This window comes from Thermincola ferriacetica, assembly GCF_001263415.1.
Lineage (GTDB): Bacteria > Bacillota > Thermincolia > Thermincolales > Thermincolaceae > Thermincola > Thermincola ferriacetica.
This window is the reverse complement of sequence record NZ_LGTE01000008.1, coordinates 1-57,671: the sequence shown is the minus strand read 5'-3', so window position 1 is coordinate 57,671 and position 57,671 is coordinate 1. Positions and strand designations below refer to the sequence as shown.

Here is a 57,671-nt window from a genome sequence, read left to right as displayed (position 1 = left end):
CATAGGCATACACATATGACATGGGTTTTCGGTAACATTACGAAAATTTGGGGTCTCCTTCTTCATAAGCTTTCCTCCTTTTTGGGCAACCTTTAAAAAGGCCAATCCCTGAAATCAAATGTCTGAGAATTATTGCCGCCGGGAGGCCTGGAGAGTTTTATCCAATGAATCTCCAGACGGGGGAGCAAACTGTAGAGTAGACCTCTTCCGCGAAATTTACAGCTCCCACAAAACCGCTCAGGGGATGCTTCCGGTCATGGTTGTGGTCTATAAAGGCTAAGCCCAGTTTATAGGCCAGGGGCCGCTCCTTCACGCCTCCCACCAGCAGGTGGGCGCCCTTTTCCAGCATAAAGCGTTCCAATTCTGAAGGGTTGGCATCGTCCAGTACTACTGTCCCTTCATTAACCAGGTCATGGATCACCTCATACTCTTCCCGCCTTCCTGTCTGGGTACCAACCATAACAACATCTATGCCCAATTCTTTAAACTGCTTAATTAAGGAAATTGCCTTAAACCCACCTCCCACATATACTGCGGCTTTTTTACCCTGCAGTTTCTTCCGGTAACCCCTTATAAGAGGCTCTATTCGCCGAATTTCTTTATCAATTAAGGCTTCCGCACGCCGGGTAATTTCATCATTGTTAAAAAATGCGGCAATTTTGCGCAGGGAATCGGAGGTATCCTCGATGCCCAGAAAAGATACGTTCATAAAGGGAATGCCAAAGCGGTCTTTCATTTTTCTAGCCAGGTAATGCATGGAACCGGCACACTGGACGATATTTAAAGAAGCTTCCGGGGCTTTTTTCAGCGCCATGTAATCTGAGTCGCCGGTAAAGGTTACATTGACCTCTATACCCATTTCATACAGATAATTTTTAATTATCCATGCCTCGGCAGCCAGGTTAAAATCACCCAAATAGTTAATTTTGGGGTCGTTCTTTTTCTTCTCCGTTTCACCAGAATTAATCAGGCGGAACAGGGCATCACAGGCTGCCCTGTATCCGGCCGCTTTATTTCCGATAAACCCACTTGACTCAACCGGGATTACTTCGATGTTGTGTTTCTGCGCAGCCGCCTTGCAAACGGCTTCCAGGTCGTCACCTATTACCCCCACGATGCAGGTAGCATAGACAAAAACCAGCCTGGGCTTATATTTACCTACCAAATCATCAATGGCCCGGGCCAGTTTCTTTTCACCGCCAAAAATTACATCTTCTTCCTGCAGGTCAGTGGAGAAACTGTTCCGGTAAAGTTCGGAACCGCTGCTAAGGCTCCCCCTGATATCCCAGGTATAGCTGGCACAGCCAATGGGTCCGTGAACAAGGTGGATTGCATCAGTGACAGGGTTCAAAACTACCCTGGCCCCGCAGTAGACACATGCCCGCTGGCTGACACACCCCGCAATGCTGTCCGTATCACACTTAATCTGCTTTTTCTGTTTACCCTTGACAGCAATAGAGTCAAGACGTTCTCTGATGGCCAGGCCGGTGTCCATATGACCACGTCCTTCCGTTACATGACCAACTCAAAGTCTTCATCAGCGGCATCCCTGTCCTGCCTGTCAAGGAGGGCGTTGCTGATCATTTCAACCAGCCGCATGGCCCCTTTGTAACCTACAATGGGCATATAAGAGTGTACGCTCCTATCGAGAATCGGGAAGCCTACCCGTACCAGCGGTATGTCTTCAGCCCGGGCGATATACTTGCCGTAAGTGTTGCCGATGATCAGGTCCACCGGTTCATTCTTGATCCACTGGTGGAATTCGAAGAGGTCGCCGGCAGCCTTTACATTGCCCTTTAAACCGGACTCCAGCAGCATGGCCCTGACTTCCTTCTCGAAGGAACTGCCCGGAGTACCGGTCAGTACATGCACCGGTACCATGCCCAGACCCAGTACTAACTCGGTCAAGCCGATAACGATATCCGGATCGCCAAAGATAGCCACTTTTTTACCATGAAATTGATGGTGCGTGTCTACCATAATATCCACCAATTGGCCCCTTTCTTCTTCCAGTTCATAAGGTATTTCGGTAACAAAAGTATTCCTGAGGGTCATAAGGAACTCATCTGTTGCTTTTACTCCAATGGGCGTCTTCAGGGTCTTTGCGGGTACTTTGCACTTGCGCTCCAATGCAATGGCGGCATCGGTAGATGCAAATGAACCCAGGGCAATAGTCAACTTAGAATTACCGGTATCTTTCAGTTCTTCAACGGTAGTACCGCCTTTGGGGAACATTTCAAACTTGCCGGTCATTGGGGAGTCTACGACACCGGAAGTGTCGGGGAACATGATAAAGTTAATCCCCATGGCTTTGACCAGCCTTTTAATCTCCCGCATATCACCCGGGTTCACAAAACCGGGAATGATATTGACCTGTTCCTTTTTGGTCTCGGTGGTGGCCTCAGACAAGTAATTAACCATTCCCCTAGTCATGTTGGAGAAACCGGTGATATGGGACCCAACGTAACTCGGGGTGTTGGCGTGGATCACAATTTTGCCTTCCGGTATTTCAGCCTGGTTCAGGAACGCCGGGATATCATCACCGATGGTCTCGGTGAGACAGGTAGTGTGAATGGCCATGACATCCGGGTTATAGATGGCAAATACGTTTTTGATAGCAGTTTTTAGATTGGCGCCGCCTCCGAAAACGGAAGCCCCTTCGGTAAAGGAACTGGTTGACGCCAGTATGGGATCACGAAAATGCCTGGTCAGATGAGACCGGTGGTAGGCACAGCATCCCTGAGAGCCATGGCTGTGGGGAAGGCACCTGTGTATGCCAAGAGCGGCATACATGGCCCCAATCGGCTGGCATGTCTTGGCTGGATTGATTAAACCACCCGAAGCGCGTTCTTTAATTTCTTTAGGTGTAAAGTCTAGCATTTTATTTTCCTCCTTTCCGTCATAGGCCGACTGCCGGCAGCCAGTAGGCTATGCCCTGCGCCGGCGGTCGTTCCACTAACTGCGCTATTATTTTTGCAATTGCCCCTCCAGTAACGGTTTGCCTTTCCAGGGAGGAGCTATGAAGTTCCAGGCCGGATTAGTAAACATAGCTGTTACATCCTGGGCAAATTTAACAGCGCCGTTAAAGCCGGCGTAAGGTCCGCTGTAATCATAGTTGTGGAGCTGCTTGGAAGGAATGCCCATTTTATGCGGAATGTATTTATCTTTAATCCCCGACGCAAAAATATCGGGCTTGAGAATCCTGATAAACTCCTCGGTTTCAAAGTGGTTCATGTCGTCAATAATTACATGTCCGTCCTTCATATCCACGTTCATGCCGGCATAATAGCTCAGTGGGATTTTTTTCTTCAATTCTTCCGCTTTTTCAGGCGAAATTCTCAGTTTAAAAAACTTGGGATCCGGTTCCACATGCAATTCGGGAATGTTCTTGCTGTCAGCATCAACCTTGATATGCGGTATAACCTGCCGACCCTCGTAATCGTCCCGGTGGGCAAATTCGTAACCTGCCAGTACGGTTTCTATGCCCAAGTCCTCAAACAGCTTCTGGTAGTGGTGTCCCCTGGAACCGCCGACGAAACAAAAGGCAGTTTTACCCTTACATATTTTCCTGTACTGCTCCAGGATTGGTTCGATCCTGGCCAACTCCTTGGCAATAACCTCTTCCGTCTTTTTAATTAGCTCTTCGTCACCAAAGTACTGGGCCATATCGCGCAGGGACTGGCAAGTAGCCTCAACGCCTATGAAGTTCACCTTTAACCACGGTGTACCGTATTTAATTTCCAGCATCTCCGCGATGTAGTTAATGGACCGGTGGCACTGAACCAGGTTAAGGTCAGCCACATGAGCATTTTTCAGGTCTTCGTAAGAGCCGTCACCGCTGGCTACGGCGATAACATGGTAACCTATCTCTTCCAGAATACGGTGGATTTCCCAACTGTCGCCGCCGATATTGTACTCGCCCAAAATATTAATGGAATATTTGGCCGGCGCTGCCGTCATCTCTCCCTTGCCAACTACCCACTCCAGCAAACCGTTGTTGGCAATATGGTGGCCGGCCGACTGGCTGACGCCCCGGTAACCCTCGCAGTTAAAACCCATAACGGGAATGCCGTGCTTTTCCTGGGCTGCTTTGGCCACTGCCTGAATATCGTCTCCTATAAGACCAACAGGGCAAGTAGCAGATATAGTAATGGCATTGGGTTTAAAGATTTCCACCACTTCGTCAATGACCTGGGCCAGTTTTTTCTCGCCGCCAAATACGATGTCTTTTTCCTGCATATCAGTAGTAACACAGTAAGCAAGGTAATTCTTGCCGTCCGGGGGCGTCTTGGCTTTATTTCTCCGGGTTAGCCAGGAATAGTAGCCGCATCCCACAGGCCCATGGGTAATATGTACTATATCCTTGAGCGGACCCAGCACCACGCCCTTGCAGCCGGCATAAGCACAGCCCCGGTTGGTGATAATGCCGGGAATAGTCCGGGTATTGGCTTCGATTTCCTGGGGTTCCTGGCTGGAATCTTTAATCAGGATGTGCTTTTTGCGGTTTCTTTTTACTTTGGCAGGATAAGCCTCAAGTATTCTTTCTAAATCCTTTTCTGTAACAGACATGGTTACAACCCCCTTTTTCTTTTAGATTGCTTCTTCGCCGGTTTCCCCGGTGCGGACCCTGATTACATCCGTGACCGGGAGGACAAAGATTTTACCGTCACCGACGTGACCTTCCTTGTTTACGGCTATGATGGTATCGACAACCTTCTGTACATCTTCATCCTTTACAATTATGCTCAGCAGCCGCTTGGGAATTAACCGTCCGCCCTTCAACATGCTTTGCAGAATGATTTCCCGGTTCTCGTCTGTGGCCTTGTCAAGCAAGGCCAAGTCCTTAAGCATCTTGCCCCGGCCCATAACCTTGGTGGCAGTCATCCGGCAAAACCCGGCTTCAGCAAGGGCGCTTCTGGTTTGACCGACCTTATTCATACGGATAATGGCAATAATTTCTTTCATGGCCGGCCACCTCCTATAGCTCTTTCTTGCCGCTGCTGATGGTATATACCTCTTCCACAGGAAGAATAAAGATTTTACCGTCGCCGTAATGGCCCTGTTCGCCCGTCTTGGCGTGTCTCATAATAATGCTGACCACATCATCCTTGTCTTCGTCCCGAACCACGATCATCAGCAGTTCCTTGGGAATTTCATCGTAAACAACATCTCCCACAATAACGCCTTTTTGCTTACCACGACCAACCACGTCAATCTTGGTTACGGCCGGAAAACCAGCATCGTTGAGTTCTGCCAGAATCCGGTTGGTTTTTTCAGGTCTCACAACAGCTTTAATCATTAACATAGGCCTCAATCCTCGCTTTCTGTTTTTCTTCCGGTTAGTCCAGGATACCGTGTTCCATGAGCAGTTCTTCCAATCTGTCCTGAGTCATGGGCGACGGGATTACAAACATGTCATTGCCGTCGATATTCCTGGCCAGCGTCCGGTATTCGTCAGCCTGGGGGTGCGTGGGGTCATAGTCGATAACGGTTTTCTTGTTAATTTCCGCCCTCTGCACCATATTGTCCCGGGGTACAAAGTGAATCAACTGGGACCCGAGTTCTTTTGCAAAATGCTGTAACAACTCAAGCTCGTTATCGACCTTCCGGCTGTTACAAATAATGCCGCCCAAGCGAACGCCGCCGCTTTGGGCATATTTTTTGATCCCCTTGCAGATGTTGTTGGCCGCATAGAGGGCCATCATTTCGCCGGAAGCAACAATGTAAATTTCCTGGGCCTTGCCTTCCCGGATGGGCATGGCAAAACCGCCGCAGACAACGTCACCAAGTACATCATAGAATACATAGTCAAGGTTATCCTCGTAAGCCCCCAGGGACTCCAAAAGGTTAATGGAAGTGATTATACCGCGTCCGGCACAGCCTACCCCGGGCTCAGGGCCGCCGGACTCAACACATTTTGTACCCCCATAGCCTTCCCGCATGATATCCTCCAGATCAATGTCCTCGCCTTCGTCACGCAGGGTGTCCAGAACGGTCTTCTGGTTCAGACCATGCAGCAGCAAGCGGGTTGAATCCGCCTTGGGGTCACAGCCCACCACCATTACCCTTTTACCCATCTCGGCCAGCGCAGCCACCGTGTTCTGTGTTGTGGTGGACTTGCCAATACCGCCTTTTCCGTAAATAGCAACCTGTCTCATAAATACCAACCTCCTAAAATTAAATATGGTAAACTTTGTCGGCGTCATTTTTGGGCACTACCTATTATTTTTAGCTGTTCACCTCCCTTGGGAAGATCCACAGATGTATACAAAAAGGCGCCGGGGTAAGTGAGTTAACCCTGGCGCCTTCGCCTGAACAATCGCCGTAGAATTAAACAAAAAGGCCCTTTGGCTTCCAAACCGGAAATTATGCCAAAAGGCCCCTCTGCCCATGTACATCTAAGTACTCTAACAACAGTGTTTTGCAGAAATCATGAAGTATCCTTTATTTAATTTTATCATAACATAAAACTAATTCATTTCGTTTTAAATAAACAAAAAATGCTTTCCGGCCTCGGAAAGCATCATTGCTCAGTTGATACAACTGTGTATCGGTTATGGTTTATAGTGATAGTATAATTGGCATGAATTAAATTGTCAATAGGAATTTAAAATTTCTGTGTTTAAGCAAAATAGAAAAATAACATCCGTTTATCAAAAGTTGAATTGGTAGTTGGAAATATTGCTTGAAGAGTAAAAATCATAAATAACTTTTTTACATTTTTTAGAAGAGAAAAATCAAAGACTTGGCGAAAATAATATTTTTAAAAATATGCTTTTAATTATGTCTCCATAAAAGTGCTTTATACATATACTAGATTGACGACGAAAGGAGCTGATGGGATGAATAATGTTAACAATTATGGACCTTCACATCAACATAAATTTGCAGGGGTAACTTCAGTAAATTTAAACCATAGTCACAGGTACTCAGGATTTACAGACCCAGCTCCAAGTGAAGTTCCTCATTCACACAGATACTATACTGTTACTACCTATGATGATGGCCACACCCATATAGTCTCTGGAATATCTGGTACTTCCATCGAACTTCCCGAGGGAGGTCATTATCATAATTTTGGAGGAGAAACCTCAATTAGTGGAAGTACCCCTCACTCACACAGTTACAAGGGTACTACAGGAATCAGCTAAATTAACATATAGCCGTATTTCATCTGACCCATGGTTGAAAAGGAACTTTATCCGCCCGCAGGCTGGCGCGGTTTTTGCATCGTCAATGCAGGAATCGTGACAACGGCGGCTTTCTTTATTTGTATCTCTCTACAGTCCCAGCCGTTGGCGTGATTGTTGCCAGGTAACTGTAAAAACCGTGACGGCCGAGGACGGGACAAGTTGGGTCGGAGCCTAGTGGAGCCGTTTAGCTTGTTGTTAGCTGAAGTTGGCCGGAAACTGTTTAAAATTGATTAGCCAAAAGTTTTATTAACAAAAAATATGTTTTGCGATGCCTTACAATGCATAAGTATAAACTAACTGAACCAACGGATATACTAAAATCTAGATAGCAATAAATTTAATGAAGGAGATATTACTATGAAGGACACTTTGACTATAGGTACTATAGCTGGAATATCGGGAACGATTGTAATGCATCTATTATCAATGGTATGGAAATCGCTTGGTATAATAAAGATTACAACATTGCAAGTATCTGCAGCTATCTTACTCAGTTGGAGTCAAGTCAACACTATCTATGGCTATTTAGTAGGTATTATAGTTCATTTAGTAATTGGAGCCGCCGGTGGTGTTTTATTAGCTTATTTGCTCAAACTGTCAGGAAAGGATTATTACTGGCTAAAAGGATTAGCATTAGCTGGTTTCATGTTATTGATTGGTATGGGACTTATTGTACGTTTACTAAAAATAGCTCCGCAAATGAAAAACGATGGCTTAACAACATTAATGCATACCCTGAATTATGTTGTGTACGGTTTGTTGAGCTCATATATAATTGCCAAGTATGGAAAATTTTCAATATCAACAAAAAATTCAAAATAATAATTGAAAAAAGTTAATTGCGGTAGGACTGCCAGTTACCCGACAACCCACGCACGTCCCGGCGTATGGAATATTTTACTTTATATGTTTTATCCGCAATTGAGCATATTAAGTAACGGTTTAACGCCGGCAGGGCCAGTGCTTTGCCGGTGTTTTTGCATGCTCAACTGCGGAAACATGGCTTTATGTTAGGCGATGTGTTTTTTGTCGGCTTGGCTAGATAAATTGCAGGATTTCCCCTCAATTTGTCAAATTAATATTTGATGAATGGAGGGAAACCTTTTGAGCGGAAATAACGAAGATAAAGCCATAAACAATCTTTCAGAATCCTTTAAAGACATAATTAAAGACTTTAAGCCCCACTATTTTCTTAAAACTTTAGCCATTATTAAACATCTCCCAGATATTTGCAAGTTGCATTATCAATCATTAGAAAATAGAAAGGCCAGGTCTGAGCACCAGTTAAGTTACCATCCGGTTAGACCTTTAAGAGGAGAGATATTTAATGCGATTATAAATGAAAACATTGGAAGTGAACTATGTGGAAACCACTTGGTTATCATTATCTCAAATGATACAGGAAACATATATTCCGAAAAAGTGAATGTACTACCTATCGAAGGTGACGGTACAAAAATCAATCCAAAATATCAAATGAGGCTTTCCAACAGCGACCTTGAATCAGGCCACCTAGATAAAGATCCTTCTAGAATCATTTTTACTGATATCATGACTATTGATAAAGCTAGGTTAGATATTAAAATTGGTAAAATAAAACATGAAAAAATGAAGGAAATTAACTCAAAACTTAGAAAACAACTACATATATAAGGTTTTTTATCTGTTAACAATTTTGTCAACAAAAGTGTTGACAACATCAACAAAATGGTATTACAATGAACTTGAGAGATCCTATTAGTTATCTAGCCTAGTTTTCTAGGCATTGGCTTTTAAAGCTTTTCTAGGCAAAGGTCGCTTTAATTGGCGACCTTTTGTCATATTTTCACAAAAACAAGTATAAAATATCAATACAATGCATATAATTATACATGAGTCTTATCTAACCTAATTATTAAATAATAATTAGGTATTGGCTTAAAGCTTTTTCTAGCTAAAGCCCCTCTTTGGAGGAGCTTTAGCATTTTTATTTAGAAGTTAGATATTTATGCAGGATTTTCCTACATCACTGGTAAATAATCTTTAATTGAAGTTATTCACCAGTGATGTATTCAGACTAACTCTTTACACCCCTTAACTCTTTAAACCCCTTGTCTTTTCAAGGGTTTTTTATTTTTTAGCTACAAATAGACAAAAAACATTTCACCGTCACGGTAGGACTGCCGGTTACCCGCCAACCCCCGCACAGATCCCGGCGTGCGGAACTACCGCACCGGGCTCTTCAGTAATACTCACTTCCGTAATCAGACAAAATCAAATTCAAGTTCTAACTGGCAGTTACGACTCTCCATTATTCGAGGCCGCAATATTTTGTATCTGTCCAGGGTTTTCCGAAATTCCATCCAGTTGAAGCTCCGCCTTCGGCTCCTTCGATTTAGCCATTTATATAGGATTCTTACGGCATTTTGGTAGAACTCGTTAATTCCTTCATAGTTGCCGATAATCCTATAGTAGTTGTGATAGCCTCGAAGTTTCGGATTTAATTGCCCGAATAGCTTTAATAGCCGGTTGTTCCGGTTCTCCCGGCACCATTCTTTGAATGCCTGCAGGGATTTCCGAACTTTCTTCCCGGAGGTTCTCCTCTTAATTATGTCTTTCCCCTGTCGTGACGTTCCCCATCGGTATTCGAAGCCCAAGAACTCGAAGCTTTGGTTTTCTTCCTTGCGAAATCGGGTGAACCGGATTATCCGGGTCTTTTCTTCTGCTAACTCCAGCCGGAATTTCTTTAGTCTTTCCCCGCACGACCGGCGCGGTTTTTGCACCTGGTCCGCAAAAATCGTGACACCAAAACTGTCGTTTAGAACGCCGTTAGTCGGCCATTCTGCAAAGCCGCTCATTTGAGTCGGCTTTATTGCTTTGTTGAGTAGGAACGGCCCATCGGCCAGGCACGCGGCGGCCTTTTCCCAATGTGCCGCCTGGCCGGTGGTACCAAATGAGCGGCGTGGCAGGTCGTAGTAGTAGCCCTGGCCCCTACCCCCTTGGTGGCGCGATTTTTGCCAGGTAACTGCAAAAACCGTGGCAGCCGAGGACGGGACAAGTTGGGTCGGAGCGAAGCGGAGCTGTTGTGTCGTACAGCTTCGATGCTGCGGCTTCGTCCAACATGTGTTGCCGCAATTGAGCATATTAAGTAACGGTTTAACGCCGGCAGTGCCAGTGCTTTGCCGGTGTTTTTGCATGCTCAACTGCGGAAACACGGCTTTATGTTAGGCGATGTGACTTGCTGACCCGCATCATTTACTTTATTGCCACAATGAAACCATTATATTTTCAAATAGTCTATAAAGTATTAGACCAGTCACTACAACAGCAATCATGATCTTCAGCCTTTTTGGAAGCGGCTCTAGAAATGTACGGCGAAAAACACCAGATTTCATTTTTTCGTCTATCTGCAAAGGTCAAAATAGGTTTTGTATCTTTTTCTAGCTGTTTTATATATTCATGCAAATCCTGCTTTTGATTATTAATCTTCATTGAATCACTCAACCCAACTAATCATCTTTTTCTTTATTTCGAGATACAAATCGATATAAACTAAAGAACAATCCTGACAATATAATCATTAATACACCCGTCCATAGTTGAAACGGACCGCTACCCATTGCCCTAAACGGAAACGGCTTGGAAGTGAGCCAAATCATTGTAGAATATGACCCATGAATTAACAAAAACAATATCAACAACATTAGTAAAGGCAATACTGCCAAAATAAGAAAACAATATTTTTTCAATATGATGTGCCTCCGAAAAACCCCTATGGAGCAAGTCATTTCGCCTAAACACGTCCCTAAACGAACAAAGTTCGTCTGTCCCATCTAAATTATACCATAAAAATCCATCTCAAGCATTAACCTTGCTAATCCCTAGATTCCTGAGGCTGAATAAAATATTGCTTCCTGGCCAGGAATGACCGGTCCAATAAATGTGGGCCGACGTTTAGCTCAGACTGTGCTAATCCCTTGAGTTCCGTCGGCCGCAGGCTGGGCGCACCGGTCAGGCCCGGCCAGGTCAACCCACGGGAGCAAAAAAATTTTTACCGCCTGGAAGAATTACAACCAAGTAGGAAAATTTTTTTGTACAGCCCTTGGGACCAGCTTTCCGCCAGTGGGGTTGATTAAGAATTGCCATAATTACATGTTTACAAACATACAAACATATTCCCTAAAAAACGCTGCTGAGACAGCCGCAGGCAAGGGTAGTACCAGCGTAGCTGACACTACTCCTATATATATGAGGAATAATTTTCGACAAATTGTAGCTATTGCAAAAAACTTAATAAAAAGCTACAATAAAATTGTAGCTAGTTGGTTAAACTAAAATTAAAGCTACAATTTGGAGGAATTACTATGAACAGGGGAAGACCCAGCTTAAAGAAGCTGCTTGAGAAAGTTAAAAGTGAAATAACCGTATTCCATAAAGAAATGGGCGGGTTTCCTGCAAGCCTGGAAGCAAATGAAATCTGGAAAGACATTTGGCTTGAAGAAACACACCATTCTACAGCTCTGGAGGGAAATACACTAAATTCACGAGAAATTTATAAACTGGTTGAACAAGAAATTGTAACTGGCAACAAAGAAATCAGACATTACTTAGAGGTGCAGGGCTATTCCAATGCAGCAAGGTGGGTATACGAGCAGGCAGTAGAATCATATAAACAACAGGATAAAATAATAACTGTTCAGCACATAAGCCATATTCACAAATTACTTATGGGACCGGTTTGGACATCATATCCTCCCGTAACAGGAGACCAGCCCGGCCAATTTCGCACAGGACCGACTCCGAGAATAAGAGGGAGCTCGCTTAAACTTCCTCCTTCCGGTGACGTGCCTGACTTGATCAACGAATTAATAAAAAAAATAAATGACGGTCCAGGAGACTTATCCGTTTGTGAATGGGTAGCTCTAATACATGCCGAATTTGAAAAAATTCACCCTTTTAGCGATGGGAACGGCAGAACCGGCCGGCTGTTAATGAACTATATCCTTATAGTTAATGGTTATCCACCGGCAATTATTCTTAAAAGCCAGCGCCCCAAATATCTCCGGGCACTTGAACGGGCGCAGAGCAAAAATCCTGATTATACAATGCTTGCAGAACTGGTCGCAAGAGCGGTAAGGGACAATTTAAATAAACTAATGTTACCTAAACTTTCCAGGAAAGAAGACCTGGTCCCACTGAGTACTTTAGCAGAAGGTACGCAGTACCAACCAAGCTACCTTCGCCGTTTGGCCCAGGAAGGAAAACTTAAGGCCGTTAAAGAGGGAAGCCTCTGGTTATCATCCAAGAAATGGTTGCAGGAATACATCGATTCCCGTAGTCCGCGCGGAAGAAGATAGGCGAACATCCTGAACAAAAGGAAATGACTCTTGTGGTCCGACAATTGCTAATCCCTTAACATATCCTTCAAGGAGTTGATCAAGTCCTTCCTGAGTAACAATACGAACATTTTTTACCGGCCTTTCGACGTAGGGTATTATACTAACAACCCGATATTTAGCATTTTTATAATTTGTCAATTCCTGTTGGCTGATTTCCAGAACCTCAGAAGGTTTTATAGTGTAATCATGGATAAAACCATTTAAGTAACTTAATAACGAAATGCCTATATCAACAATAGATTTTGCATCCTGTATTCGAACCTCTTGGCCATGAACTGCTCGATTGCATAAATATATAACCTCTGTGATAGGTTGTGATTTATGCAACCATACTCAAACAAAATGTTTAAAGCATTGATTTGTGCAACGTTTACATAATCAAGAGCACGTTCTAAGCTAAATTCATGTTTAGAAAACACTTCCAGAATTTCAGTTAAGAATTTCAGTCTGCTTTTTAATAACCTCAGTTCTTATAAGCTGCAAGAATGTTTCTTTGGCCCGAATGTATGTCAAAATTGCTACAATAGTAGCGCTCCCTGTAAAGATAATTGAAAAAACATCTTTTATCCAAGTAGAATTGCTTTTTAAGAAATCAACTATCATGCTTGTCCTCCCCGAAATTGCGCCGTTTCGCTTAACCGCCAAAATGCCGCGCCGCTGTATGCTTTACGGCTGCGGCTTCGTCCAACACGTGTTGCCGCAGTTGGGCATATTGAGGAACGGCTAATCACGTTTTATTTTGTGCTATCTCGAAATTTTGAGGTTCTAATTCATAGAGCCGCTGCATCCTATCATAATCCGGAATCTTGATCGCTTCGACTAGTGCTGCGTGAATTCCATTGAGTAAGGCTTTTTTATAGGTGTCACTCTTACCTTTGAATATCTCTACCTTAACTAAAGGCATTATTATCCCTCTATTTACAATAAATTTCTATAAATGACCTTCCTCTTTTAATTCTTTAATAGCATTTTTTACGGCCGACTTTATTACAAAATATATTATTAAAATTCCAACAACAGGATAAAGAATCATCATAGATAACTCGAAAATACCTAAGTTCATAGTGATACCTCCATATTAATTCAATGAGAACTGTTATTTTAAAAAATTGATACGTCGATGGCACAATTTCGCCTAAGACATATTGGCTAAACAAACTTTGACTTCCCGCATGGCTGGCGCGGTTTTTGCCTCCCCAGACCCTTGCTCCCTATTCGCAAGACCACGACAGCCGAGGACGGGGCAAGTTGAACGGAGCGAAGCGGAGCCGTTTTGGGTGTTGTTAGAGGAAGTGCCCCTTGTTCAGATTCTATTTTTATGGTATCATAATTAATACCAGCAAAGTATTATTGGTATTAAATATGGTATTTTTGTTTAATATTTCATAGGAGGTTCCAGTGACTAAAATCGAGAAACGGTTTCAAAGAATTCTCAACAATCCCAAAGACATAAAATGGTCAGAGCTTCAAGCGGTTCTTAACAAATTTGGCTTGATATGCGAACCACCCGGAAGTGGTAGTCACTGGTCTGTTTATGACGAAAATTCAGATGCTATCATAACCGTGCCTGTTCATATATAACCGAGTTAAAGCCATCTATGTAAAAAAGTTAATTGCTCTAATCAAAGAAGTTAGAGAGGAGAAATAAAGTATGACCAAAGACTTTGAATACTACAAAAATCTTAAATATAGCGTTAAGTTGATACCTATTTCTGAAGAAGACGGCGGTGGCTGGCTTGCTGAAATACCTGAACTTAAAGGATGTATGTCCGATGGGAAGACACCGGAAGAAGCTTTAAAAAATATAGAAGAAGCGAAGATGGTTTGGATATCTACCGCGCTTAAAAGAGGGCAAACAATACCTTTACCAGAAACAGAGGATAATGATAAATATAGCGGAAAATTTACTCTTAGACTCCCAAAGTTCCTCCATAAAGAACTTTCTCTCGCTGCCCAAAAAGATAATATAAGCTTAAATCAGTATATTCTCAGCCTGGTTGCTCTAAATTTCGGAAAAAACTCAAGAAAATCCGGAACTCCTAAAACGTCAACACGAAAATCATCAAAATCACGCTCCCAATAATGGGAGTTTTCTTTTTCCCAAATTAGGGGCAACTTCGCCTGCCGCATTTGGATAGAAACGAACTTGCCACGACCTGCTTGGTGGCGCGATTTTTGCTACCTGAGATTGCAAAATTAGAATTAAAAAAATATTTCTAAAAGAGATGGTTTCATGAACAACCGCAATTGAGCATAATGAGTAATTTTTTAACACCGGCAGGGCTGGTGCTTTGCCAGTGTTATGGCATGCTCAACTGCGGAAACACGGCTTTATGTTAGGCGATGTTGTCACTTAGCCCTAGAGTTTGTTTTTAACTTTGTTCTCCTCCAAGGTTTCTAGCCTACGATTTATTTGTTCTAAATGACTCTCGATTGCATTTATTTTCTTGAAAACCCTTGCTGGTATTACAAATATAAGTACAAAGATCCCTATCAGTATCAAAATGTTTACTATTTGCCAAAGAAATTTAAGCGCATCAAATCCCATAAAAGTTTCCTCCGTAGCTTCTTTAATCTAGGCGTTCGGGTTCACCGTAAAACCATTGTATTAACCCACACCTGGTGCCTATCAAGGTCGTAGCAGACTTATTAAGCCAGTCTAGGTTCATAAAAGTCATCCCTGTGCGCTTCGCGACATATAGTTTTCTGTAAGTCTCTCTATTGTTGATTATTCAACATGTTCCGCCTTTTTCCTGCCGGTGGAACAACCATTGCTCCAAGGCTATACCTTCCCAGCTAAGGAGGGGTGGACAGGGTTCTCCGCTACCAGGGAGCTTGATGCTGCATAACCTGAGTCACGGATGACGATTTGGCCGGGTCCGGTAATTGCAACCAAACGAAAGTTACACTGTCTCTACCCGTAACCTCGGAGCAACGGATGTTTTACCTCCATAGTGGGCATTGCCTGGCAAGGTTTCGCAGCACAAAGCTCCGTGATAGCCGGACACCCCACCCACCCTTCCAACAGACCGGCATTTTTTTATTCCCCAAAGCCCAGTTCCTTCATTTCGTTGTAACGAAATACCGGGCCTTCCATGCAGATGTATTTGCCGCCCAGCAGGCAATGCCCGCATTTACCGATGCCACACTTCATGTAGTTCTCCAGGGTGGAAATTATATTTTCCTCTTTAAATCCCAGCGCCAATAAGTCCTTGATGACAAAAGGTATCATCACCGGCGGGCCGCAGATAAAGGCCGTATAGGTTGCGGGGGTCAGCTCTATTCTGGGCAGCAATTGGGTGACCAGGCCTACATTGCCCTGCCATTGGGGGTCCCCCCTATCCACGGTATACAGCACCTCTGTATCAGGCTCGCCGGTCCATCGGGTCAGTTCACGGGTGAACACAATATCCCCCGGCGTACGGGCGCCGTATAAAATCTTTACCTTGCCGTAATCCTGCCGGTTATCCATTACCCAGTTAATCAGAGAGCGCAGGGGCGCCAGGCCAATACCCCCGGCAACAAAGAGTAGGTCAAAGCCCTTCACCTCGTCAGCCGGGAAACCGTTGCCATAAGGCCCCCTGATGCCCACTTCATCCCCCGGCTTCAGTTGATGAATTACTTCCGTCAGTTTACCCACCCTTTTAATACTCAGTTCAAGAAAACCCTGCTGCGATGGCGATGAAGTTATTGATATAGGCGCCTCGCCCACGCCCAGAACAGATATTTCCACGAACTGAGCCGGTTTATATTGAAACCTCTTCTGCTCCTCCGGGTCGGTAAATACCAGGGTGAATGTCTTGGTATCGGCTGTTTCATCAATTATATTTTTTATTACTGCGGGTTTAGGTGTTAATTCGTTTTTATTCATTTCCCCACCTCCGCCGTTACCTTTTTGAGAACATCCAACATGCTGATGTGCCCCAGACAAGTAAGGGAACAACGGCCGCAACCGGTACAACCTGGGAAACCGTAGGTTTCCGGATATTGTTTCAGCTTATGGGCAAATCTTTTCTTCAGGCGCTCCTGCCGGCTTTTTATCAGGTTATGCCGTCCCGCCATGCGGGTAAAACCTTCAAAAATGCAGGAATCCCAGGTTCTGACCCGTTTCCCTTCCAGGTCCTTGTTTTCCCGGTCCACTACGTTGTAGCAGAAACACATGGGGCAGACATAAGAACAACTGCCACAGGCGGCGCATTTGCGGCTTATGCCGCTGACAAACTCATCATCTATTAATGAATAACAGGCCCGTACGTCAGTCAAAGGCAGATTGGCCACCAATTTTTGCATAGCGGTTAATTCATACCTGGATTTTTCACCCTGCTGCTCGGCAGTGGCTTCTTCGAAAAAATACCGGTATTTTTCTACGGCATTGATGCCATTAGGAGTAATGGGGGTGGCTATAAAGCTCTTCCCCATGTCCGCCAGGAAAATGTCGGCCCCTTCATGATAAAAGGGTCCGAGGCCCATGGCATGGCAAAAACAGTTGGAATCCGGGTCATTACAGCCGACCACTATCAATAGAGTATGTTCCCGGCGCTTCCGGTAATAAGGATCCTGGTAATTTTCCGTAAAAAACCGGTCAGCCTGGATAATTGCCTTCAAATCACAGGGCCGCAAGCCAAAAAATATTCTGGGGAACTCATCGAATACTTCTTTTATTGTGCCAAAAGAACGTTCCCTGAAAGTGAACAGGGTTTCCTCCTGCGGCAAAAAAAAGGGCTTGGCGGAATATAACGTCTTTTTGCATTCAAGCAGTATATTATCGGGGTTAAAAGCTTCTTTGAAAATTATATCCCCGCCCTCCAACCGAATAGGAGCTACGAGAATACCGTGTTTAATTAATTTGCGCAGCCACGCTTTGACCAATCCCTTGTTTAAAATATAGTCCAATTAGTCCACCCCCTTTATCTTGACGGCACAGACCTTGTATTCCGGAATCTTGGCAATGGGGTCCACAGCGCTGTTGGTCAGCAGGTTGGCGGCTGTTTCCGCAAAATGGAAGGGCATAAAAACTGTTCCGGCAGGCACAGTATCGGAGACACTGGCCCGGCAGACCACTTTGCCACGGGCGGAAGAAACTTCCACCGGCCAACCGTCTCTTATCCCAATTTTCTGGGCATCTTTTTTATTGATTTCCACGTAACCGTCGGGGACTTCCCTCTGGATAACTGAAGTCCTGCCGGTCATGGTCCCTGTATGGAACTGGTAGGCAGTGCGGCCTGTCGTGAGTATGTATGGGTAATCATCGTTTGGTGTTTCTGCCGGCGGCCGGTAATCAACGGCATGAAACTTGCCCCTGCCGCAACTGAACCGGTCTTTATGGAGGTACGGAGTACCTGGATGCTGCATGTCAGGACAAGGCCACTGCAAACCCTTTTCATCTTCCAGTCGTTGGTAGGTAATCCCGCGGTAGGCAGGTGTAAGGACAGCTATTTCTTCCATAATCTCTTCCGGTGTCTCATAACCCATCAGGTAACCCATTTTACAGGCCAGGGCTAAAATTATGCGCCAATCTTCCATGGCTTTCCCCTTGGGCGCCAGAGCCTGCCGGACGCGCTGCACCCGGCGTTCCGTATTGGTAAAGGTGCCTTCTTTTTCGGCAAAACAGGCCCCCGGAAGTACGATATCGGCCAGAGCAGCCGTCTCTGTCAAAAAAATGTCCTGCACAATCAATAATTCCAATTTTTCAAAAGCTTTCCGGACATGGTTTATGTCAGGGTCACTGACCAGCGGGTTTTCACCCATAATGTATAAACATTTAATTTTGCCTTCTTCTGCGGCCCTGATCATTTCTGTTAAGGTCAGTCCCGGTTCGGCAGGCAATTTTACCTGCCAGGCCTGTTCGAACTTGCTCCGGGCATCTTCATCGTCAACTTTTTGGTATCCGGTCAGGACATTGGGCAAAGCTCCCATATCACAGGCGCCCTGCACATTATTTTGGCCTCTTAAGGGGTTCACTCCCGTTCCGGGCCGGCCTATATTGCCCGTAAGCATGGCCAGGTTGGCGCAGGCCCGGACATTATCCACACCGGATGTAAACTGGGTCAGACCCATACAGTAGAAAATCATTGCTTTGTCTGCGCCGGCATATAACCTGGCTGCCTTAACCAAATCACCGGCGGGAATACCCGTCAATTGCTCGACATAGATGGGACTATACTTTTTAACAACCTGCTGAAGCTCCGCAAAACCATCCGTTCGTTCATCAACAAAAGTTCGGTCGCACAGGTTTTCTTCAATTATCACATGGGCTAATCCGTTCAACCAGGCCACATTTGTGCCCACTTTCGGCTGTAAATAAAGAGTGGCATAATCAGCCAGGGGTATTTTGCGGGGATCAATAACAATGAGCTTTGCTCCTTCTTGAATGGCCTTAAGTATTTCCGCCCCCACCTGGGGGTGCTGTTCTGTTGTGTTGGAACCTGTAACCAATATCACATCTGCCTGGGATATCTCATCAATAGAATTAGTCATCGCTCCACTGCCAAAAGATGCCGCCAGACCGGCGACTGTTGACGAGTGTCAGAGGCGGGCGCAATGGTCAATGTTATTTGTGCCTACAACAGCCCGGGCAAATTTCATAAACAGGTAATTCTCTTCATTGGTACATTTGGCAGAACTGAAAAATCCCACTGCATCGGGCCCGTATTTTTTAATTATTTCTTTTAATTTGCCGGCAGTTTTGTTCAAAGCGTCGTCCCAGCCCGTTTCCCTGAGACTGCCCGCTTCCCGGGCCAGCGGAGAAAGCAGCCTGTCAGGGCTGTTTATAAATTCAAAGACATTCCACCCTTTTACACAGAGCCTTCCCCTGCTGACCGGATGCTCGGCGCTTGGTACTACACCTGTTATTTCTTCCTTTTCATTGACCATCAGATAAAAACCACACCCACATCCACAATAAGGGCAAGTAGTCAGGACCTCTTTCAAAGGAAAACCTCCTCTCCCCAAAAATAATTTTTCTGTTTTAATTTTATTCCCGGGGTTCCGGCACTATCCCCATTCCGCAGGTTAATTCCATCATTTGCTTGCATTTGGCCCGTTCAACTTCCGTACAGCCCACTTCCTCCAACTCTTTTTTAGTTATGTTTTTTCCCCGGGCTACTAAATCGCAATAGTACACCCAACCGTTCATTGTGGGATATTCCATACGGTATTTACACATTTTGAATTCCCCCTCCACATAATCATCAAAAGTGAATAGCTCAAATTCTCTGACTCCCAAGGCTTTGGCCAGGGCGCGGGCTATTTTTTTAGACGGGTTTTTAACCTTACCGTTTTCGATTTCAGACAGGTAGCTTGGACTAATCTGCCCGTTGGCCAGTTGAGATATCTGCCGCAAGCTGAATCCCTTGGTTTTTCTGAGGGCCTGTATTTTTTTTCCGTTAATCATAGACATCTTTCTCCTGGCACACAAAGAAATAATTAACCATTAAGAATAAGAATGAACAATTAATAAGGAATATTAAAAAATTAAAATCATTTTTATATGCCAACTGCATATATTCTAATTAGATACTTTTTTAACCGTCTGCCGGTTCTGGAACCAAGCCGACCCCAACGGCTAATTCCATCAGGCTTTGGCAGATTTTCCGCTGCTCCGGAGTACAGCCTATCTCTTCCAATTCCCGGGCAGTTAACTTTAATCCAAAGGCTACTGCGTCGCAATAATAATACCAACCGTTAATGTTTTCGCCTTTTCTAACGTACGGGCACATAATCTCACTCTCCCACTTAATTGCTGAATTGGCGCCAACCAGCGTTCGCTTTGGTAAAAACTTAAAGGCATCTGTTCAGAATAGCGAACAATTAAATTAAAAAAAATTGTGGTTTTGGTAAATTATATGTTCGCTATACCGAACTTTTGCCTGTCCAGAAATTTTTTTCGGAGGAAGCTGCATGAATAATACTCTTGGTGACAAAATAAAACATTTATTATTTTTACGATCCATGAAACAGGCTGATTTGGTTAAAGTATCAGGCGTTTCCAAAGCAACCATAAGTGAATTAATCAATAATAAACAAAAAAACCCCTCTATTGAAACAATTGAAAAAATAGCCAAAGCCCTACGGGTATCGCCTTTATATTTCCTGGAGGAAAATGCCGTTACCCCTTTGGAAGTTGCTCCTCATTTACCTCAACATATCCGCGAATTCATTCTCAACAGCGAAAATATGGATTATATTGTTCTGGCTCATAAATTAAAAAGTAAAAACCTCCCTGTGGAGGTCATGGAAAAGATAATAGAATCCTATGAATCCCTTATCCAAAACAAAAAATATGCAAATTCATAAGATATCTTTAAGACAGTCAGAGCATATAATATAACATAAGTCTTGCAGGTATTGAAGGTATGGCCCGTGAAAATACGAATTGTAAATTTTCAAGGTTACATTAAATGGCTGGTAACCACAGAGGTGATTTTCGTCGATCCTTTGTACCTTGACGAACTTTTGGAAAAAATCCAAATAACCACTAAGTTATAACTGTAATAAAAAAACAATCGTTGCTCATTGTTTCACCATTACATTGTGTTCACTGCCGGAATTAATATTAAAGGGACCGCCCAAAATCGTTTTTGGGACAGTCCCTTTTATCATTTGGTAACGCCTATTTGACTATTGATATAAAGATTTTTGGGCTATTTCTACTCTTGCACCCTGTTCCAGAGGGGTTTCCCCCTTTAACAAAAGTCCGATGATTCCTGCCAGCAATGGTAAAATAAAGATTAGGTGAATAGCAGAATAAATCCCAAAGTGATCCGCATATTTACCAATCAGAGAAACCGCCAAGCCACCCGCACCGATAGCAAAACCCAGACTCAATCCGGAAGCAAGTGCCTTGTTCTGTGGGATCACTTCCTGAGCGGCTACTACTGTAACCGAGAACGAGGACAATAGCGCCATCCCGCCAACGGCCAACAAGATAATAGACAACACTCCTTTGGTATAAAGGAATCCATAAAAGAAGAAGGAAGCGAGGATCAGAGAACCGACTATGAGAGGTTTTCTGCCGTAGCGGTCCGAAATATAACCTCCAATGACTCCCCCCACCGCTCCTGTTGCCAGTGTGGCAAACATGAGATACCCGGTAGTTTCCGGTGAAAACTTCTCGGCCAAAAAATACATCGGTAAGAGGGTCATCAAACCAGTGTGTACCAAAGAGCGCAACGCCACCACTACCATCAGCTTAACCAGCTCTGATGAGGCTTTTCTAAGATCCGATACCACTTTTCCCAGTCCCGGAACATCGGCTCCATCGGATTTGATTCTGGGAGCAAACCAATAAAGAAGCAAACTGACCAGAATCCCGGGAATTATAACCAGCCAGGTATAGCCGGTACCATACCTGTGAAACAGGGGCAAAAGCAGCACAGGACTTATGGCCAGGCCTATGTTACCCATAGCAATAAAGGACGCCAGTACAAATCCTTTTCGACTGCCGCTTGCCTCTCCCACCATAGCTGCCGCCTGGGGGTGAAAAGCGGCCGTACCCATTCCGGCTAACGTCGAAACAACCAGTAGTAAGCCATAGTTTGATATATAACCGGTTATCCCCAGTAAAATCGACATCCACAACGTCCCCACATATACCAGCCATCGCTGCCCTTTCTGGTCTACCAGGTAGCCGAAAACCGGCTGCACCAAAGAAGAGCTTACAGTGAAAGCGGAAACCAAAGCTGTTCCGGCAGCAACGGTTAAGCTATGAGCGGCAATCATAATGGCCACGAATTGGGGAAGAAAGTTGGCATACATATCGTTGACCAGATGGGCCACGAACAATACACTTACAGGCGCTAATTTAGCTTGCGATGTTGATGACATGTTTATTTCCTCCTGGTGTTAATCTTTTTGAGCTTTTAATTTTTCATACGTTGTCAAAAAATAGTTCAAATTAGCCCTCCGCAGCTCTATGTCATGTTTCCAGCTGTCCAGCTTATTCCAGCCCGCCGGTGTAATCCGATATATCTTACGGGCCGGACCGGATTCAGTGATATTCCAAACAGACGTCACCGCTCCCTCTTTCTCCATCTGCTGCAGGGTACGGTATATAGCTCCGGTATCAGCCTGAAACAGAGGCAAATTATCATTTAAAGCGCTGTAAATGGCACCGCCGTGGGCCTCTCCCTGCGCTAGGACCAGAAGTATAAATGCAGGTAAATGGCGATATTGTTGTCTCTTTTTTGCCGGCATATTAATGACCCCCTTTCCCAATATACCGACAGGCCATTTTTTCTAACTATATTTTACAGTATACTGCTATTTACAGTATACTGTCAATGCCTTGATATAGTTAACAGCACCCTTGTGTGTTAAATCTCACATTTCCGTGTGACTGACATATTGATAAAAATCTTCCGGCAAAAATTCAGGCAACTTCCGACATCTTAATTCATAAAATAGATTTCGAAATAGGTTTCTTGATACAACGGCGTATCAAGTTCAGTTGGCAAAGGGGCCACGAAAAGGTTTAACTTTAAACCTTGTGGCCTCTTCTTTGTTTTTGGACTTGCCGAAAGGTGCCACAGCTTAATTTCTGTGGGAATGGAAATTTCTTGAAGGTTGGAGGAGAAAAACATGTGTGGAATTACAGGCTGGATTGACAGGAATCAAGACCTTACGCCATACCGTCCGATTGTTGAAGATATGACCCAAACCCTGGCCCCACGCGGTCCCGATGCAAAAGGCATATGGCATTCACCCCATGCCATTCTTGGCCACCGGCGTCTCATAGTTATAGACCCCACCGGCGGGAACCAGCCGATGATACGCCGTCGGGGAGACGAAACCTTTGTCCTTGTCTATAACGGCGAGCTGTATAACACACCCGAACTGCGGGCGGAATTAATTTCCCGGGGCTATACTTACCAGGGCCATTCCGATACTGAAGTGCTTTTAACCGCTTATATGGAATGGGGAGCCAAATGCGTTGAGAAGCTTAACGGGATTTTCGCTTTTGCCGTATGGAACGACAAAGAAGAAAGTCTTTTTCTGGCCAGGGACCGTTTTGGCGTTAAACCCCTGTTTTATACCCTACAGGATGGCTCCTTTATCTTTGGTTCTGAACTTAAGGCTTTATTGGCCCATCCCATGGTTAGGCCGGAAGTTGATGCCGAGGGGTTAGCGGAAATTTTTGCCCTTGGGCCTTCAAGAACGCCGGGTCATGGAGTTTTCCGAAACATAGCGGAAGTAAAACCGGGGTACTGTCTGCTTTTTAAAGATAACCTCATCCGCACAAAGCGTTATTGGGTTTTGGAAAGTAAAGAACATACCGATGACCTGGAAACCACCACCGCTAAAGTAAGGCAACTGTTGGAAGACTCTATCCGGCGCCAGTTGGTAGCTGATGTCCCCGTCTGCACTCTCCTTTCAGGCGGGCTGGACTCCAGCGCTTTAACTGCTTTGGCCGCCACAGTGTTCAAGGAAGAAGGGCGCGGTCCACTACATACCTTTTCCATTGATTACGAGGGAAACGACCGGTACTTCCAGGCCAGTCACTTCGAGCCAACTGCCGACGGCCCTTATATCAACCTGGTATCTGACCGTTATAAAACTATACATCATCATATAAAAATTGCTACAGACAAATTGGCAGAAGCATTAATCCAGGCTACCCTGGCCCGTGATCTGCCCGGTATGGCCGACATCGACTCCTCACTTCTCTTGTTCTGCCGGGAGATAAAAAAAGAGGCCACCGTGGCCCAGTCAGGCGAGTGTGCCGATGAGGTGTTCGGCGGCTATCCGTGGTACCGGGATGAAGATGCCTTTAATGCGAATACCTTCCCATGGCTCAGGGGTTTTGACCGGCGCAAAAAGATATTTTCCGCGGAACTGCTGGACTACATCAAACCTGAAGAGTACATCAGGCGTAGGTACGAAGAAACAATTGCCGAAGTCCCCAGGTTGCCGGGCGAAGACCCTATTGAAGCCCGCAGGCGGGAAATCTTCTATTTAAATTTTAACTGGTTTATGGCTACCCTGCTTGAACGCAAAGACCGGATGAGCATGGCCACGGGCCTGGAAATAAGGGTGCCCTTTTGCGACCACCATTTGGTGGAATACGTCTGGAACATTCCATGGCATATGAAGACCTGTGGCGGCAAGGAAAAAGGCATACTTCGCCGGGCCCTGTCCGGGGTTCTGCCCAATGAAATCCTGTACCGGCGTAAAAGCCCTTACCCCAAAACCCACAACCCGGCTTATATGGCCATTGTGCGGGAGCATCTGCTCCATATTTTGCATGATTCCTCTTCACCCCTTTTGCCTCTGGTCAATCTAACTGCCCTGCGGAAAATGGCTCAATCCGGTGGGGATGTTTTTGATCGGCCATGGTTCGGCCAGTTAATGAAAGGCCCGCAGTTATTTGCCTTTCTTATTCAGGTGGATACCTGGCTGCGGGAGTATAAAATCAGTGTTATATAGCTTTATACAGCATTATGTAAAGACCCTTTTACTTTAACCCATGCTCGTTAAAGAAGGGTCCATATTTCTTGTCTGAACCGGAGATATGGTTTATAAGCCAATCCTTCAGGAAGGTCATTATCTCCATGGAGATGGCAAATTTACCGTCCTTCAGGTCCTTCTGAAACTGCAATACTTTCTCGGTAAACTTATCATGCTCAAGTTTGTGCTGAGTATACTGGGGATAAGAATACTTAGTCATGTATTTCTCTTCTGCAGAAAAGTGAAACCTGGTATAATCCGTCAGTCTGGCTAAAATATCGTCCATTATTTCCTTAGTTTTACCCACCTTCATCGCATCATGCAATTCGTTTACCAGTGCAACAAGCGTTTTATGATGGTCATCCAGTTCCTTTACACCTACACTGAACTTATCGTTCCAAACCATCAATGCCATTGTCAACCCCTCCTTGAAAAATATTTAAAAAATATCATTTGGTTTCTCACCTTAACCCATGCTCGTTAAAAAAGGGTCCATATTTTTTGTCTGAGCCGGAGATATGGTTAATCAGCCAATCCTTCAGGAAGGTCATTATCTCCATCGAAATGGCAATTTTCCCCTCTTTCAGGTCCTTCTGAAACTGTAGTACTTTTTCGGTAAATTTATCATGGGCAAGTTTTTGCTGAGGATATTGGGGATAGGAATACTTAACCATGTAATTTTCTTCGACAGAAAAGTGAAATTTAGTATAATCGGTAAGTCTGGCTATTATATCGTCCATTATTTCCTTACTTTTACCCACCTTCATCGCATCATGCAGTTCGTTTATGAGTGCGACAAGCTTTTTGTGGTGGTCATCCAGTTCCTTGACACCCACACTGAACTTATCATCCCAAACCATCAACGCCATTGCAACAACCCACCTCCAATTAGCAAGATTAGGTAAACACACATTGTGCTTTCGACAATAAAAAGCAATATTCCTGTTTACTTTTAAAAATATAACAAATAATTCTACATTTTTCCACAAAAAACACCCTGGGATTTTTCCCAAGGTGCTCCGCCATCACGCTTTCGTACTTTCATGGGCCAGGATAATAGCTTCAGCAATTTTTTTCATGGACAACCTTTTTTTCATGCTTAACTGCTGCATCTTACGAAAAGCCATTTCTTCGGAAAGTCCCTGCGTCTTCATCAAAATGCCTTTTGCCTTCTCCACCAGCTTCCTGGCAGCCAGTGCATTTTGTAATGACCGAACTTCTTTTTCCAAAGAAATTAATTTTCTATAGGAATTCACAACGTAATCTACCACGGAAATAAGGGCGGCCGGCTCAATAGGTTTGGGGAGAACAGGAAAAGGCCAATCTCCTTTGGCCATGACTACATCAAGCTCAGAGTATGTAGCCACAACAATTACCGCAGCAAGCCTGCTTTCTTCTATTATCTTGCCCACCTCAATACCATCCATCCCGGGCAGAAAAGCTTCTAGAATTACCAGGTCTGGCTGCATCGTGCGAGTTAATTTCAAAGCGGTTATCCCGTCCGCCGTTTCAGCAATTACCTCGTAACCGGCAGGGACCAGATACTGCTTTATGGTTTTTACGAAGGAAACATCTTTATCTGCAATTAAAACCCGCACTTTTTTCCCACCTTGTAAATCGAAAAAAGATTTTTCAAAAAGACTTTGGCTTTATTTTAACATATCAAACAGCAAACTCATATACGGTAGGGCAAATTTGTTCATATTTGCAGCGCTTTTAGTAACGTAATTATATTGTGCTGGTATTTTTTACAAATATTTTATTAAATTGCAGGATTTTTTATCCAATCTGTAGTAATAGACATTATACGACAAAATATTACATTTCATCAGTGCGCAAAACATTTTGTAAGTTAATCGGGTGGAGGGAAATTATGGAGAGTCAGGTAAGAAAAAAATACGAACCAAATTTTATTGACCGTTTGGGATTAAACGGTCACGTGTTTACCAGGGTAAGTTTTAACCAAAAATTTATTTTTCCGGCCATCTATATTGCCCTACTTACTTTTTTGGTCCCGGCAGTTTATTACCAGGGAAAATGGAATAACTGGAGCACAATCATGCTGACAGCATCAATTCTTGGTCTGGTGCTGAATACTGTTATTGGAGGTAAAATTCCGGCGCTTACTAATATTTCTGGCATATTTCATCCCATCTATGCTTACGGCACTGCTGTTATTTTCGGCCTGGTCTCGGGACTCCATCTCAAAGACTGGATACTGGCAGTTATTTTTATCGGTTTGGGTATTTTTTGCTGGTGGATACCCGGCGCCGGCCTGTCCAATGCTATTCGAACAATTCTGAAAGGCATTAACATTGCTAATGAAGGGAACCTGCAGCATCGTATTTTTCTCAGGGTGAGGCGCTACGACGAAATTGGCATGTTGGCCAATGATTTAAACATTTTTTTTGATACCCGGCAAAAGTTTGTAGAACTCCTTACAAAACATGCCAACGAAATTAACAATACAAGTAAGGAGTTAAAAAAAATCACCGAAGAAAGCACGCAGGCCTTTTTACAAATTGCCAATGCCACCGCTGATATTGCCAGCGGAAGCAACCAGCAGGGCGATAAATTAATGAACATCAGCAGCGCAGTCAACAATCAAACGGCAACTTTGCATAGCTTTGTCAAGCAAATGGAAAACGAAAACGACACCATCGTGGAAACTTCCGCCGTAATTCAGCAGATGATTGCATCCCTGGACAGAATAACAGCCAATATCAACAGCGTCGCCAAAGATTCGGAAGAAGCACAAAAAATAGCCCTGAAAGGCCAGGAAATTATTTCCCGGACAATTCACGAAATGACTAACATACGGGATGCTGTTTTTGATACCGCCGAAAAAATACAGGCTCTTGGCGAAAGGTCGCAAAAAATCGGGGAGATTATCCAGGTTATTGATGATATCGCGGAACAAACCAACTTGCTGGCTCTCAATGCCGCCATCGAAGCCGCCCGGGCCGGTGAACACGGTAAAGGTTTCGCCGTTGTTGCCGATGAAGTTCGTAAGCTGGCCGAACGTTCCGGGCAGGCCACGAAAGAAATTTATGCTTTAATAACGGCTATTCAGCAGGAAGTTAATGAAGCCGTCGAGGAAATAAACAACGGTACAAAAATAGTCCAGGCGGGCACTGAACTTTCCGCCGAAGCAGAAACCGCTCTTTCTGCAATCAGTGAAAACGTGGCGCAAACCAACATGAACATTCAGGAAATCAGCCATGCCACCAACGAAGTAACCGACAGCAGCACGAAAGTTAATACCAGCATAAGGCAACTACAGAGCATGTCTGACGAAACATTACAGTTGCTACACAACCTGGTGGAGGAAAATACCAATATAAAAACTATGGTCAACGAAGTATCAAATCTTTCCCAGGGCTTTGTAGCAAACTGCCAGCAGGCGTCCGCTTCAACAGAACAGGCGACGGCCAGCTCCCAGAGTGTGGCCGGTGTAGCCAAAGAACTGGCAGCCACCGCCGAATCACTCAATAAATTCTTAGCCCAATTTAAACTATAAGCTCAGGGAAGCTTTGCCAACGTGAAGTATTATATTAGTCGCCCTCCGCTAAGTCGCAACTATTGTTTCATCGTTACAGGGCAACCAGACTGCAAAAGTTGAAAAAACCGTTCAAAATTAAAAGAGGCCAAGAATGATTTGGCCTCTTTTTCATTTAGCTGTTATATTAAAAAGTAGGAGGTTTTAGCCCAAATTAGCCGAGTATCTTTTCAGCTTCTTCAGCATCGTGCTCCATAACATACTTGATTCCCGTAATTTCAGCAGCTTCTTTGGTTAAAGCAAATATGTCATCACGGGTGATGTATTCCAGAGCAAACTTCCGGGCGCCACACATCAATTGACGTAAGCCTTGAGCCAGACGTTCGAAGTAAGTATATACACCCACAGCGCCAACGGGGAGTTTGTCGAAGTCTTTGCCTAGCCTGTTTTTCAGTTCATGAGCGTAGATGAATACCTGCTCCAGGGTTTCGCCATATTTCTTGTATTCATTAGGCACTTTGCCCTGTTTAACAGCTTCGCCGACAGTCTTGCCAACCATAGCGGCGGTAAGCGGCGAACGGGCCATACCAACAGCTTTCACATAGGGCGCCGACATGGCAAGAGCTTTAAACATATGGTCTTCTAAAGTGAACCCACCGGCAATGGCAACCTTAGGTACAAAGGCGCCTTTGGCAGCCAACTTGTCAAGGTACCTGGTAAGTAAAGCCTGGATATAGAGGGTTGGGATACCCCATTCGTTCATCATTCTCCACGGGCTCATACCTGTACCGCCGCCGGCGCCGTCTACAGTTAACAGGTCGATTTTCGCATCGGAAGCAAACTTCACGGCGCGGGCCAGGTCTGCTGCCCTGTAAGCGCCGGTCTTCAGGAATACATACTTGGCGCCGGCTTCACGCAATTGCTTAACCCGCGCATGGAAACTGTCTTCGGTAACCATACCTATACGGGAATGCCTTTCAAATTCAGTGAAAGCGCCGGCCTTAAAGGCTTTTTCTACTTCCGGGTCTTCAGGATTCGGCAGTACTATGTAACCCCTGCTGTAAAGCTGCTTAGCGCGCTCAAGGGTGTTTAACTTAACCTCGCCACCGATATCTTTGGCGCCCTGGCCCCACTTCAGCTCAACTACTTCAACGCCCAGTTTCTCAAGGGCAAACTCCTGAACACCAAGCCTGGTGTCTTCTACGTTAGCCTGTACCGCAACAAAGCCTTTGCCATTATACCAGTTCTGGAAGTCCTTGACCCGTTTTTCTAAGTTCGGAGCTTTGACTACTTTGCCGTTTTTGATTTCAGACTTGGGGTCCATGCCCACAACGTTCTCACCGATAACAATCCCAACTCCGGAGATAGCTGCGCCGGCAGCCAGGTGTTCCCAGTTGTCAGCAGCCACGTTTGTTGAACCCATCCCGGCAATCACGATGGGTAAACGCAGGGGCAGGTCACCGTAAGCGCCCACAGCAGATTCAATGTTTACATTCGGGAAAGTGGCCACGTCGGGGTCAGCGGCAATTCCATGAGCGCCGACTGCAGTACCCGCAATGTTGAAATGTGAATAATCCACCGGGTAATCTTTTTCAGCAGCAGCGGTAATCTTACCGAAAGGCTGCGGGTACAGGGTTTCTTTACCCCTTATGGAAGATTTTCCAATTTCGCAAAGTCCCGGACACCCGTCCAGACAGGTTACGCACATCCCGCTGAAAGGACAGTTACTGTCCCCTGTGCGTAATTTTGTCAGTGTTGCTGCAGTAGCATTGATTCCTTTACTGTAGCTCATCCTCTCTCCATCCTCCCTTTGGTGAATTAAATTTTAATTTTAAACAAAAAACGCCCCACGGATCATAGCTTAAACCTATGACCAGTGGGACGCCATTGCCCCGTGCAACCTATATCTATATATGCGGTTGCATCATTAATATATCCTTTCACATTATATATAATTATTGTAAAATAATCAATATTGTTGCTGGAAAAAATATTGTATACAAAACCGAATTATTATATTATCGTTTCTATACAACGATAAAGAAAAAATTTACTCCCTGCCGTTTTGGGCCTGTCCATATTTGGCAATTATTTTTAAAGCCACTTTTTTCATAGGCATACACTTGTCCATACTAATTTTCTGCAAAAACTTCAAGGCTTCTTCCTCGGTAAAACCCAACATATCGGCCAGGATGCCTTTGGCCTTTTCTATCAACTTCCGGTTCTCCAGGTTCTCTTTAAGCTTTTTAATTTCGGCTTCCAGGTTGAGCAGCCTGCGATAATTTGCCACGGCAATTTCCATGTTAGGAATAAGGGTCGCAAAATCAATGGGCTTTACCAAATAGCCAAAAACCCAATGTCCCAGCACATAAGAGAGAATCTCATAATCATCGTAGTCAGCCATTAAGATTACTGGGGCTATGCGGTGCTCTTCAAGAAAATAGGAAATATCCAAGCCGTCCTGGCCATGAAAACGGGCATTGATCAGGGCCACATCAGGCTGGCTGCTGAAAATCATATGGAGGGCGCTGCGAGCTTCGGAAGCTTCGGCTACGACAATGTATCCCGCCTGGACCAGTTTTTCCCTGAGGTATTTACAGAAATCTACATCCGGGTCAGCTATCATGATCCTTAGTTCGTGCATCGCACCCACCCCAATTTGAATTTCCCTACTCCGGTTTTCAATATCTAATTGTAGCACATTTTAAATATTGTTGACAGTAGATTATTGAAAGCAATTATATTGCAAAAAACTTTATAAGAGTAATTAAAAGCATGGCCCAAACTGCAATAAGTTGATGCCATGCTTAATCTGCCATTAATTTTTTACTGATTAGAACAGTTTCCATCAGCCAGGAGCTTATTCACGGTCAAACGACCTTCTGGATTGAGGTAAGCGGTAAACTTGCGGGAAGGCTTGTCTACCCTGTATTTCTCCCTGCCTATTTGCACCACCACATCGGCATTAATTAATTCGGCAGTTATCCGGCCCTTTTCCTTAATTTTGAGTAAAGTTTGCGAATCAAAATCGGAACCTATATCAACTACATTTATTTCGCTGCCTGCTACTACTTTAATGCCTCTGGCCACACCCGGCTCACCGCAAATATCGACCCTTCCCCCGGCATTTATATTAGAAATATAGCAGCCCTGTCCTTCTATTACGACATCGCCACTGGACATAAGCGAGGAATTTTGCACATATTTCGCTTTGATAAATTCAGCTTTCTTACTATATTGTTCAATATAGTCCATTGCCTTTTCCACAGCGGATTGCAGTTCTTTGAGGTAGGTAAAGTCTTTTATCCTACTGGCATTTAAGCCGCAGAAATTTCTCCTCAGGGTATCAACTACCCGTGATATCTCTTCACTCACTGAAAGGCTTGCGCGGGTAATGATATCGGACAGCCACTGCACTTTTTTCGGTAATTCCCGGTAAAAACTATCTACCAGAAACTGAATAACAGCGCCATCACCGGCGGGCCCGACCGCTAAATAGTCCTTTGACTGTTCACCGGTAAAATGCATATTCTCCAATATATCCCGTATTTCCGCCAAATTCGGAAGGATAGAAGTATATAATGCTGCCCGTCCCCCGGCAATTAGAGTACTGCCGAATACCGACTTATGTACTACAATGCTGGCCCCCGCCCGTATGGTGGCCTGCGACACGTCGCCGAATACCTCTACATTACCATCAGCTTCGATAAGACAACCATCCGTTACATCGCCTTTAACTTCTATATCGCCGACAAACTTTATATTGCCTGTAGCAGCATTGACCTCCTGCACCACATAAATTGGATCAACAGAAACATAAGTCACCTGGCCGCTGGTCTCCAAATAAGGGCGGCCATCAATGGTTGCCACAGCCCGCATTCCATCCTCTGTAACTTCACAGCCTTTTCTTACGTTAATCTGGCAATCTACCGGGCTCCTGGCCTGAATAACCTCGCCCGTCACAGCCCAACCGTCTTTTCCTTCCTGCATCGGTACTTTTAAGGCTACGATATCACCCTTTTTTACCGACACCAGTTTGTCGTTTTCGAACAAGCTGCCCCTTTCATTATTTTTACTTTTTTCCAGAAAAGGATAAATTACATAAGCATGTACCCCATCCACAGGCCTTTGTCCCTGTGCCACAAGGAAGCTCTCCTTGCTGTTAGGGTTTTCTATTACCTCCTGAATGGCATCATCTATAATACCCTTAACTACTTCCTGGTTCTCCAAAAATTTCCTGACTTCTTCCGGGGTAGGTGGGGGAAGTTCCAATATTTCTTCAACTTCCGTAAGTAAAGTTAGCCTGGGGGCAGCCGGCTGGTCCTTCAATTTATATTTTACCCCCGGCTTGGTAGCTAATCGCAGATAAGCGGCCAGTTTATCGGGGGATATTTTTAATTCCAGATCAGATTGCGGCTCTTCATGCAATAAATCTATTTTGATCTCATCTTCCTCTGAAATGATGGATTCTCCTTCGACCTCATTGCCGTTGACAATTAATCTTATGTGCTCACCCGGCTTAACGACAGCGTATTGGTCCCCGGAAGGATTAATAACAAAAAACCGGCCTTCTTTAATCCCTGCCAAACCAACCTGAATGTCTTTACTATCTGTTTGGGGAGGCTTTCCTGTCTCCCTCTCGACTATGTCCCCGCTTTTTAAACCGGTACTGCCATTTTCTCCCCACTCCTGCCCGCTCCTGTTCGGTTCATACCGGCCGTTTCTGTCATGGGTTGCAGCCCCAATGTCAAGGTCTGCCAGAATACCCTCCAATTCGCGTTCTTTAAGCACTTCTTCTTTTAGAGAAACCCGCACCTTGGCGGGGACAGCCCCTAGACCCAGAAAACCGCGCCTGCCCTCTGAAAGAATTTCCGTAACAGTTTCATCTTCCCTGGCATTTAACAGCTTTAAAGCCTTTGTTTGCGCTTCCTTTACTGTTTTCCCCGTTACCAGGATACTACTTTGTCCAGGCACAAACCGCTCACCTCTTCTCATGGACCAGAACTAACAGAAAAGTGACCGAAAAACATTTTATACCCCCGAAAATTTTTTAAATATATTTCCACAAAATTTGCCAAATTCCTTTTGCAAGTAAGTATATGACAAATATTCTCTCGCCCTAAATATAAACCCTGGGAATCCGCTCACTTAACATGCAGACTATTTCATAATTAATAGTTCCCAGCAGTTGTGCCAATTCGTCAGCAGAAATACAGTCGTCCCCCTGCCTGCCGATGAGCACCACTTCATCAGTAGCGGCAACATCAGGTATATGTCCTACATCTACCATAAATTGGTCCATGCAAATAACGCCCGCTACAGGGGCTCTGGTTCCTCTTATCAATACATGAGCCTTGGAGGACAATAACCTGGAATAGCCGTCGGCATAACCCATAGGAATTGTGGCAATTATCGTCTTTTCTTGCGTCGTATAGGTTCTGCCGTAGCTGACGGTTACCCCCTGGGGAACTTCTTTGAGATGGGAGATTTCGGCTTTTAACGACAAGGCCGGTTTTAACGATACTTTTGCCTGGTCAACTTCCGGAGAAGGATATAACCCATACAGGGATATACCTAACCGCACCATATCAAGGTGAGTTTCGGGCATATCAATAATTGCGCCTGTATTGGCGGCATGTTTAATGGGAATCTTTACCCCTTCCCGTTCAAGGACAGCGCACATATCGGTAAACAGTTTAAATTGCTGCCGGGTAAAGGCTTTATCCTTTATGTCCGATACGGCAAAATGAGTAAAAATCCCTTCCACAGACAATCCGGGAAGCGCCGCAATTTCTTTTATTTTTTCCACAGTCCCCGCCCCGGGCAAAAACCCGAGCCGGGTCATTCCGGTATCAATTTTTATATGTACTTTGGCCCTTTGTCTCAACTTTTCTCCGACTGCTGAAACAAAACGGGCCATCTCAAGGGTATATATTGTCTGGGTTACGTTGTGCCTAACTGCTTCCTCTGCTTGCTCTTTTGGGGTGTAGCCTAAAATTAAAATAGGCGCTTCAATACCTGCCCTTCTCAGTTCAAGAGCTTCATCCAGCATGGCCACACCCAGATAAGAAGCACCGTTTTGTAGAGCTACCTGGCTGACAGGCACAGCCCCGTGTCCGTATGCATTGGCTTTGACCACGGCCATAATCCGGGCCTGGGGTTGGGTGATACGGCGAATTTCCCGTAAATTATGAGCAATGGCACCTAGGTCGATCTCTGCCCAAGCCGGTCTAGTTTTCACAAAACCACCCCTGTCATCAAATCCATTTCTTAAGCGTAATCGCTCCAGTTTCACAAAAACTTAATCTCTTTTAGCCAGAGCTTTAACTATGTCTGCCCTGCTGACAATACCGACAAGAGCTCCGTCCCTTACGACCGGAAGGCGATTAATCCCTTCATCGGCCATAGTGGTAGCTATATCTTCGATTTCCGCGTCTTCTTCAACAGTGACCACATCAGTGGTCATTATGTCTTTAACCTGTACTGCCACGGCTTTTCGCAAGTCTTCCTCAAATTCTTTGACTGAGTCAAGGTATATGATTCCGCCCAGAAGCTGAACATAAGACGGAACCTTAAGCTTTTGGGTCTGTACCAATAGGTCGGCTTCCGTAACAATTCCTACAATTTTCCCTGCTTCATCTACCACAGGGACACCGCTTATTTTTTTGTCAGCCAGAATTTTTGCCACTTCCCGGACAGTTTGTTCCGGCCTTGCTGTAATTACTTCTTTGGTCATAATATCTTTCGCCTGCATATCAAGCTCCCTCCAATTCCCGAAATACTTTGGGTAATAAATTTAAAATGTCACCGGCCAGCAAACCGGCCTGGCCCTTTTCAAGAGCTCCCAGGTCGCCGGCGTATCCGTGGATAAATACTCCGGCAGCAGCCGCCCGGACCGGCGCCAACCCCTGGCCGATAAGACCGGCTATAACTCCTGTTAATACATCACCGGAGCCTCCCGTAGCCATACCCGGATTACCGGTGGAATTGACAAAGAGAGAACCGTCAACCCCGGCTACAACAGTTTCAGCTCCTTTTAAAACCACATTCACGCACCAATTGGCGGCAAATTCTCTGGCCACTTCAATTCTATTATTTTGAACTTCTTCAGTTTTTATCCCGGCCAACCTGGCCATTTCCCCGGGATGGGGCGTGATAACCACGGGCGCCTCAATTTTTTTCAGCACTTCCAGGCTGCCTGCCAGGGCATTAAGACCGTCGGCGTCGATTACCACTGGTTTATTTAACTCCGGCAGTAAATCCCGGACAAAGCCAGCCGTCGCCGGTTCAGTGGAAATCCCCGGTCCCAGTGCCACCACATCCGCAGATTCTGTTAAGGCAATAACTTCTTCCAGAGCGTCTCGACTGATAGTCTTTTTTTCTGTCTCCGGAAGCGGTTTTGTCATTACTTCCGTTAGCTTAATTTCCATCAAGTCATGCAGGCTCCTGGGTACAGCCAGGGTAGCCAACCCGGCGCCTGATTTTAAAACCGCCATACTGGTCAGAACAGCGGCCCCCGTAAGCCCTTCGGACCCCGCCACCACCAACACCCGGCCATAATCCCCTTTATGTCCTTGGGAATGGCGCTTAGGCAGCATTTGGGCCACCAATTCTTTAGTCAGAAGGAATTTGTTAAAGTTCTGTTTTTTCACTAAATCAGGCGGAATGGAAATATCAGCAATATGTAGTTGCCCGGCGTACTCTTTACCGGGATGTATTGTCAAACCCAATTTCGGCAGTCCAAATGTCACCGTATGGGTTGCCTGTATACAAGGGCCATGCACCTGGCCCGTGTTTGCTTCCAGCCCGGAAGGAATGTCGACAGCCACCACCGGTTTGCCCGATTCATTGATAAGCGATATTATTTTACCCATGTGGTCATTAACGGCGCCTTTGAAACCAGTGCCGAAAACAGCATCCACAATAAGGTCAGTATAAACCAACGTAAGTTTAACTATATTGAGGGAGTTGCTGTTATTAATGGTAAATATCTTCTGTCCCATGTTCTGCAGTATATTCAGGTTGACCTTTGCATCTCCGGTTATATCCGCAGGTTCCCCGTTTAGCAGAACCTTAACCTCTGCACCCATGTTCAGCAGATGACGGGCGATAACGAATCCGTCGCCACCGTTATTGCCTTTGCCGGCAAATACAGCCACTTGTTTCCCCGGAACTTCTCCCAAAATCTCTTTAATGACTTTAACTACCTGCAGCCCGGCATTTTCCATTAATACTACCCCGGGGATGCCCACCTGGTCAATTGTGAGTTTATCCAGGTTTTGCATTTCTTCGGCAGTAACCAAAAACAAAAAAACCCCTCCCTAGTAATAATATGTAGTCTCCTGGAAATGGTCATGGTCCACGCCCCAAGATTCATCCCGTTAACAGCACAAAAGCCACGGAATACTCTTCCGTATGAGACAGAGAAATCTTCGTCTGGCAAATTCCCTGCCGTCTGGCTTGCTCCAGTGCTTTACCCGTTAACTTAACCGTCGGCGCCCCACTGGCATCTGCCACTATTTCGATTTCTTTCCAGCCAACGGGGCCAATCCCGGTACCAAGAGCTTTGGCTACCGCTTCCTTCCCAGCAAACCGGGCAGCAAGGGACTGAACCTTGAGCCCTTTGCTATTGGTACAGAGTTCTATTTCCCTTGGGGTATAAACCCGCGATAAAAACCTTTCTCCTACCCGCTCCAATATATTATATAGTCTTTTGTTATCAACAATATCAGTTCCTATCCCTATAATCACCGGTATTTCCCTTCCTTGTAAAGCGGCTATAGTTTCCGCTTTTTTTTGTATATTCATTCTAGGAAAAGAAAAAAAAACCTGCAAATAATGCAGGATTTGCTTTGGTTAAACAGCTTCGTTATGTATTTCAGATAATTCCACCTTTTCCTCGTCGGTTAAAAGTTTATCCAGATCAAGAAGTATTAACAGACGTTCTCCCACTTTAGCCACCCCCGTAATATACCGGGCATCGATACCCGAAACAATATCAGGGGCATTTTCAATAGTGTCGGTACTTATGCGCAAAACCTCTGATACGGCATCAACTTTCACCCCAAATGTATGGTGGGCAACCTGAATAACTATGATTCGGGCTTCCCCCGTATATTCCGTTAATTCCAAATCAAATCTCTTCTTCAGGTCGATAATGGGGATAATCTGCCCGCGTAGGTTTATTATTCCTTCTACAAATTCAGGCGATTTCGGCACTTTCGTGGTATTGGTCAAGCGGTTAATTTCCTTTACCTGAGTTATCGGCACACCGTATTCTTCATTCCCCAGTTTAAAAACAACCAGTTGGATTTCAGACCCTTCCGCAAAGCTCATAACCTTTCACCTCCATAGAATTGAATACATATTTCGACAAAAAAATCAATTTCCCTTTATTACATGCCCAAAATTTTCCTCAACTTTTTAGCCTGAGCCCTACTTACGGGCACTTCGCTTTTCTCATTGTCCTCAACTATAAGGGTATATGTGCCGTTAAAGAAAGGAATTATTTCTTTTACTTTGTGCAAGTTCACCAGGTAGCAGCGATGCGTACGGAAAAACATGGTAGAATTCAACCGGCTTTCCAGCTCTTTCAAAGTAAATCGGGTGAAGAGTTTGTCGGTGAAGGTTTTGATATATACATAATCCTGCTCCGTGAAGGCATATATGATATCTGACTCGTTGACAAGAATAGTCTTACCTTGTTTTTCGGCAGGGATCCGGTCAATTTTAATATGCTGGGGCTTAGCGGCAACCTGTTCCCCGCCAGTAGTTATCGCCTCCCCGGCCTTGGCAGAGTCATTAGCCGCAGCAGCCTGCCGCTGATTAATTTTCATAATTTTATTAATAGCCTGGGTCAGCCGCTTTTCGTCAAAAGGCTTCAAAATATAATCTACCGCGTTAACTTCAAAGGCTTTCACGGCGTACTCGTCATAAGCGGTAACAAAAATCACATGCGGTGGATTAGGGAGCTCCTGTATCCTGGCCCCCACTTCCAAACCGTTCATCCCCGGCATTTCGATATCTAAAAACAATATAGAATAATCCAGCGCCTTGATCAGTGTAAGAGCTTCCTGTGCATTTGTGGCTTCGCCAACTACCTCGATATTGTCAAATTTGTTCAGGAGAAACCGCAATTCTTTCCTGGCCGGGTATTCATCGTCCACAATCAATGCCTTAAGCTTCACTTGCCTCTTCTCCCCTTTCCGTGGATTCGGAATCTTTTATCAACGGCACCCGCAGGGAAATGGTGGTACCGACATTTTCTTTACTGGTTATAGTAAGCATGTATTCCTCACCGAAAAGGCTTTTTAACCGTTCGTTAACATTGCTGAGGCCTACGCCGTTTCCCTTACCATAACCGGGAATCAATACCTTGTCCAGTTTGTCCTCCGGTATCCCCACCCCGTCATCCTTAATGGTGATGCGCAATTCCTCGCCGGCCTTTTTTACGGAAATATTAACGGCCCCGGGGCCAACTTTAGGCGTTATTCCATGCTTTACCGCATTTTCCACCAGGGGCTGCAGAGTAAGGACCGGTACCTGGTAATCCATCAAATCCGGGTCAATATCCCTGATAATACGAAGCTTTTCTCGAAACCTGGCCTTCTCCAGTACCAGGTAAGTATTGATATATTCCAGTTCCTCCCGTAATGTATTGAAGTGACCGTGTTTCTTTAACGTCTGCCGGAAGAAATTAGCCAGTCTGATTAATAGCCGGCGGGCTGTCTCCGGGTTAGTCCGGCTAAACATGATGATGGTGTTCAAAGTATTAAAGAGAAAATGAGGGTTAATCTGAGCGTGTAGAGCCTGCAATTCGGCCCTGGTCACCAGTTGTGCCTGCCTGTCAAGTTCCGCCAGTTCCATCTGCACACCCAGAAGCTGCGCAATACCGACAGCAAGTTTTACCACATGGGCCGGCATCTGTCCTTCTTTCGTCTGGTACAGCTTCAGGCAACCGGCCACCTGGCCCCTGCACTTCAGCGGCGCTATTACTGCTGCTTCCAGGGGACAGTCGCAGTCTTTCACCGGGCAATTCAGTTTTTCTTTGTTATCAACAATTTTTAACCCCCCGGTAGCAATTACCTGTTTGGTTGCCTGGGTTAGAATCAGCCGCCCGGGCTGGTGACGCTCACATCCGGCGCCAACATAAGCCAGGACTTTTTCCCGGTCAGTAATGGCTACTGCCGCCACATCGCTAATCTTAAGAATGATCTCCGCCGCTTTCTGCGCCGTTTCCTCATTTAACCCCTGACGCATGTAGGGCAAAGTTTCATTGGCAATCTTCAGGGTAGAATCTATGTGTTCTTCGCCGCCTTCAATAGTATAAGTAATAACCCTTTTCGACTGTAAACGGTCAAAAATGAAGTAAGCACCCAGGGCATTCAGGCAGAAAAAGGCAAAAATTATTATCCCTGCGCTGCCAGACAGATCCCTGGATAAAAAGACTATGCCAAACTGTAACAGGGCGAGCCCTATAGCGATACCTACTATCCTGAGGAAATGCATTACCGCCCGCTCCTTTCTGCTACCGTTTCTTAAAGCACGCGCGAATTTCTTAATTTTCTTAATATTATTTTTTTATTCGACTTTTTTTCAGATATTCCTTTATTCTGCCTTGTAAAAAACAAACCCGGCTTCAGGTAAAGTTTCCCGACCCGGGTCTTTCTGGTAAAATGATGCATTTATCGGAAAACCGCAACTGCTCCGGTTACTTCGCCATTACTGACAACAGGGGTGATATCAGCAACAACCGGATAACCGCTCCCACTGAGGTCCAGTCCACTAATACTCTGGTTTTTCACGATCGCCTTATTAACCGGCAATGGCAAAACCTGATCCACGGAATTGCCCAAAACTTTAGCAGGATCAATATCCAGCAAACTGGCCGCCTTTTTGTTAACCAGTGAAATCTGGCCCTTCCGGTCCACAGCCAAAACACCCACATAAAGGGAATCTATAATTGCTGATAACCCCTCAATAGCTTTTTTATACTGATCGATAAAGGCAAAAGCCAAGTCCGTCCTGGTCAGCCATCCCACCATATTGCCGTCGTCGTCTACAACAGGGAGCCGACCGACAGGTATATTCAGCGCTTCTTCAACAGGCAGTGTTTCACTTATAAATATCACGTTTTTGTTCATCAAACGTTCCACCGGCATATCCAGCGACTTGTCCAGGGCCCTCATCAGGTGGGTTTTGGTAAAAATACCCACCACACGGTTTTCATTGTCGACAACAGGCGCACCGTCTATTACCCTTTCCAAAAATATCTGGGCTGCCTTGCGGACAGGCCAGTCTTTATGTAATTTCACGACTCCTTTGGACATAACGTCTTTTATTAAAACCCGCATGGCTATCCTCCCGAAAAAATATAGCTCAAATACATAATACACTAAAAACAAGTAAAATGGTAATTTTTTTTGTTTCCAAAATATAAATAATTAAGGAACAATTTGTCCTGAAACACTCAAAATACAATCCGGGGGAGAAAAACCAATGGGTTCATCAAAGGTTGTCTTTATCGATTTACGCAAAATATTCCTGCAACTTCTGGCCATATCAATGGCCGTATCACTGTTTTTTGCTTATCGGTGGTGGAATGAGCCTTACCTGATTAAGTTCAGTTCCCCGGAGCTGGCTGCCTCCTACGATAGTAAAGACCCGGTATATATCAAAAGACTTGATCGGCTGATTAAAGAGGCAAAAACCACTGGGCCAACGGACCAAAAACCGGGCCGCTTTTATGTTCATATTACCAGCCGGCGCCATACCAGGACTTATGTCTTTAATGCTCCATCCCTGCTCTATAATAAAGAAGAAGGCGTTTCCCTGCAGGCAGATGCTCCTTTGCGCGCTGAACTTAAGAAAATCATCATTGAATTAAAAAGAAAAAGTCCTTATGGAGAACCGGTTCCCTGGCCAACAGTAAAACAAAGTTTTCTGATTAACAAAACTGTAATGATTAGGGACCTGGACAGTGGGATAAAAATATGGGTTACCCGCAGGGGAGGTTATAACCTGGCCAGAATTGCGCCGGTAAACCAGGTAAATAAATCACTGCTAAAAAAGATATTTGGCGGAAAATGGAGTTGGAAACGCAGAGCAGTAGTGGTCTACCTGGAAAATAAAAAGATAGCCGCCTGCCTGGCCGGTATGCCACAAGGAAAAGAACAGCTTTTTTCCTTATATTTTGTGGACGCCGGCACTAACAAAAGCATGAATCTAGCTAATAAAATGTTGATTTTCAAAGCAGCCGGTCAAATTAAGAAGATGTTTAAAAAAACCTCTCCCGAGGAAGCCATTCTGGGCGCTTTAACAGCCATTGACCAGCAGGACGGCAGGACTTTGAACATTTTCCTCACCCGCCCGGTGCCCCGGGACCTGCTGAAAAAATCAGGCATTATAAGCGTCACCCTCAGAAACCTTTATAAGCTGGACGGGACCTGTTATAAGGCCGTTGTTTCGGCATCCTTCGCCAGAGGGCCTTATAACCGGTGGTGTTCCCTGAAAATTGATTTAAAATATAATCGGCAGGAGTCCCTCTATCAATTAAATCCGGCCTTTCTGCAAAAATTGCTGATTATCAAGAATACGTATTAAAATTGGCAGGAATCAGACTTCCATCAGTCGTTTGGATAAACTGCTGAAAAATTTGACCAGCACCGGAGTATTCAGGCAAAAATTGGCCGACATTGGTTTCAACATGAGCATCAATTCCGGGTCCATTTTGTGACCGATAGGGTAGAACTGCAGGTTGATAGGTACAGCTCCCAAATTTAAAAAGAATTCCTTCCGCCGAGCCAGGCCGTCCCTGGTGGAGCGCACCTCAAAGACCATGGCCACCAATTCTTTCCCCGCTTTGCTTAGGGTATTTAACGTCTGGTAATACAGGTACGAGCCTAAGCCCCTGCGTTGGCAATGAGGGGCAACAGCGATGAATTCCATGAATGCCATTTTGAGATCCGGTAAATAGTAGGTGGAAGTTACCCCTATGACGCTTTCAGCATCACTGGCAACCAGGAAGAAGTAATCGTCCGATTCCCCGCGCTGAACTTTCAAAAGGTTGTTGGTCATCCTTCTTTTCTCGGTGGGAGTAAATTCAAATATATTCGTACAGAAATTGATAGCTTCCACCGCCAGGGAACAATTAGCCTTGTTCAATAAGGAAATTTTAATATCCGCAAAACGGGGCAAAACCACAGGAATCCCATCATTATCGTAAAAAAAGGGGTAATTATGTACTCTGATCACGGCTGAAGCACCACTCTCAACAATAGCTGCATTGGCCTCATCAAAGCCCAAATGCACCTGCGACTCCGACGCCGGTTCAACCCTGACGAGAATATCCTGGTATTCTATTTTCTTTAAGCCCTGCACCAAAAGATTTACCCTATCCCCGTTAGACAAGGATAGTTTTTGTGCGTCTTCCCTACTTAAATGTACGTGAGAATTGGGAATTATAATACCCGCCCCGATTGCCACCGTTCCCATTGGCCCAATTAATACAGCGCCCGGTGTTCCCTCAAGGTCGCCGGAATCTTTTAAAGGAACTTTTAACCCTAACTCAATGGCCGCCGACTGGGAAATTTCCACCTGAGTTTTATCCCGGTAGGGTTCAACCACGGCTACGTTGTGAATCTCCCCCTTTGGCCCCACGACGTCAATGAATTTATCCGTCCTGTAATTGCCGGTCCCGGCAGCGTAATTAGGTTCCTGTTGCGCTATTTCGTCGCCGAATAAAATTTTTGCATGGTCCAGAGATAAATGGACATGGTGTTTTAGTATTTTGATGGGCACGGTAAGGGATAATGTCATGAATAACGCACCTTCTTTTCGCCGCTCCGGAGCAACGGTTGTTTTCACCGTTACAGGGCTTTGTTAATGTTTTTAAGTGCTAAAGTTGAGTTATTTTATTAATTCTACCTGTTGAATGCCATTTCCTTGAATTACAACATGTTTATTACAAAAAGTGAAAAATTATATTCAACATCAACAGTAACAGGGGTTGATGAATGAGGTAGACAATCAAAGTATGGGCGCCCAGGTAATTAACTGGGTTTTGTGGACTGAAACGAAACTTGAGCAAACTTTTATGGTTTTTGTATAAAACCTTGCCAAGAAAAACACCATAGACAAAAACGCCGAGCCAGGGAATTAACGGATAATAATCAGATGAAACAAAGTTGCTGCTTTTAATCCCTAGGGGAAACAGGTAATCAAATGATACTTCCGGTAAAAACCGCCCGGCCCATATCGCCAATGTCCCCAGCACCGGCAATGCTATTGAAGGAAGTCTGGCGAGGGCAGGATAAAGCATAATGCTTACCCCCAAAAAATGGAGAATCCCGAATTTAATACCCCACTGGGCCTGCCATAGGTGGGTAACGGCAGTAATACCCATCGCAATAATCAATAAACGCAATCCCCGTTTCAGGTTATTGCGGCTTAATGATGAACTGATACCCGATATCAACATAAAAAGAATGACAGAAACCTTGCCTATATAATAGTAAACTCCTGTATAATAAGCCACCGGGTAATGAAAAAACTCATTCAGGTCATATAAAAAGTGAAAAATTATCATCAGTATTAAAGCTATGCCCCGCAAAAAATCCAATTCCCAGATCCTTTTTCTTTCGTCCCTGTTCAACATTCATGTACTCCCATCTTCACATAATTCCCTCAAGAATATTTTACACTAACTAAACTGATCAAGTTATTTATTTTCTATAACTTAGCAAATTAAAGTTTGACCTAGAAAAAATTGAATATGATTCACCTATTCAAAATAATTGTGATAAATAAAAGATAAGCTTGCTATATAGATATTTTCCAACCTTGAATATGGCAGAACTTGTATTTACAATAAAAGTCATCACTAGATGCAGTCTGGTTTTAAAATTACATTATTAAAATGTTGACCATAGATAAATTAAGTGTACGAGGTGAGCATTTATGTCGTTCCAGAGGAAATCTTTTATTGTCGGCATAGTCATACTAAGCTTTATTTGCGGCGCCGTCTTTACCCTGGGCGGCAGTTGGGCCTTACACATGTACAAGCCCACACCGGTTTTAGCCAATAATCCAAATGAGAACAAGTCACCCGCCATCACCATAGGGCCCACGACAATATCAACCACTGTGAAAGAAGTCAGCCCGGCGGTAGTCAACATTGAGACAGAAGTAGTTAACCAAAATGGCTTGCAGGATAACCCCTTCTTCAACGATCCCTTTTTCCGTGAATTCTTTGGCAGTCAGTTCGACCTTACCCCCAGGACCGAAAAAGGGTTGGGAACAGGCTTTATTATAAAGCCGGACGGATATATACTTACCAATGAACATGTCATAAGGAATGCCCAAAAAATTAAGGTTAAAATTCAGGGTATGCAAACCCCTCTGGATGCCAGGGTGATCGGAGCTGATGAGGAGCTGGACCTGGCCCTGATTAAAGTTAACCCCAAAGGGGCATTACCAACCCTGAAGTTGGGCGATTCCGACCGTATCCAGGTAGGCGACTGGGTAATTGCCATAGGCAACCCGTACGGCCTTGACCATACCGTTACCGTTGGGGTAATAAGCGCCAAAGGCCGTCCGGTTAATATCAGCGGCAAGGAATATAAAAACCTGCTGCAAACCGATGCCGCAATAAACCCTGGTAACAGCGGCGGTCCGCTGCTAAATACCGGTGGTGAAGTAATTGGAATTAATACCGCCGTTAATGCTTCCGCGCAAGGGATCGGCTTTGCTATTCCTTCCGCCACCGTTAAACAGGTGCTGGACCAGTTAATAACCAAAGGTAAAGTGGTCCACCCGTACTTGGGGGTATACCTGCAAACCCTGGACAAAGAATTGGCTGATTATTTTGGTGCCCCGGGAACAAACGGAGCTGTCATAGCCGATGTCACGCCCGGCAGTCCGGCAGATTCCGCAGGATTACAGAGAGGGGATATTATTCTCGAAATTAATAAAAAGAAAATCAAGAATTCGGACGAAGTTGTTGACCTGGTTAAGAAATCCAAAGTCGGAGACAAACTGGTCATGCAGGTTTTCCGCAACGGCCATTCCAGCTTCGTCACCGTAACCGTCGGCGAGAAAAAATGATAGTATCCAGCAAATAAACGGGTAGTATTCGAATAGTACTAATGAAAAACATTCAAATTTGGCCGTTTCAGGATAGAAGCGCTTTATCCGGGAAATCAACCCGGACAAAGCGCTTTTTTTGTAAACAGGACATTTCCATACCGGCGCAACATTTCGTCCTTAATATGTTATAATCATATGTATGTACCTAGCATATAGAAATCTCAGGATTTATCATATCAGTAAAATTTAGAATATGTTTCTTATTGTATTCCGGACGTTCGAAGTTTTCCTCATAAATAATCAGCTTGGTATTACTTAGTTCCATAGTAACAGTTGCATTTCTCCTGGTAATGGCAGCTGACAAACCATCAATTATTTTAAAAAGTTTGAATGCCGGAATTAACTCTCTAGGGAAATTTGGAGGAAGTTCATCCTCACGATGGTGATGATACTTTACCAACAATGTAACGTACTTACTGTACCCCATTTGGGCAGAGAACTCGGAGCTTCTTAAAGCATGTAAGCTACTCTTTTCAAATACAGCCATTGGGTCAACTGTATCTCCTATACGAAGAACAGGCTGAATTTTCCCGATATCATGAATCAGGATTGCTTGAATCAGTAATTGTTTATCAATATTAAACCTTTTTAAAACCCCAAGGCGATCTATTTGACAAAGAATTCTTAAACAATTTACCACATGCCAGTAACCGCCTTCGTCTATTTTGGCGATAACTGTTATTTTTTTCGTTTCAGGGTTATAAATGTCCTTGTATTCGGGAATCTGCCTTAATTTGCTTTCGATTTCACGGGGGATAAAGAGACTTAATGCCTGTGATAGTTCATCAGTGGTGGACTTAAGCGCCTCAACCGTTTGTTTTAACTCATCGGAATTGTCATCGGAATTTACAAAACTAACTACTATACACTCTATGTCAAAACCAGTTTTTATAACTTTTATACCCGCAGATAAAGATATATAATTTAACAATTTCACCTCAATTTCCGAACATTCTTGTCCACTTTTTATGTATTGCCAGAATTTACTATTGATAAATTCTTTATAGCTGTTGCTGAAGAATCCGCTAAAAACCAAGTCTGCCCTTCTGTGCAGGTAATTGACCGGCAAAACCTCACTAAAATTTTTTATCGCTGCTGAATTTGCATAATCAATATATAATTCTTGATCAAGAACAAAAATACTGGCCGGCACATGTTCAAAGGCTTCCTCAATCCGGCAGAGCTTTTTTCTTACACTTGCACTCATTGCTTTTTGCCGGCACAGGAGCTGCGTTTGTTTTTTTTCCAGAATACCGATGATCCTGCAATCACGGTTCTGAACAAGTAAAAATTCACTTTTCTCTTTATGAAATATTTTGTTTGCTAACCAGATGGATATACCTGAATCACAAAAAGAAAAATTATTAGCTTTTTTATTCGGTTGTCTCCCGTTTAATTCTATTCCGTATAATACATCAACAATATTATTGAAATTATCTTTAATTATATATAGCAAATTGTTCTCAACCTTATCAATGTTTAAAACCCGACAGTCCCCGTCTAGTCTTACTTCACAAAATTTTGTATTCATATAAAAATCAACACTGTAAGGCATATTTTGAAAAGAAGTAAGCAATTTTTTAAAACTTTGGTAACGAATCATTAACTTATCCAGATCCTGGCTTAATCTGAGTAGATAACTCTGTTTGGCAATATCCTCTTCACTGTTAAAAACGTATAGCATTTGTTCTTTATATTTTTCTATTTCTCTTTGCAGCTTTTTTATATATTTTAAAGACCATGACATTATCTACCCCTCCTTCTTAAAAACCGGAGGATTATTTTTTCAAAATAAAAATATCCTCTCCAAATAATTCAGGTAATCCTATCAAATCAAGTACTTCAAAAATTTCATTGGAAATATTTATAATTTTTATAGGAATTCTTTGCTTTTGACATTTTTTGATAATCTGAGCTAATAGGTTGATACCCGAAGAATCGATAAACCTGATCTCATCAATATCAATAACTAAATCTCCTACATCCTTTAAATCACTGAAATTATCGTCAAATGCATCCGTTGATATGTCGAGGATGCCGGCTAACCTGTAATAAGTCACTTCTTCTTCTACCTTTTTCTTAATTATTAAAGACATATTAGCCCCCTTTGGATTCGAATATCAGGTTAACTTATCCATGCTATCGTTTAAACTAATTTCAACCGGTAAAATACATGATTTCTCAATAATCAGCGTTGTTCCCTCTATACCGGTGGACAGTATTAACCTGTCAGCATATTTTAACATGATGGTAAATCCACAACCCAAAGATTGCTTTGTTGAAAAATTCTTCATTAATGTCGCTTTTGGTAAATTCTCCATTGCAATCCCGGGCCCAGTATCAGAAACTTCAATCCTGAATCCGTTTGAAAGTATATTAACTTTACAAGTTCCACCATCAGCATGTTTTACTGCATTAGTCAAAGCCTCGGAAATACAAATCAGCAAAACAGTAATTTCTTTTTGATCTATTCCGCATTTGTTAAATATACGTTCGATTTTTCTCCTTACAGAATCGAGGTCTTCCGGTTTGCAAAAATTTGCGCTTAAAACAGTTGTACCAACAGCCATATAGGCGGCGATTTCTTCTCTTTCGGCTAGAAGCAATTTGCCACAGGTGACAGCCTCTATTACTTCCCGGTATACCCGCTTTTCTTTTTTCTTTATCTCCCTCTCTTTCTCCAGAACAGCAGTTACATCCAGCACCAGTAAACCGCCGGTATCATAGTCAAAAGGGATAGCGTGGGCATCATACATTTTATCCCCCACCAGCAGGACTTCCCGCATAGGCTCCCCGGTTCTACAGCATTTTTTAGCAACCTTAACCAGGTCCTGAACAGGTAATGAAAGGGGCCCTGCCCGTTTATTTAAAGGCTTAAATGTGTCTTTTTGGTACTTAAACACCTGCCCAACCTGGAGTGAATCCAAAATTTTGGCCTTTTCCAGCTCTTTTGTTAACCTCTCGAAGACAATGCCCTTCACGTTGTCCGGTAGTGATTCCGTAATTTTTTCAACCAATTGTTCGTCCGACATCGTGAGGGTCATATATTCATCGTTATTTAACCGGTAGGAACATTCCCCCTGCCGCCGGACTTCTATAATATCAAAGCCATGGTAATCAAATTTGCCCCGGTCGGAAATTTTTTGCACTTTGACCTGCAGGTTTTCTTGTAGGTTTATAGTATAATGCTTGCCTGAAGGAACCTGACATTTAATACCTAAACTTACCGGGCTGACCATGAACAGTTCCCCTGGATATTTTTCTCCTTCCGGAGATTCCAATATTATGTTTTTGGAATAATCCAGTTTCCTGCGCAGCAACCCCCCGTCAATAAGGGAATAACAATCCGCACAGGCGGTCTCAGAATTTTTTTTGCACTTTTTGCACTCAATCATGATTTCCAATCCTTCCTTATTTACCGAGGACTTTTAATGAATTATAATTAATGCAAAGGTAACATCGTCTTTGTTTTTCCCGGCAAGCAACTCAACTTCATTTTTGAGTGCCTCATAAAATCCTGGTTGGCCTGCATGTTGCTGAACAAATTGCAGAATTTTGCTACCGTTCCTCATGTTTATCCCACTGAGTATTTCCGGTAATCCATCGGTATACAGAACCAGGATGTCACCTGGTTCCAGGCTGCAGTAACCTTCCCTATATTGATAATTGGATAAAAAACCCACTGCCGGACCTTCTACCCGCAGAAACTCTGCCCGTCCCGGCTTTTGTCTATAAACTATGGGGGGTAAGTGGCCACCGTTAGCAAAACGCAAAATTTTCTCTGAAGTGTCATATACCCCCAGAAATACCGTAAAAAATTGCTTTGTTTTGTTTAAATACGAGCAGCTAATTTTATTTAATTCTGTAAGGCAATCACCGGGACTTGCCTTGCCCCTTAAAAGGGCCCGGATGGTGAACATGGTATTATTCACTTGAATGGCAGCCTTCATCCCATGCCCCATAACATCGCCGATTACAAAAGCGAATAATGTTTCGCTTAAAGGGATAAAATCATAAAAATCGCCACCAATTTTCTCGGCAGGACAGTTAAATGCAAATATATCTAAGTTTTCCCAGGTTTGCTTCGGCGCGGGAAGTAACTTGGCATACATATCGCGAATTAGCTCCAGGTCCTGGTTCAGCATACTTATAATTAATTGAGACAAATACAAATTCCGGTTACGTTCCTTTACCAAACCATCAATGATATATTGCAGGTACAGCAAGAAAAAGAAAACCAATAGAAATACCAGGTAGTTCCTTTCTTCCATCACAATGGTTCCCACCACGGAAACCAAACCTATTCCTACCATGGATAAAAGATTGAACTTAACAGAGTAAAATAAATCTTTGGTGAATCTACCTTCATTTAACAATGCAGTATACAAAAGTTTTATAATGATACTCGCGGTAAAAAAGCTTACCAGAAAAACCAACAACCGAGTATATAATGTCAGGTCAACCGATTTTTGCAGTTGTAACAGAAAGCGTCCTGCAGTTAAAGTGGCGAATACCTGGGTGGAAAAATTAAAAATTATATCTTTAAGAGGTTTTTTCAGCCGGAACTGTTCGTAAATGCCTTTGATTATACCGCCTAAAAATGCAGTAAACAGCGCCCAGTCAGGAGCAAAACTTGTAGCAGAATATGCCAATACACTGACTTCAAGGGAAAAGGCCATTTTTTGGTCCGATTCGAGATTTATTAACGAAAGTAAAAGATATACGCAGGCAAAAGCTAACTGATTAATAAAAATGTCGTTGGAAATATATAATAATGTACCGTTAACAATAACCCCCAAAATTATAATTATTGCCCACAGTTTTTTCATTTGCCCGGCCCCTGTTGCAAAACTTCATAAAGGCCGATGATTTCAAACACTTCATCTATTCCCTCCGGTACATTAACCAGCTCAAACTGAATATTCTTATCAAAAGCGGATTTGATGGCTGATACCAGACTGCCGACTCCCGTTGAATCAATAAATAACAGTCCGGATAGATCCAGCGCCATTTTCGTCACACCGGTCAAGTTATTGGTCAAAACTTCTTCACATTCGGAAGCATTTGCCATGTCAATGTTCCCGGACAACGCTATATGTTTGGTATAACCTTCTTGTTTTATCCGAACGTCTATCATAGTGACACCTCTCATTATTTATCATTTGCTACTAACAAATAAACCCTTGTCATCATCCCAACAGCAATACACATTCTGCATTTCGGAATGCGCTTTATAAGAATGATGACCTATTTTCAAAATAACGTTGGGATATACTTTTTGGGCCTTAATTACACCGCTCTCTTTGGTTGAAATTTTCGTTAACACCGCCGAACCAGCCCCCAATTGGGAAACCGAAATATCCCCTTCAGCCGTGATCTCACCACCGCGGCAAATACCTGCTATGGTTATATCTTTGCCGGCATATAGATTGGTGCGGTAACATCCCTGCCCTGCTATGTAAATCGAACCGGTAGCCTCTACGGTGGCATTTTGAACATACTTAACCGTAACATCCGCTTCCGCTATTTCGGCTGATTCCTCGGCAATTCGGGTAATTTCAGCCAACATTTTTTCTATGTCGGTTAATTCATCAAGGGACTTTATGTTCAAAGGTCCCAGCCCTGTTAATTTTTCAGTCATTACGTTTATACAGTTAATTATTTCAGAACTGGGTTTATATCTAACGGACTTTAAATGACTGCTCAAGTTTGCCACTATGGCCGGCAGTTCCTTATACTTCATATCAATAAGCAATTTTATAAGGTTTCCGTCACCTTTAATATTTAAATCCCCAACAGAAAAATTGGGATTGCTTTTTAACTGTTTAATATTTTTCTTAATATTGGCTAACATTTTCAGTAACAGGTTAACTCCGGGAAGAATACGATTTAAAAAAGCCCCCTCTCCGCCGGCTGTTACCAATCCCCCTATAAGGCTTTGCCCTATAAATATACTACCCCCGGCAAAAATTTGCCCTGAATAAACATTGCCCAAGACAGTTACCCTACCGGTAGCCTGGACAATTAATCCCTCCAAAACGTTTCCGTGAATAACCACATCGCCTTTAAACCGGATATGCCCCGTGGAAATATTGACATCACCTGGAACGGTAAGCTCTGGTAACACTTTGATCAGCCTTTGTTTCCCGGCTAAAACAGGACGTCCAGCTATCACGGCCACCGCTTTCTGCCCGTTATTCACAAGGCAAGCCCCTTCGCCCACATTAATTTGAACATCTTTAGGTTCACCTACGGGTATCTCTTTCCCAGTAACCGTTACCCCTTTTTTTCCGGGAACCGGGGGGCGCTTTACAGCCAGTACAGTTCCCATTTCAACAGATTGGAACTGTCCTTTGTCCAAATAATCTATTCGTCCGGCGTCCCGCATTTCTTTTGAAATTCTCTGGTCGTTGCTAAACAGGTACTCTACATAAGCATCCTGAGGAAGAACAGGCGGTCGGCCGCGGGCTATAACTATTTTTTCCCCCGTGGGCGCTTTAAGCTCCCGCTCCAGGGCGGCAAAGTCAATTCCACTTTTAATCCCCAGTGACTCTAACTCCTCCAAGACCTCTGCAAGGTCTACCGGTGGCGGTAAAATTTCTTCAACAACTTCTTTTTTTAAAACTAGATGTTGAGATGCTTCCTGATCTGCCAACCGGTATTTCCTGTATGGCTGCCGCTGCACAGTCAGGTATGCTTCCAGTCCATCGTCGGAAATAGTAATCTCTAAATTACTTTGTGGTTTCTCCTCATCAAAGACTATTTGTAAATGTATATCTTCAGTCAACAGCACCTTGTCGCCAACTTCCATGCCGTTAACCAAAAACATAACTCCATCGCCGGGAGAAACACTGGCGTATTTACCTGTACCTTTAGGGTAACTGATAATGATTTTACCGTTTTTCACACAAACGCTTCCGTCCTGATTCTCCGTTGAAGAAATCCCCCTGTTATCGTTTATTTCAATATAATCAGTACCGGTTGATATCTGTTCGGCCCGTTCGGAATTATTGAGCGGACTTTCCAAAACCTCTTTAATCAGGTCTTCTATTTTTCTCATGGTATTTTCTCCCCTTTGACCGCAAACTCTAATTTGTGAAAAGTATTCAAGCTATTTTCAAAACAATAAATACACATGAGGTAACTACCCACATCCATAGTTATATTGGGACTGTTTTTGCTAATTTTTACTATGTCGAATATTTTTATAACCGACATACAATTTACCTTTGGATTTTTGGGATTTATATTTGTATTATCTGGACATTTTAGTTACTAACGGGTAATTGAGTTTAATTTCAAATCTGATCTGTAAGTTTTGGACATAAATAAAGCACGGTTTTTCACACCGTGCAACCAATATTGAATGTTATTGAACTTTATCCGGTTTTATCCAGATTTTTCCCGGAATTCACTGGGTTTAACGCCAACAACTTTCCTGAATACCCGGCTAAAATAAGCAACATCGGAAAAACCCACCTTTTTCGCTACCAGTCTAACAGGCAGCCTTTCTTTCTTCAATAACATCTTGGCCTTTTCGATGCGCCGGTGCGTTAAGTACTCAATAACCGTCATCCCGATTTCTTTTTTGAAAGCGCGGGAGAAATATTGAGGATTATAATGAGTTAATTCACTTATGTCCTTCAGGGTGATAGATTTATTCAGGTTATTTTCAATATATTCTTTAATCTCCTTAATGAGACGCTGAACCGAAGCTTTTTCGTTATTTGCAATCAATGCTATAATTCTATCCACACAATGTTCCAACCATTCTACCCATAACCTTTTTCCTAAATCAGTCATATCAACCAATTCATTCGTTAAGGCAGAATTGATTTGCGAAAGTTCCTCTGAATTTACATTGGCTTTGCGGGCAGCTCTTAACAGCACCGCCAGAATTTCGAGACAAAAGACTTTTTCCCAAATAAGATTCGACTCCAAACGGGGCTGGAAGTCATTAAATATATCATGAATACATATGATTGCGTCATCATGTTTCTTTCTTAAAATCATGTCTATTAATTTTTTTTCTCTGTCCAAAAGATAATTAGATAAATCTTTATAAAACTTCTCACATTCTTCAATGGTTAACAAAACCCCATTCATCCGCAGAAACTCGGCCAGATTCAAAGCATCACAGGCCTCCAGATATGATTTTCTTAACTTGGACAGATCCTTATATATTTTTCCAATGCCGATATTTAACTCAATACCTGTTTTCAGGGCAACCTGTTCCATCAATCTGTAACCGTATTTTTTTAGAACGGTGGTTGTCAATTTAGACTGTCCATATTTTTGTCCGAAAAAAACAACGATTTGGTTGGGATTCAACGGGACTGGACATAAATACAGATTTCCTTTTAACATCCCAATAATATTATGAACAATTAATTTGTCCAAATTAATGGCATGACTTGACAATACCATTAACACTCCACACTTCAAACTGACAAAAAACTCATGGAATTGGTTTCTTAACTCGTTACTGCCCGAAAAACAACCGGACAGTAAAACTTTTCGGATAAATAACTGGGTGCTTGCCAATTCTACTTTTTCCCGTTCAAACTCAAGTTCCTCTTGTTCGTTAATACCCAAAATTTCCGTTAACTTGCAGCAAACTTCCTCAAACTCCCCGGGCTGCACCGGCTTGAGCAGGTAATCAAAGGCCCCTATTCTTAAAGCTTGTCTGACATATTCAAATTCTTTATGAGCTGAGATAAAAATCACCTGGCACTGCGGCAGAAATTCTTTAATTTTTTCTGCTGTGTTCAAACCATCAAATTTCGGTATATTTATTTCCATGATAACCACATCTGGTTTGACCTTTCTTGCTTTTAACAAAGCCTCAACGCCATCTGTAGCTTCGGCCGCATAACTCAGGGGAATATTTCTTTCTTTTATAATGGTTTGAATTGTTTGACGTACCAGCTTATCACCATCGACAACCATGAGTTTATACATTGCTTTTCCACCTCCTTCTACTCGGGATAACCCTTGTTAAATTGTTTCGCCTAAATTATAAAATAATCCTAGGCCATGTTTTTGGGTTCTCTGGACAAACATCCTGACTTTGGTTCGACCGCCGAAAGGGGAGGGGGAAATTAACTACCACGCAGAATTTAACAGATGTCCGAACAGGGTCAAATGTTTTCCGAAGCGGAACCGCTGACAGGTCCATAATCAGTAAAGCACGAGGGGGCACCGGTAATAGTTCATCCTTAAGCATAGAAACCATTTGACCCGGTTCTTGGAGAAAAATGGAGAGTTTGGCGATAAACTGTGGCTGGAAACTTGGCCGTTTTTTCTTTTATCACCATAACAATTTATTATTGTTATACAGCGCTGAGTTTCGCCGAAGCAGAATCCTGAACTACTGGGTTGTTTACAGCTTGGACAGGGAACCAGTTAGGGGACAAGTCGCCGTTTTGTTCACCGAACCCCTGGTTCCGTTTATTGGATTGAAAAACATCAATCTGGAATACGGGACCTAGGCTAATAATGCTATTCCGCTCCGCAACATTAATCTTAAACCCCAATAAGTTTACCACCATGGGTGCAAACAATTTACCAATCCTCCTTCAGGAAATTTTGCCTTCCCGGGGGCAAAGAGGTTTTGGTCGCCGGCGAATCCACCCCGTCATTATCATCTACAAAACAACGGGTACCCAGGAAACAGCTTTCATCGCCGTAATTCTGGCCAAATCCCTGATTTCGCTTATCCGAATTAACCCAATCAGCCTGTAGGCTTTGACCGATATTGAAGGCAGAAGCATTTTCTATGGAATTAATTTTCACTAAAAAAATATTAATTACTATAGACGGCATTTACTTCCCCCCTGGCTATATTACCAACATATGCCGAAAACTGCAAAATCATGTCGCGTACCGGCAGGAGGTGAACAGGCTTGGATATGGAGAAATTAATGCGTTGGCGGGAATTGACGCAAAAATATCAGGGAAAAGATTTTTGGTCCGAAATATTTAGCAACCCTCATACCCAGCAAATGCTGTCATCTTTTACAGAAATGTTTGGTAACCACGCCAGACCCGGTACCTTTCCCCCCGTAGACATATATATGAATGAAAAAGAAATTTTAGTTGTTGTATCTTTACCGGGGCAGGCCAAGGAGGAAATACAATTAAGTTTGGCCGGGGACCGGCTTAGCATAACCGGTAACATACAACCCATTTATAAGAATTATACCCAGGTAATAACCGAGAGGTTTTACGGTCCCTTTCAACGTACTGTTCAGTTGCCGGAAGTTGTTGATAAAAACGGCATTGAGGCCCGTTTTGATAAAGGGCTTTTGGAAATAAAATTTCCACGTATCTGCAGAGAACAGGAAGAATTCATTCATATAAAATAAAACAAATGCAGGGATAACTATGGTATACAACATAACAAAAAGAATTAAAAACATTATCGGCATATTCTGCGTAACCTGCCATAAAGAGCAGATAAAAAATAAAATCAGGAGCCTGGAAGAACAGCTCGTCACGCTTAGGGAACAGTGTCGCAACAGACAATCTGAAAACGAACCTCCCATAATAATTGAACAGCTTTATGTAGATAAAATCATGGTGGACAAAGTAGAACTGGTAAACAATATTGGAACTTTGGGCATCAAGGAGTTAAGCGGCATCCTCAACATCGGCGCCAACTATGGTGGAAAAGCCCCCTCCAATTTAGACAAAGAAAAAGAGAAGGTCCCCGAAAAACCCGGTCGCAAACCCCAAAGACCCTGTCCAAAAAAAGACGGCGGCCCCAAGTATTCGATTAATTTTCAACCGAAAACCTGAAAACGCCTATTAATAAAGAGTTTAATAATATCCACGGGAAGTTTTTTTTTACCTCCGGCGTCTCGGTACACATATCTGTTCGCCGACCCGCAAGGCATCCGGATCTACTCCTGGGTTGGCCGCTAAAAGCGCATCCAGGCTTATGCCAAATCGGACAGCTATAGAATAAAAAGTGTCACCCCTCCTGATTTTATAAGGTCTGGTTCCGTCCGGGCACTCTGTAGGCGGTACTGCTACAGGTATGCAGATAACCTGACCCACCAGCAACCTGTCCGGGTCCACTCCTGGATTGGCTGCCAGTAAATCATCCAATGAGATATTATAGCGGCGGGCAATTGAATAGAAGGTATCCCCCGGCTTAATTGTATAGTAGTTTCCACCCGGGCAGGGCGGCACTTGGGGCCTTACAGGCACACATATCGTCTGGCCTATTTGCAAAAAATTGGGATTTACGCCCGGGTTGGCGGCAATCAGAGCCGGTACGGAGGTATTATACCGCAGGGCAATGCTGTAATAGGTATCTCCTGCTTTAATTATATAGGGCATAGTTCCCCGGGGACACCGGCGTACGAACGGGTAGTAATACATGGAAAATCACCCCTTAAACATTAGCTCAATCTAGTATATTCAAGCTAAGATAAAAGTGACATTTCGTCCCCGGTTTTTATCAGGTTGGACAGGCTTAACATTACCGCATATTTTACAGTGCAACGATTAACAAACTGATAGGTATCTACATAATATAATATAAAAATTTCAACTTTCACCGTTCTATTAACACTGTAATGAGAAACAATAAGTTGCGACTTAGCGGAGGGAGGGCTCCGGAGCAACGGTTGTTTCACCTGTAGAAAATGCAAATATGGGGGGTAAATATCATGTTCGATGAATATAATGCTCAACAGTTCTGGGGTTTCCGGCCCTGGGCCAGACCCTGGGTTGGGCCTTGGTGGGGCTTTAGGCCCTGGGTTGGGCCTTGGTGGGGTTTCAGACCCTGGTTCGGACCCTGGTCGGGCTTTAGGCCCTGGTGGTAATATCCAGGCCAGTCTATGGGAGGGGTGGGTGAGCTCTCCGCTACCACGGAGCTTTATGCTGGAGAATGGCGGCAGGGTAGGAAGGTGTCTCCGCTACCCGGGAGCTTGGTGCTGCAAACCCTTGCCGTTCAGGCAGCGTTCCCGAACTCGATGGCTTATATTGCAGTTTCGGCGGAAA

At 43.9% G+C, this 57,671-nt stretch carries 56 protein-coding genes (1 of these 56 running past the window's edge); 12 read left to right on the top strand and 44 right to left on the bottom strand.

Features of this window, described 5'->3' with window-relative positions; translation table 11 throughout:
* The 7 genes from Tfer_RS07030 to nifH all read right to left on the bottom strand — a co-directional run.
* A protein-coding gene (locus tag Tfer_RS07030) for a nitrogenase component 1 (protein ID WP_052217604.1) crosses the window boundary here: on the bottom strand, window positions 1-66 show its 5' end (the start). 1,326 nt of this gene lie to the left of the window's left edge; only the first 66 of its 1,392 coding nucleotides appear in the window; the start codon lies at window positions 64-66; its stop codon lies beyond the left edge, outside the window.
* 91 nt (window positions 67-157) lie between these two features.
* Window positions 158-1,495 carry a nitrogenase iron-molybdenum cofactor biosynthesis protein NifE gene (nifE, locus tag Tfer_RS07025; RefSeq protein ID WP_052217602.1) on the bottom strand — a complete coding sequence of 446 codons (1,338 nt, stop codon included), beginning with the start codon at window positions 1,493-1,495 and terminating at the stop codon, window positions 158-160.
* Window positions 1,496-1,512: 17 nt separating this feature from the next.
* Window positions 1,513-2,880 (bottom strand): nitrogenase molybdenum-iron protein subunit beta, encoded by a 1,368-nt coding sequence (nifK, locus tag Tfer_RS07020; protein WP_052217600.1) that lies wholly within the window; start codon window positions 2,878-2,880, stop codon window positions 1,513-1,515.
* A gap of 87 nt (window positions 2,881-2,967) precedes the next feature.
* Window positions 2,968-4,569, bottom strand: a complete 1,602-nt coding sequence (gene nifD, locus Tfer_RS07015) for a nitrogenase molybdenum-iron protein alpha chain (protein WP_013119581.1) — start codon at window positions 4,567-4,569, stop codon at window positions 2,968-2,970.
* 21 nt (window positions 4,570-4,590) lie between these two features.
* On the bottom strand, window positions 4,591-4,965 hold the full coding sequence (locus Tfer_RS07010) for a P-II family nitrogen regulator (RefSeq protein ID WP_013119580.1): 375 nt from the start codon (window positions 4,963-4,965) through the stop codon (window positions 4,591-4,593).
* 13 nt (window positions 4,966-4,978) lie between these two features.
* Entirely contained in the window at window positions 4,979-5,305 is a 327-nt protein-coding gene (locus Tfer_RS07005; RefSeq protein WP_041587668.1) for a P-II family nitrogen regulator, read from the bottom strand.
* 34 nt (window positions 5,306-5,339) lie between these two features.
* Window positions 5,340-6,158 (bottom strand): nitrogenase iron protein, encoded by an 819-nt coding sequence (nifH, locus tag Tfer_RS07000; RefSeq protein WP_013119578.1) that lies wholly within the window; start codon window positions 6,156-6,158, stop codon window positions 5,340-5,342.
* A 684-nt stretch (window positions 6,159-6,842) separates the two neighbouring features.
* Between nifH and Tfer_RS15980 the strand changes: the two genes are divergently transcribed.
* From Tfer_RS15980 to Tfer_RS06990, 3 genes are all read left to right on the top strand, one after another.
* On the top strand, window positions 6,843-7,151 hold the full coding sequence (locus Tfer_RS15980) for a YmaF family protein (RefSeq protein ID WP_083436833.1): 309 nt from the start codon (window positions 6,843-6,845) through the stop codon (window positions 7,149-7,151).
* A 399-nt stretch (window positions 7,152-7,550) separates the two neighbouring features.
* On the top strand, window positions 7,551-8,015 hold the full coding sequence (locus Tfer_RS06995; protein ID WP_052217599.1) for a hypothetical protein: 465 nt from the start codon (window positions 7,551-7,553) through the stop codon (window positions 8,013-8,015).
* Window positions 8,016-8,297: 282 nt separating this feature from the next.
* Entirely contained in the window at window positions 8,298-8,846 is a 549-nt protein-coding gene (locus Tfer_RS06990) for a type II toxin-antitoxin system PemK/MazF family toxin (RefSeq protein WP_200901018.1), read from the top strand.
* 590 nt (window positions 8,847-9,436) lie between these two features.
* Here the strand turns inward: Tfer_RS06990 and Tfer_RS06985 are convergent.
* Window positions 9,437-10,369 (bottom strand): group II intron maturase-specific domain-containing protein, encoded by a 933-nt coding sequence (locus Tfer_RS06985; RefSeq protein ID WP_052217594.1) that lies wholly within the window; start codon window positions 10,367-10,369, stop codon window positions 9,437-9,439.
* 1,167 nt (window positions 10,370-11,536) lie between these two features.
* On the opposite strand from Tfer_RS06985, the gene Tfer_RS06980 reads away from it, so the two are divergent.
* Complete coding sequence (locus Tfer_RS06980) at window positions 11,537-12,529, top strand: Fic family protein (protein ID WP_052217592.1); 993 nt, start codon at window positions 11,537-11,539, stop codon at window positions 12,527-12,529.
* A gap of 471 nt (window positions 12,530-13,000) precedes the next feature.
* Here Tfer_RS06980 and Tfer_RS16525 read toward each other — a convergent pair whose 3' ends face one another.
* From Tfer_RS16525 to Tfer_RS17115, 3 genes are all read right to left on the bottom strand, one after another.
* The gene (locus Tfer_RS16525; RefSeq protein ID WP_160315537.1) at window positions 13,001-13,174 is read right to left on the bottom strand and encodes a hypothetical protein; all 174 of its coding nucleotides are present in this window, start codon (window positions 13,172-13,174) and stop codon (window positions 13,001-13,003) included.
* Between the two features lie 124 nt (window positions 13,175-13,298).
* The gene (locus Tfer_RS06975) at window positions 13,299-13,475 is read right to left on the bottom strand and encodes a tautomerase family protein (protein WP_013119571.1); all 177 of its coding nucleotides are present in this window, start codon (window positions 13,473-13,475) and stop codon (window positions 13,299-13,301) included.
* Between the two features lie 27 nt (window positions 13,476-13,502).
* Window positions 13,503-13,634 (bottom strand): hypothetical protein, encoded by a 132-nt coding sequence (locus Tfer_RS17115; RefSeq protein ID WP_013119570.1) that lies wholly within the window; start codon window positions 13,632-13,634, stop codon window positions 13,503-13,505.
* A 588-nt stretch (window positions 13,635-14,222) separates the two neighbouring features.
* Here Tfer_RS17115 and Tfer_RS06965 point away from each other — a divergent pair.
* Window positions 14,223-14,654 carry a type II toxin-antitoxin system HicB family antitoxin gene (locus tag Tfer_RS06965; protein ID WP_052217588.1) on the top strand — a complete coding sequence of 144 codons (432 nt, stop codon included), beginning with the start codon at window positions 14,223-14,225 and terminating at the stop codon, window positions 14,652-14,654.
* A gap of 957 nt (window positions 14,655-15,611) precedes the next feature.
* Here the strand turns inward: Tfer_RS06965 and Tfer_RS06955 are convergent.
* The 5 genes from Tfer_RS06955 to Tfer_RS06930 all read right to left on the bottom strand — a co-directional run bounded on the left by Tfer_RS06955 (window position 15,612) and on the right by Tfer_RS06930 (window position 20,289).
* On the bottom strand, window positions 15,612-16,442 hold the full coding sequence (locus Tfer_RS06955; protein WP_052217585.1) for an FAD/NAD(P)-binding protein: 831 nt from the start codon (window positions 16,440-16,442) through the stop codon (window positions 15,612-15,614).
* A complete protein-coding gene (locus Tfer_RS06950; protein ID WP_052217583.1) occupies window positions 16,439-17,464 on the bottom strand; it encodes a 4Fe-4S dicluster domain-containing protein in 1,026 nt (341 codons plus the stop codon). The genes Tfer_RS06955 and Tfer_RS06950 overlap by 4 nt, the downstream gene beginning before the upstream one ends.
* Complete coding sequence (gene fdhF, locus Tfer_RS06945) at window positions 17,465-19,522, bottom strand: formate dehydrogenase subunit alpha (protein WP_083436832.1); 2,058 nt, start codon at window positions 19,520-19,522, stop codon at window positions 17,465-17,467.
* A 22-nt stretch (window positions 19,523-19,544) separates the two neighbouring features.
* The gene (locus Tfer_RS15975; RefSeq protein ID WP_160315536.1) at window positions 19,545-19,964 is read right to left on the bottom strand and encodes a helix-turn-helix domain-containing protein; all 420 of its coding nucleotides are present in this window, start codon (window positions 19,962-19,964) and stop codon (window positions 19,545-19,547) included.
* A gap of 130 nt (window positions 19,965-20,094) precedes the next feature.
* Window positions 20,095-20,289 (bottom strand): hypothetical protein, encoded by a 195-nt coding sequence (locus Tfer_RS06930; RefSeq protein ID WP_013119559.1) that lies wholly within the window; start codon window positions 20,287-20,289, stop codon window positions 20,095-20,097.
* 181 nt (window positions 20,290-20,470) lie between these two features.
* Here Tfer_RS06930 and Tfer_RS06925 point away from each other — a divergent pair, with 181 nt between their 5' ends.
* Window positions 20,471-20,866: a helix-turn-helix domain-containing protein gene (locus Tfer_RS06925; RefSeq protein WP_013119558.1), complete on the top strand. Its 396-nt coding sequence runs from the start codon at window positions 20,471-20,473 to the stop codon at window positions 20,864-20,866.
* 324 nt (window positions 20,867-21,190) lie between these two features.
* On the opposite strand, the gene Tfer_RS06920 is transcribed toward Tfer_RS06925, so the two are convergent.
* Window positions 21,191-22,396, bottom strand: coding sequence for an MFS transporter (locus Tfer_RS06920; protein ID WP_052217576.1), 1,206 nt, complete (start codon window positions 22,394-22,396; stop codon window positions 21,191-21,193).
* A gap of 18 nt (window positions 22,397-22,414) precedes the next feature.
* Window positions 22,415-22,765 (bottom strand): PadR family transcriptional regulator, encoded by a 351-nt coding sequence (locus Tfer_RS06915; protein ID WP_052217574.1) that lies wholly within the window; start codon window positions 22,763-22,765, stop codon window positions 22,415-22,417.
* Between the two features lie 384 nt (window positions 22,766-23,149).
* Here Tfer_RS06915 and asnB point away from each other — a divergent pair, with 384 nt between their 5' ends.
* On the top strand, window positions 23,150-24,994 hold the full coding sequence (gene asnB, locus Tfer_RS06910; protein ID WP_052217572.1) for an asparagine synthase (glutamine-hydrolyzing): 1,845 nt from the start codon (window positions 23,150-23,152) through the stop codon (window positions 24,992-24,994).
* A gap of 28 nt (window positions 24,995-25,022) precedes the next feature.
* Here the strand turns inward: asnB and Tfer_RS06905 are convergent, their stop codons facing one another.
* The 3 genes from Tfer_RS06905 to Tfer_RS06895 form a co-directional block, all read right to left on the bottom strand.
* Complete coding sequence (locus Tfer_RS06905) at window positions 25,023-25,430, bottom strand: bacteriohemerythrin (RefSeq protein ID WP_052217571.1); 408 nt, start codon at window positions 25,428-25,430, stop codon at window positions 25,023-25,025.
* Between the two features lie 46 nt (window positions 25,431-25,476).
* Window positions 25,477-25,884 carry a bacteriohemerythrin gene (locus Tfer_RS06900; RefSeq protein WP_013119554.1) on the bottom strand — a complete coding sequence of 136 codons (408 nt, stop codon included), beginning with the start codon at window positions 25,882-25,884 and terminating at the stop codon, window positions 25,477-25,479.
* Window positions 25,885-26,040: 156 nt separating this feature from the next.
* Entirely contained in the window at window positions 26,041-26,613 is a 573-nt protein-coding gene (locus tag Tfer_RS06895; protein ID WP_052217570.1) for an ANTAR domain-containing response regulator, read from the bottom strand.
* Between the two features lie 275 nt (window positions 26,614-26,888).
* Here Tfer_RS06895 and Tfer_RS06890 point away from each other — a divergent pair, with 275 nt between their 5' ends.
* Window positions 26,889-28,535: a methyl-accepting chemotaxis protein gene (locus tag Tfer_RS06890; RefSeq protein WP_052217568.1), complete on the top strand. Its 1,647-nt coding sequence runs from the start codon at window positions 26,889-26,891 to the stop codon at window positions 28,533-28,535.
* A gap of 193 nt (window positions 28,536-28,728) precedes the next feature.
* Here Tfer_RS06890 and Tfer_RS06885 read toward each other — a convergent pair whose 3' ends face one another.
* The 11 genes from Tfer_RS06885 to Tfer_RS06835 form a co-directional block, all read right to left on the bottom strand.
* Window positions 28,729-30,306 (bottom strand): FMN-binding glutamate synthase family protein, encoded by a 1,578-nt coding sequence (locus tag Tfer_RS06885; protein WP_052217566.1) that lies wholly within the window; start codon window positions 30,304-30,306, stop codon window positions 28,729-28,731.
* Between the two features lie 258 nt (window positions 30,307-30,564).
* The gene (locus Tfer_RS06880) at window positions 30,565-31,158 is read right to left on the bottom strand and encodes an ANTAR domain-containing response regulator (RefSeq protein WP_052217564.1); all 594 of its coding nucleotides are present in this window, start codon (window positions 31,156-31,158) and stop codon (window positions 30,565-30,567) included.
* Between the two features lie 182 nt (window positions 31,159-31,340).
* The gene (locus Tfer_RS06875) at window positions 31,341-33,488 is read right to left on the bottom strand and encodes a FapA family protein (RefSeq protein ID WP_052217562.1); all 2,148 of its coding nucleotides are present in this window, start codon (window positions 33,486-33,488) and stop codon (window positions 31,341-31,343) included.
* Window positions 33,489-33,633: 145 nt separating this feature from the next.
* Window positions 33,634-34,755, bottom strand: coding sequence for an alanine racemase (gene alr / locus Tfer_RS06870; RefSeq protein WP_052217561.1), 1,122 nt, complete (start codon window positions 34,753-34,755; stop codon window positions 33,634-33,636).
* Between the two features lie 60 nt (window positions 34,756-34,815).
* On the bottom strand, window positions 34,816-35,268 hold the full coding sequence (locus tag Tfer_RS06865) for a CBS domain-containing protein (protein ID WP_013119547.1): 453 nt from the start codon (window positions 35,266-35,268) through the stop codon (window positions 34,816-34,818).
* 1 nt (window position 35,269) lies between these two features.
* Window positions 35,270-36,823, bottom strand: a complete 1,554-nt coding sequence (locus tag Tfer_RS06860) for a bifunctional ADP-dependent NAD(P)H-hydrate dehydratase/NAD(P)H-hydrate epimerase (RefSeq protein ID WP_052217559.1) — start codon at window positions 36,821-36,823, stop codon at window positions 35,270-35,272.
* Window positions 36,824-36,887: 64 nt separating this feature from the next.
* Window positions 36,888-37,265 carry a holo-ACP synthase gene (gene acpS, locus Tfer_RS06855; RefSeq protein WP_052217656.1) on the bottom strand — a complete coding sequence of 126 codons (378 nt, stop codon included), beginning with the start codon at window positions 37,263-37,265 and terminating at the stop codon, window positions 36,888-36,890.
* A 105-nt stretch (window positions 37,266-37,370) separates the two neighbouring features.
* Window positions 37,371-37,850, bottom strand: a complete 480-nt coding sequence (locus Tfer_RS06850) for a chemotaxis protein CheW (protein ID WP_052217557.1) — start codon at window positions 37,848-37,850, stop codon at window positions 37,371-37,373.
* Window positions 37,851-37,909: 59 nt separating this feature from the next.
* A complete protein-coding gene (locus Tfer_RS06845; protein ID WP_052217555.1) occupies window positions 37,910-38,701 on the bottom strand; it encodes a LytR/AlgR family response regulator transcription factor in 792 nt (263 codons plus the stop codon).
* Window positions 38,691-40,022, bottom strand: coding sequence for a histidine kinase (locus tag Tfer_RS06840; protein ID WP_052217553.1), 1,332 nt, complete (start codon window positions 40,020-40,022; stop codon window positions 38,691-38,693). The genes Tfer_RS06845 and Tfer_RS06840 overlap by 11 nt, the downstream gene beginning before the upstream one ends.
* 176 nt (window positions 40,023-40,198) lie before the next feature.
* Window positions 40,199-40,867, bottom strand: a complete 669-nt coding sequence (locus Tfer_RS06835; RefSeq protein ID WP_052217551.1) for a sigma-54-dependent Fis family transcriptional regulator — start codon at window positions 40,865-40,867, stop codon at window positions 40,199-40,201.
* A gap of 145 nt (window positions 40,868-41,012) precedes the next feature.
* Here Tfer_RS06835 and Tfer_RS06830 point away from each other — a divergent pair, with 145 nt between their 5' ends.
* On the top strand, window positions 41,013-42,116 hold the full coding sequence (locus tag Tfer_RS06830) for a hypothetical protein (protein WP_052217549.1): 1,104 nt from the start codon (window positions 41,013-41,015) through the stop codon (window positions 42,114-42,116).
* Window positions 42,117-42,128: 12 nt separating this feature from the next.
* Here Tfer_RS06830 and Tfer_RS06825 read toward each other — a convergent pair whose 3' ends face one another.
* Window positions 42,129-43,331 carry a PduL/EutD family phosphate acyltransferase gene (locus tag Tfer_RS06825; RefSeq protein WP_052217547.1) on the bottom strand — a complete coding sequence of 401 codons (1,203 nt, stop codon included), beginning with the start codon at window positions 43,329-43,331 and terminating at the stop codon, window positions 42,129-42,131.
* Window positions 43,332-43,476: 145 nt separating this feature from the next.
* Window positions 43,477-44,169 carry a heparan-alpha-glucosaminide N-acetyltransferase gene (locus tag Tfer_RS06820; protein WP_052217544.1) on the bottom strand — a complete coding sequence of 231 codons (693 nt, stop codon included), beginning with the start codon at window positions 44,167-44,169 and terminating at the stop codon, window positions 43,477-43,479.
* A gap of 302 nt (window positions 44,170-44,471) precedes the next feature.
* Here Tfer_RS06820 and Tfer_RS06815 point away from each other — a divergent pair, with 302 nt between their 5' ends.
* The gene (locus Tfer_RS06815; protein WP_052217542.1) at window positions 44,472-45,617 is read left to right on the top strand and encodes a S1C family serine protease; all 1,146 of its coding nucleotides are present in this window, start codon (window positions 44,472-44,474) and stop codon (window positions 45,615-45,617) included.
* 187 nt (window positions 45,618-45,804) lie between these two features.
* On the opposite strand, the gene Tfer_RS06810 is transcribed toward Tfer_RS06815, so the two are convergent.
* The 9 genes from Tfer_RS06810 to Tfer_RS06770 all read right to left on the bottom strand — a co-directional run bounded on the left by Tfer_RS06810 (window position 45,805) and on the right by Tfer_RS06770 (window position 55,484).
* Entirely contained in the window at window positions 45,805-47,406 is a 1,602-nt protein-coding gene (locus Tfer_RS06810) for an HD domain-containing protein (RefSeq protein WP_052217540.1), read from the bottom strand.
* 31 nt (window positions 47,407-47,437) lie between these two features.
* Complete coding sequence (locus Tfer_RS06805; protein ID WP_052217538.1) at window positions 47,438-47,755, bottom strand: STAS domain-containing protein; 318 nt, start codon at window positions 47,753-47,755, stop codon at window positions 47,438-47,440.
* 24 nt (window positions 47,756-47,779) lie between these two features.
* Window positions 47,780-49,054, bottom strand: coding sequence for an ATP-binding protein (locus tag Tfer_RS06800; protein ID WP_052217536.1), 1,275 nt, complete (start codon window positions 49,052-49,054; stop codon window positions 47,780-47,782).
* A gap of 33 nt (window positions 49,055-49,087) precedes the next feature.
* A complete protein-coding gene (locus tag Tfer_RS06795) occupies window positions 49,088-50,488 on the bottom strand; it encodes a PP2C family protein-serine/threonine phosphatase (protein WP_052217534.1) in 1,401 nt (466 codons plus the stop codon).
* Window positions 50,485-50,796 carry an STAS domain-containing protein gene (locus Tfer_RS06790; protein WP_052217532.1) on the bottom strand — a complete coding sequence of 104 codons (312 nt, stop codon included), beginning with the start codon at window positions 50,794-50,796 and terminating at the stop codon, window positions 50,485-50,487. The genes Tfer_RS06795 and Tfer_RS06790 overlap by 4 nt, the downstream gene beginning before the upstream one ends.
* A 21-nt stretch (window positions 50,797-50,817) precedes the next feature.
* A complete protein-coding gene (locus tag Tfer_RS06785; RefSeq protein ID WP_052217530.1) occupies window positions 50,818-52,719 on the bottom strand; it encodes a flagellar assembly protein A in 1,902 nt (633 codons plus the stop codon).
* Between the two features lie 329 nt (window positions 52,720-53,048).
* Window positions 53,049-54,620 (bottom strand): response regulator, encoded by a 1,572-nt coding sequence (locus Tfer_RS06780; RefSeq protein ID WP_052217528.1) that lies wholly within the window; start codon window positions 54,618-54,620, stop codon window positions 53,049-53,051.
* Window positions 54,621-54,991: 371 nt separating this feature from the next.
* The gene (locus Tfer_RS06775) at window positions 54,992-55,222 is read right to left on the bottom strand and encodes a hypothetical protein (RefSeq protein ID WP_200901017.1); all 231 of its coding nucleotides are present in this window, start codon (window positions 55,220-55,222) and stop codon (window positions 54,992-54,994) included.
* Window position 55,223: 1 nt separating this feature from the next.
* On the bottom strand, window positions 55,224-55,484 hold the full coding sequence (locus Tfer_RS06770) for a hypothetical protein (protein ID WP_052217526.1): 261 nt from the start codon (window positions 55,482-55,484) through the stop codon (window positions 55,224-55,226).
* An 86-nt stretch (window positions 55,485-55,570) separates the two neighbouring features.
* Between Tfer_RS06770 and Tfer_RS06765 the strand changes: the two genes are divergently transcribed.
* Both Tfer_RS06765 and Tfer_RS06760 read left to right on the top strand, forming a co-directional pair.
* The gene (locus Tfer_RS06765) at window positions 55,571-56,026 is read left to right on the top strand and encodes an Hsp20/alpha crystallin family protein (protein WP_242843561.1); all 456 of its coding nucleotides are present in this window, start codon (window positions 55,571-55,573) and stop codon (window positions 56,024-56,026) included.
* 19 nt (window positions 56,027-56,045) lie between these two features.
* Window positions 56,046-56,459 carry a hypothetical protein gene (locus tag Tfer_RS06760; protein ID WP_052217521.1) on the top strand — a complete coding sequence of 138 codons (414 nt, stop codon included), beginning with the start codon at window positions 56,046-56,048 and terminating at the stop codon, window positions 56,457-56,459.
* Between the two features lie 48 nt (window positions 56,460-56,507).
* Here Tfer_RS06760 and Tfer_RS06755 read toward each other — a convergent pair whose 3' ends face one another.
* Window positions 56,508-57,047, bottom strand: a complete 540-nt coding sequence (locus Tfer_RS06755; RefSeq protein WP_052217519.1) for a LysM peptidoglycan-binding domain-containing protein — start codon at window positions 57,045-57,047, stop codon at window positions 56,508-56,510.
* Between the last annotated feature and the right edge of the window lie 624 nt (window positions 57,048-57,671).

Excerpts from the sequence above, each read along its gene's own strand:
- Tfer_RS06765 (WP_242843561.1), top strand. The coding sequence starts at position 55,571 with ATGGAGAAATTAATGCGTTGGCGGGAATTGACGCAAAAATATCAGGGA.
- Tfer_RS06995 (WP_052217599.1), top strand. The coding sequence starts at position 7,551 with ATGAAGGACACTTTGACTATAGGTACTATAGCTGGAATATCGGGAACG.
- Tfer_RS07005 (WP_041587668.1), bottom strand. The coding sequence starts at position 5,305 with ATGTTAATGATTAAAGCTGTTGTGAGACCTGAAAAAACCAACCGGATT.
- Tfer_RS07010 (WP_013119580.1), bottom strand. The coding sequence starts at position 4,965 with ATGAAAGAAATTATTGCCATTATCCGTATGAATAAGGTCGGTCAAACC.
- Tfer_RS06780 (WP_052217528.1), bottom strand. The coding sequence starts at position 54,620 with ATGTATAAACTCATGGTTGTCGATGGTGATAAGCTGGTACGTCAAACA.
- Tfer_RS06760 (WP_052217521.1), top strand. The coding sequence starts at position 56,046 with ATGGTATACAACATAACAAAAAGAATTAAAAACATTATCGGCATATTC.
- Tfer_RS06885 (WP_052217566.1), bottom strand. The coding sequence starts at position 30,306 with ATGAGCTACAGTAAAGGAATCAATGCTACTGCAGCAACACTGACAAAA.
- Tfer_RS06955 (WP_052217585.1), bottom strand. The coding sequence starts at position 16,442 with ATGAATAAAAACGAATTAACACCTAAACCCGCAGTAATAAAAAATATA.
- Tfer_RS06835 (WP_052217551.1), bottom strand. The coding sequence starts at position 40,867 with ATGCGGGTTTTAATAAAAGACGTTATGTCCAAAGGAGTCGTGAAATTA.
- Tfer_RS06840 (WP_052217553.1), bottom strand. The coding sequence starts at position 40,022 with ATGCATTTCCTCAGGATAGTAGGTATCGCTATAGGGCTCGCCCTGTTA.
- Tfer_RS06890 (WP_052217568.1), top strand. The coding sequence starts at position 26,889 with ATGGAGAGTCAGGTAAGAAAAAAATACGAACCAAATTTTATTGACCGT.
- Tfer_RS06795 (WP_052217534.1), bottom strand. The coding sequence starts at position 50,488 with ATGAAAAAACTGTGGGCAATAATTATAATTTTGGGGGTTATTGTTAAC.
- asnB (WP_052217572.1), top strand. The coding sequence starts at position 23,150 with ATGTGTGGAATTACAGGCTGGATTGACAGGAATCAAGACCTTACGCCA.
- Tfer_RS06820 (WP_052217544.1), bottom strand. The coding sequence starts at position 44,169 with ATGTTGAACAGGGACGAAAGAAAAAGGATCTGGGAATTGGATTTTTTG.
- Tfer_RS16525 (WP_160315537.1), bottom strand. The coding sequence starts at position 13,174 with ATGATAGTTGATTTCTTAAAAAGCAATTCTACTTGGATAAAAGATGTT.
- nifH (WP_013119578.1), bottom strand. The coding sequence starts at position 6,158 with ATGAGACAGGTTGCTATTTACGGAAAAGGCGGTATTGGCAAGTCCACC.
- Tfer_RS06800 (WP_052217536.1), bottom strand. The coding sequence starts at position 49,054 with ATGATTGAGTGCAAAAAGTGCAAAAAAAATTCTGAGACCGCCTGTGCG.
- Tfer_RS06805 (WP_052217538.1), bottom strand. The coding sequence starts at position 47,755 with ATGTCTTTAATAATTAAGAAAAAGGTAGAAGAAGAAGTGACTTATTAC.
- Tfer_RS06825 (WP_052217547.1), bottom strand. The coding sequence starts at position 43,331 with ATGACATTATCCCTTACCGTGCCCATCAAAATACTAAAACACCATGTC.
- Tfer_RS06965 (WP_052217588.1), top strand. The coding sequence starts at position 14,223 with ATGACCAAAGACTTTGAATACTACAAAAATCTTAAATATAGCGTTAAG.
- Tfer_RS06915 (WP_052217574.1), bottom strand. The coding sequence starts at position 22,765 with ATGCCGGCAAAAAAGAGACAACAATATCGCCATTTACCTGCATTTATA.
- Tfer_RS06785 (WP_052217530.1), bottom strand. The coding sequence starts at position 52,719 with ATGAGAAAAATAGAAGACCTGATTAAAGAGGTTTTGGAAAGTCCGCTC.
- nifD (WP_013119581.1), bottom strand. The coding sequence starts at position 4,569 with ATGTCTGTTACAGAAAAGGATTTAGAAAGAATACTTGAGGCTTATCCT.
- Tfer_RS06880 (WP_052217564.1), bottom strand. The coding sequence starts at position 31,158 with ATGCACGAACTAAGGATCATGATAGCTGACCCGGATGTAGATTTCTGT.
- Tfer_RS06930 (WP_013119559.1), bottom strand. The coding sequence starts at position 20,289 with ATGTGCCCGTACGTTAGAAAAGGCGAAAACATTAACGGTTGGTATTAT.
- Tfer_RS06770 (WP_052217526.1), bottom strand. The coding sequence starts at position 55,484 with ATGCCGTCTATAGTAATTAATATTTTTTTAGTGAAAATTAATTCCATA.
- Tfer_RS06830 (WP_052217549.1), top strand. The coding sequence starts at position 41,013 with ATGGGTTCATCAAAGGTTGTCTTTATCGATTTACGCAAAATATTCCTG.
- Tfer_RS06985 (WP_052217594.1), bottom strand. The coding sequence starts at position 10,369 with ATGCAAAAACACCGGCAAAGCACTGGCACTGCCGGCGTTAAACCGTTA.
- Tfer_RS17115 (WP_013119570.1), bottom strand. The coding sequence starts at position 13,634 with ATGAACTTAGGTATTTTCGAGTTATCTATGATGATTCTTTATCCTGTT.
- nifE (WP_052217602.1), bottom strand. The coding sequence starts at position 1,495 with ATGGACACCGGCCTGGCCATCAGAGAACGTCTTGACTCTATTGCTGTC.
- nifK (WP_052217600.1), bottom strand. The coding sequence starts at position 2,880 with ATGCTAGACTTTACACCTAAAGAAATTAAAGAACGCGCTTCGGGTGGT.
- Tfer_RS06925 (WP_013119558.1), top strand. The coding sequence starts at position 20,471 with ATGAATAATACTCTTGGTGACAAAATAAAACATTTATTATTTTTACGA.
- Tfer_RS06865 (WP_013119547.1), bottom strand. The coding sequence starts at position 35,268 with ATGCAGGCGAAAGATATTATGACCAAAGAAGTAATTACAGCAAGGCCG.
- Tfer_RS06980 (WP_052217592.1), top strand. The coding sequence starts at position 11,537 with ATGAACAGGGGAAGACCCAGCTTAAAGAAGCTGCTTGAGAAAGTTAAA.
- Tfer_RS15980 (WP_083436833.1), top strand. The coding sequence starts at position 6,843 with ATGAATAATGTTAACAATTATGGACCTTCACATCAACATAAATTTGCA.
- Tfer_RS06815 (WP_052217542.1), top strand. The coding sequence starts at position 44,472 with ATGTCGTTCCAGAGGAAATCTTTTATTGTCGGCATAGTCATACTAAGC.
- Tfer_RS06900 (WP_013119554.1), bottom strand. The coding sequence starts at position 25,884 with ATGGCGTTGATGGTTTGGGATGATAAGTTCAGTGTGGGTGTCAAGGAA.
- Tfer_RS06850 (WP_052217557.1), bottom strand. The coding sequence starts at position 37,850 with ATGAGCTTTGCGGAAGGGTCTGAAATCCAACTGGTTGTTTTTAAACTG.
- Tfer_RS06920 (WP_052217576.1), bottom strand. The coding sequence starts at position 22,396 with ATGTCATCAACATCGCAAGCTAAATTAGCGCCTGTAAGTGTATTGTTC.
- Tfer_RS06755 (WP_052217519.1), bottom strand. The coding sequence starts at position 57,047 with ATGTATTACTACCCGTTCGTACGCCGGTGTCCCCGGGGAACTATGCCC.
- Tfer_RS15975 (WP_160315536.1), bottom strand. The coding sequence starts at position 19,964 with ATGATTAACGGAAAAAAAATACAGGCCCTCAGAAAAACCAAGGGATTC.
- Tfer_RS06905 (WP_052217571.1), bottom strand. The coding sequence starts at position 25,430 with ATGGCATTGATGGTTTGGAACGATAAGTTCAGTGTAGGTGTAAAGGAA.
- Tfer_RS06975 (WP_013119571.1), bottom strand. The coding sequence starts at position 13,475 with ATGCCTTTAGTTAAGGTAGAGATATTCAAAGGTAAGAGTGACACCTAT.
- Tfer_RS06790 (WP_052217532.1), bottom strand. The coding sequence starts at position 50,796 with ATGATAGACGTTCGGATAAAACAAGAAGGTTATACCAAACATATAGCG.
- Tfer_RS06810 (WP_052217540.1), bottom strand. The coding sequence starts at position 47,406 with ATGTCATGGTCTTTAAAATATATAAAAAAGCTGCAAAGAGAAATAGAA.